This window comes from Amorphus sp. MBR-141, from assembly GCF_053628695.1.
In genome coordinates this window covers 1-42,151 of the sequence record NZ_JBRJGW010000030.1, presented here as the reverse complement: position 1 = coordinate 42,151, position 42,151 = coordinate 1, and the positions used below count along the sequence as shown (strand labels likewise).

The 42,151-nt window shown below is 66.9% G+C and carries 37 protein-coding genes, 1 tRNA gene and 1 pseudogene; 10 read left to right on the top strand and 29 right to left on the bottom strand.

The window, feature by feature from the left end; genetic code table 11:
• Window positions 1-82: 82 nt before the first annotated feature.
• The gene (locus ACSSVZ_RS25265) at window positions 83-1,075 is read left to right on the top strand and encodes a TrbI/VirB10 family protein (protein WP_453973554.1); all 993 of its coding nucleotides are present in this window, start codon (window positions 83-85) and stop codon (window positions 1,073-1,075) included.
• Window positions 1,076-1,078: 3 nt separating this feature from the next.
• Entirely contained in the window at window positions 1,079-1,342 is a 264-nt protein-coding gene (locus tag ACSSVZ_RS25260; RefSeq protein ID WP_167095611.1) for a DUF2274 domain-containing protein, read from the top strand.
• Here the strand turns inward: ACSSVZ_RS25260 and ACSSVZ_RS25255 are convergent.
• The 9 genes from ACSSVZ_RS25255 to ACSSVZ_RS25215 form a co-directional block, all read right to left on the bottom strand.
• Entirely contained in the window at window positions 1,251-2,225 is a 975-nt protein-coding gene (locus ACSSVZ_RS25255) for a LysR family transcriptional regulator (protein ID WP_453973565.1), read from the bottom strand. The genes ACSSVZ_RS25260 and ACSSVZ_RS25255 overlap by 92 nt on opposite strands.
• A gap of 333 nt (window positions 2,226-2,558) precedes the next feature.
• Window positions 2,559-3,197 (bottom strand): cation transporter, encoded by a 639-nt coding sequence (locus tag ACSSVZ_RS25250; RefSeq protein WP_372089424.1) that lies wholly within the window; start codon window positions 3,195-3,197, stop codon window positions 2,559-2,561.
• Window positions 3,198-3,219: 22 nt separating this feature from the next.
• Window positions 3,220-4,092: an undecaprenyl-diphosphatase UppP gene (gene uppP / locus ACSSVZ_RS25245; protein WP_372089425.1), complete on the bottom strand. Its 873-nt coding sequence runs from the start codon at window positions 4,090-4,092 to the stop codon at window positions 3,220-3,222.
• Entirely contained in the window at window positions 4,089-5,030 is a 942-nt protein-coding gene (locus ACSSVZ_RS25240) for a lipid kinase (RefSeq protein ID WP_372089426.1), read from the bottom strand. Before ACSSVZ_RS25240 ends, uppP begins: the two co-directional genes overlap by 4 nt.
• 177 nt (window positions 5,031-5,207) lie before the next feature.
• The gene (locus tag ACSSVZ_RS25235; protein WP_372089427.1) at window positions 5,208-5,546 is read right to left on the bottom strand and encodes a TFIIB-type zinc ribbon-containing protein; all 339 of its coding nucleotides are present in this window, start codon (window positions 5,544-5,546) and stop codon (window positions 5,208-5,210) included.
• 50 nt (window positions 5,547-5,596) lie between these two features.
• Window positions 5,597-6,112, bottom strand: coding sequence for a signal peptidase II (gene lspA / locus ACSSVZ_RS25230; protein ID WP_372089428.1), 516 nt, complete (start codon window positions 6,110-6,112; stop codon window positions 5,597-5,599).
• Between the two features lie 86 nt (window positions 6,113-6,198).
• Window positions 6,199-9,261 (bottom strand): heavy metal translocating P-type ATPase, encoded by a 3,063-nt coding sequence (locus tag ACSSVZ_RS25225; RefSeq protein WP_372090857.1) that lies wholly within the window; start codon window positions 9,259-9,261, stop codon window positions 6,199-6,201.
• 371 nt (window positions 9,262-9,632) lie between these two features.
• Window positions 9,633-10,202: an MAPEG family protein gene (locus ACSSVZ_RS25220; RefSeq protein WP_372089429.1), complete on the bottom strand. Its 570-nt coding sequence runs from the start codon at window positions 10,200-10,202 to the stop codon at window positions 9,633-9,635.
• Window positions 10,203-10,362: 160 nt separating this feature from the next.
• Entirely contained in the window at window positions 10,363-11,745 is a 1,383-nt protein-coding gene (locus ACSSVZ_RS25215) for a phenylacetate--CoA ligase family protein (RefSeq protein WP_372089430.1), read from the bottom strand.
• 75 nt (window positions 11,746-11,820) lie between these two features.
• On the opposite strand from ACSSVZ_RS25215, the gene ACSSVZ_RS25210 reads away from it, so the two are divergent.
• The gene (locus ACSSVZ_RS25210) at window positions 11,821-12,291 is read left to right on the top strand and encodes a MerR family transcriptional regulator (RefSeq protein WP_372089431.1); all 471 of its coding nucleotides are present in this window, start codon (window positions 11,821-11,823) and stop codon (window positions 12,289-12,291) included.
• Between the two features lie 144 nt (window positions 12,292-12,435).
• Here ACSSVZ_RS25210 and ACSSVZ_RS25205 read toward each other — a convergent pair whose 3' ends face one another.
• The 9 genes and pseudogenes from ACSSVZ_RS25205 to ACSSVZ_RS25165 all read right to left on the bottom strand — a co-directional run bounded on the left by ACSSVZ_RS25205 (window position 12,436) and on the right by ACSSVZ_RS25165 (window position 21,338).
• Entirely contained in the window at window positions 12,436-13,170 is a 735-nt protein-coding gene (locus tag ACSSVZ_RS25205; RefSeq protein WP_453973549.1) for a DUF6639 family protein, read from the bottom strand.
• Between the two features lie 151 nt (window positions 13,171-13,321).
• Window positions 13,322-14,011 carry a class I SAM-dependent methyltransferase gene (locus ACSSVZ_RS25200; RefSeq protein ID WP_372089432.1) on the bottom strand — a complete coding sequence of 230 codons (690 nt, stop codon included), beginning with the start codon at window positions 14,009-14,011 and terminating at the stop codon, window positions 13,322-13,324.
• A gap of 188 nt (window positions 14,012-14,199) precedes the next feature.
• Complete coding sequence (locus ACSSVZ_RS25195) at window positions 14,200-14,613, bottom strand: FTR1 family protein (RefSeq protein WP_422070281.1); 414 nt, start codon at window positions 14,611-14,613, stop codon at window positions 14,200-14,202.
• A gap of 76 nt (window positions 14,614-14,689) precedes the next feature.
• Window positions 14,690-15,940, bottom strand: a pseudogene (locus ACSSVZ_RS25190) (c-type cytochrome); the annotation flags it as partial.
• A gap of 511 nt (window positions 15,941-16,451) precedes the next feature.
• Window positions 16,452-16,528: transfer RNA gene (locus ACSSVZ_RS25185), tRNA-Arg, on the bottom strand.
• 462 nt (window positions 16,529-16,990) lie between these two features.
• Window positions 16,991-18,388: a signal recognition particle-docking protein FtsY gene (gene ftsY, locus ACSSVZ_RS25180; RefSeq protein ID WP_453973547.1), complete on the bottom strand. Its 1,398-nt coding sequence runs from the start codon at window positions 18,386-18,388 to the stop codon at window positions 16,991-16,993.
• Window positions 18,385-19,596, bottom strand: coding sequence for a tRNA (N(6)-L-threonylcarbamoyladenosine(37)-C(2))-methylthiotransferase MtaB (gene mtaB / locus ACSSVZ_RS25175; protein WP_453973560.1), 1,212 nt, complete (start codon window positions 19,594-19,596; stop codon window positions 18,385-18,387). Before mtaB ends, ftsY begins: the two co-directional genes overlap by 4 nt.
• Window positions 19,597-19,787: 191 nt before the next feature.
• Window positions 19,788-20,675 (bottom strand): diaminopimelate epimerase, encoded by an 888-nt coding sequence (gene dapF, locus ACSSVZ_RS25170; RefSeq protein WP_453973545.1) that lies wholly within the window; start codon window positions 20,673-20,675, stop codon window positions 19,788-19,790.
• Window positions 20,676-20,702: 27 nt separating this feature from the next.
• On the bottom strand, window positions 20,703-21,338 hold the full coding sequence (locus ACSSVZ_RS25165; RefSeq protein ID WP_453973544.1) for a L,D-transpeptidase family protein: 636 nt from the start codon (window positions 21,336-21,338) through the stop codon (window positions 20,703-20,705).
• A gap of 227 nt (window positions 21,339-21,565) precedes the next feature.
• Here ACSSVZ_RS25165 and ACSSVZ_RS25160 point away from each other — a divergent pair, with 227 nt between their 5' ends.
• The gene (locus ACSSVZ_RS25160; RefSeq protein WP_453973543.1) at window positions 21,566-22,279 is read left to right on the top strand and encodes a response regulator transcription factor; all 714 of its coding nucleotides are present in this window, start codon (window positions 21,566-21,568) and stop codon (window positions 22,277-22,279) included.
• Complete coding sequence (locus ACSSVZ_RS25155; protein ID WP_453973542.1) at window positions 22,276-22,758, top strand: cyclic nucleotide-binding domain-containing protein; 483 nt, start codon at window positions 22,276-22,278, stop codon at window positions 22,756-22,758. Before ACSSVZ_RS25160 ends, ACSSVZ_RS25155 begins: the two co-directional genes overlap by 4 nt.
• A 110-nt stretch (window positions 22,759-22,868) precedes the next feature.
• Here the strand turns inward: ACSSVZ_RS25155 and ACSSVZ_RS25150 are convergent, their stop codons facing one another.
• Window positions 22,869-24,149, bottom strand: coding sequence for an EAL domain-containing protein (locus tag ACSSVZ_RS25150; protein ID WP_453973541.1), 1,281 nt, complete (start codon window positions 24,147-24,149; stop codon window positions 22,869-22,871).
• 290 nt (window positions 24,150-24,439) lie between these two features.
• Between ACSSVZ_RS25150 and ACSSVZ_RS25145 the strand changes: the two genes are divergently transcribed.
• The 3 genes from ACSSVZ_RS25145 (at window position 24,440) to ACSSVZ_RS25135 (ending at window position 26,579) form a co-directional block, all read left to right on the top strand.
• Entirely contained in the window at window positions 24,440-25,129 is a 690-nt protein-coding gene (locus tag ACSSVZ_RS25145) for a class I SAM-dependent methyltransferase (RefSeq protein WP_453973540.1), read from the top strand.
• A 185-nt stretch (window positions 25,130-25,314) separates the two neighbouring features.
• Entirely contained in the window at window positions 25,315-26,250 is a 936-nt protein-coding gene (locus ACSSVZ_RS25140) for a DnaJ C-terminal domain-containing protein (RefSeq protein ID WP_453973539.1), read from the top strand.
• Entirely contained in the window at window positions 26,247-26,579 is a 333-nt protein-coding gene (locus tag ACSSVZ_RS25135) for a hypothetical protein (RefSeq protein WP_453973538.1), read from the top strand. Before ACSSVZ_RS25140 ends, ACSSVZ_RS25135 begins: the two co-directional genes overlap by 4 nt.
• Before the next feature lie 9 nt (window positions 26,580-26,588).
• On the opposite strand, the gene ACSSVZ_RS25130 is transcribed toward ACSSVZ_RS25135, so the two are convergent.
• From ACSSVZ_RS25130 to ACSSVZ_RS25105, 6 genes are all read right to left on the bottom strand, one after another.
• Complete coding sequence (locus ACSSVZ_RS25130) at window positions 26,589-27,950, bottom strand: UbiD family decarboxylase (RefSeq protein WP_453973558.1); 1,362 nt, start codon at window positions 27,948-27,950, stop codon at window positions 26,589-26,591.
• A 183-nt stretch (window positions 27,951-28,133) separates the two neighbouring features.
• Window positions 28,134-28,931 (bottom strand): enoyl-CoA hydratase/isomerase family protein, encoded by a 798-nt coding sequence (locus ACSSVZ_RS25125; protein ID WP_453973537.1) that lies wholly within the window; start codon window positions 28,929-28,931, stop codon window positions 28,134-28,136.
• Window positions 28,928-30,463, bottom strand: coding sequence for an AMP-binding protein (locus ACSSVZ_RS25120; protein ID WP_453973536.1), 1,536 nt, complete (start codon window positions 30,461-30,463; stop codon window positions 28,928-28,930). Before ACSSVZ_RS25120 ends, ACSSVZ_RS25125 begins: the two co-directional genes overlap by 4 nt.
• Window positions 30,456-30,986: a (2Fe-2S)-binding protein gene (locus ACSSVZ_RS25115; RefSeq protein ID WP_453973534.1), complete on the bottom strand. Its 531-nt coding sequence runs from the start codon at window positions 30,984-30,986 to the stop codon at window positions 30,456-30,458. Before ACSSVZ_RS25115 ends, ACSSVZ_RS25120 begins: the two co-directional genes overlap by 8 nt.
• On the bottom strand, window positions 30,974-31,801 hold the full coding sequence (locus tag ACSSVZ_RS25110) for an FAD binding domain-containing protein (RefSeq protein WP_453973532.1): 828 nt from the start codon (window positions 31,799-31,801) through the stop codon (window positions 30,974-30,976). Before ACSSVZ_RS25110 ends, ACSSVZ_RS25115 begins: the two co-directional genes overlap by 13 nt.
• Window positions 31,798-34,782, bottom strand: coding sequence for a xanthine dehydrogenase family protein molybdopterin-binding subunit (locus ACSSVZ_RS25105; RefSeq protein WP_453973531.1), 2,985 nt, complete (start codon window positions 34,780-34,782; stop codon window positions 31,798-31,800). The genes ACSSVZ_RS25110 and ACSSVZ_RS25105 overlap by 4 nt, the downstream gene beginning before the upstream one ends.
• Window positions 34,783-35,145: 363 nt before the next feature.
• On the opposite strand from ACSSVZ_RS25105, the gene ACSSVZ_RS25100 reads away from it, so the two are divergent.
• Window positions 35,146-37,809: a cation-transporting P-type ATPase gene (locus tag ACSSVZ_RS25100; protein WP_453973556.1), complete on the top strand. Its 2,664-nt coding sequence runs from the start codon at window positions 35,146-35,148 to the stop codon at window positions 37,807-37,809.
• 25 nt (window positions 37,810-37,834) lie between these two features.
• On the opposite strand, the gene ACSSVZ_RS25095 is transcribed toward ACSSVZ_RS25100, so the two are convergent.
• From ACSSVZ_RS25095 to ACSSVZ_RS25080, 4 genes are all read right to left on the bottom strand, one after another.
• The gene (locus ACSSVZ_RS25095) at window positions 37,835-38,707 is read right to left on the bottom strand and encodes a DMT family transporter (RefSeq protein ID WP_453973530.1); all 873 of its coding nucleotides are present in this window, start codon (window positions 38,705-38,707) and stop codon (window positions 37,835-37,837) included.
• 282 nt (window positions 38,708-38,989) lie between these two features.
• Window positions 38,990-39,160 carry a hypothetical protein gene (locus tag ACSSVZ_RS25090; protein WP_453973529.1) on the bottom strand — a complete coding sequence of 57 codons (171 nt, stop codon included), beginning with the start codon at window positions 39,158-39,160 and terminating at the stop codon, window positions 38,990-38,992.
• Between the two features lie 121 nt (window positions 39,161-39,281).
• Window positions 39,282-40,577, bottom strand: a complete 1,296-nt coding sequence (locus tag ACSSVZ_RS25085) for a cytochrome P450 (protein WP_453973528.1) — start codon at window positions 40,575-40,577, stop codon at window positions 39,282-39,284.
• Complete coding sequence (locus ACSSVZ_RS25080) at window positions 40,537-41,190, bottom strand: acyl-homoserine-lactone synthase (RefSeq protein WP_453973527.1); 654 nt, start codon at window positions 41,188-41,190, stop codon at window positions 40,537-40,539. Before ACSSVZ_RS25080 ends, ACSSVZ_RS25085 begins: the two co-directional genes overlap by 41 nt.
• Before the next feature lie 92 nt (window positions 41,191-41,282).
• Between ACSSVZ_RS25080 and ACSSVZ_RS25075 the strand changes: the two genes are divergently transcribed.
• Window positions 41,283-42,056: an autoinducer binding domain-containing protein gene (locus tag ACSSVZ_RS25075; RefSeq protein WP_453973526.1), complete on the top strand. Its 774-nt coding sequence runs from the start codon at window positions 41,283-41,285 to the stop codon at window positions 42,054-42,056.
• Window positions 42,057-42,151: the final 95 nt, after the last annotated feature.

Here is a 42,151-nt window from a genome sequence, read left to right as displayed (position 1 = left end):
GCGTCTCCGCCGCTTGCTCAACCCGCGCCCTATGGCGTAGCAGAAACGACCGAGGCTCTAATCGCAGCTGGATGACAGTTCAGTGGCAGGTCACCCGGAGGACGGAGTTAGCAGCGAGGAGCTCTATTCGACCGAGAACCGCAGCACCGCGGATGGGCTCAACGAATTGCCACGCGACTATACCGGCCCGGTGCTCGGTCCCGCCTTGCCCGGCGATCTCGGCCGGCCGATCCTCGATGCCCAGGAGCGTGGGCGGCCCGTCGTCCCACCCACGATGAACACGCCGGCAGTCGATCCGGAAGAACAACGACGCCTTGCAGAAGAAGAGGCGGCGCGCACCAGCCGGGTCTTCTTCCAGACCACCCCGGCCACGGCGAATTCTACGCCTGCGCCCGAAACCGTGGGTCTCAGCCTCGGCGGTCAACCGCCCGCCGCTCAGAACAGTGATGTCGCATTCCTCAGCGGTCCCGTGGACCGGCGCACCGTTGCGCCCGATCGCGTCATGCCGCCAGCGTCGCCCTACGTGCTACAGGCCGGGTCCGTCATCCCCGCCGCGCTCATCACCGGCATTCGCTCCGATCTGCCCGGACAGATCACTGCGCAGGTCACCCAGCACATCTATGACAGTCCGACGGGCAGCATGCTCCTGATCCCCCAGGGCACCCGCATCATCGGCGAGTACAGCAATGATGTGGGCTTCGGCCAGCGTCGGGTATTGCTCGTCTGGAACCGGCTGATCTTTCCGAACGGGCGTTCCATTGTACTGGAACGTCAATCTGGAGCCGACACGCAAGGCTATGCCGGGCTTGAGGACGGCGTCGACTATCACTGGTGGGACATCGCCAAGGCGGCTGCACTCTCGACCTTGCTCGGCGTCGGGGCGGAACTGGCTGCCGACGACAACGATCGCCTCATCAGCGCCATTCGCGGCGGTGCGCAGGACACGATCAACGATGCTGGCCAGCAGATCGTTCGGCGCCAGCTCAATGTGGCGCCGACGCTGACCATCCGGCCCGGCTTTCCGGTCCGCGTGGTCGTTACGCGCGACCTTGTCCTCGAACCCTATGGCGGATGATTCATGGCGAAACTGAAACTCGGACCCATCGCCGACGACCGACCCGTCAAACTCAACATCGAGCTTCCCGCCGCGGTGCATCGCGACCTCGTCGCCTACGCGGAGGTCCTGGGCCGGGAGACGGGCCAGCCTGTGGGCGAGCCGGCCAAGCTGATCGCCCCGATGGTGGAACGCTTCATGGCGACTGATCGAGGCTTCGCGAAGGTGCGTCGGGAGGCCGGGCATGCCCGCCACGTATATCCGCCGAAGGAGCCGGCGAAGGATTAGTCGCTGCTCTAGTTGTGAGCAGGTGCGATCTGGATCGCTTCGACATAGTCCTCGCCAGACTTAGCAGGCGTCTGAGCGCCGGATTGTCGTTCTGCGGCGACCAAATCGCGCAAAAGGGGAGGACTTCGTTCGCCAACGGCCGGTAGATGACGCCCGGAAAGTGTGCGGCCGTAGTCGCCTCGCTGGTTAGGGTCAGGCCCTGACCTATAGCGACGAGCGGCATCAAATTGTCTCTGCCCACTCCGTGACGTTCGACACTCGGATGGTGACCCAGCTCGGCGAGATGCTTCACCAGATAGTCGTGGATCTCGGGTCCGGGGTCGGTCTCGCTAACGATGAAATGTCGGTCGCGCAGATCATCCCAAGAGATCTCATCCCTATGCGCCAATTCATGGTCACTCGGCAAAGTCACGAAAACGCGTTCATTCCACAGATGCGCCCGATCGCAACCGTCGGCGACCGGCGTGCCGGTTAGGAAGGCCACATCCAATTGATGCCTTTGGACTGCAGCGATGTGCCCTCGCGGGCCACCCTCAACAAGATCGGGGCGGACGCCCGGATTTGCTGAGACATAGTCGCGTAGCAAATCAGCGAGAAATCCCGATGCAAGGGAGGAGAATATTCCGATGCGTACAACTCCCGCTTCGCCGCGCCCGAAGGAACCGGCGTCTATTGCGGCATGACCCATCTGATTGATCGCTTTACGCGCGCGAACGAGGAATCGCTTGCCCGCCTGGGTGAGATGAACGCCGCCATGGTGGCGAATGAAAAGTGCCGCTCCGATTTCATCTTCCAGATCCCGGATACGCCGGCTGATGGCAGATTCCTGAATTTGCAGGGCCTTTGCCGCGCGCCGAAAACTCCCATGCTCAGCTGCGGCAATAGCATAGCGAAGATGGCGGAGTTCGATCTTCAGAGGCCTGCCTCCTTCAGCTTAGGTCCCGGCCTCTGAAACGATGTGACCGGACGCCCGACCGCACCTCGAAGATCAAATAACCTGAAGACTGCCGACGACGCATCGGCGAGACCCGATCCCCTCGAGTGATGCCAAACAATGCGTCAGCCTACCTCCTGTAGCCGCTACAGAATCAAGCTGAATATCATCGAAACTGGAGCCGTGTTCTGCGCAACGACACCGAGACTACCCACTAGCGCTGTGCACGGTCAGTCAAACCTGCTTGGAGCGCAGTCGACGCCGGGAACGACCAAGGCTTCATCAATCTTTGCGACTCGGCAAGCCCTCCCGTCGCGCCTCACGCGCCTCCTTCAGAATATCCCAGCCGCCTTTGAGAACGATTCCTCCAACCACCAGCCCGATGATCAAATCGGGAACCGGAGATCCGAAAAACATGACTGCAGCGCCGGATACAACGATGCCGGCATTGGCCACCATGTCGTTGGTCGTAAAGATCCAGGACGCCTTCAGATGAACGCCCTGATCCCGATGCGAACGCAGCAAGCGCAGGCAGAGCATATTGGTTGCGGCGTTTGCGATGGCCGTAACGATCATGGCTAAACCGATCGGCTCTGCGCCCGCGAAAAAGCGCCGAAGGACCTCCACGAGCAGCGCCAGCCCCAAAACGATCAGAATGACGCCGGACAAACGCGCGACACGCACCTTCGCCACGATCGTTCGCCCAACGGCGTAGATGCTGACGGCATAAACTCCGGCATCCCCTAAATTATCGAGGGCGGCGCCCAAGAGACCTGTGGAGTCTGCAATAACTCCTACGACCCCCGCGACAATCACTTGCAAGAAATTGATACCGAGCACCCACAGCAAGGTCTTGCGCTCGGCGGCGTCACTCGCGTCAAGCTGGATTTCGGACTCGTTCTTATTGTTGCTTGCACTCATGCAGATTTCCAATTGTTCGCAATCAGGTAAGTCGACCCAATGCAACGGCCGAGATGAGAAATACGCCGAGTGCACCTCGATAGATTACGAAGGGCCAAGCGGAAAAGCGCTCAAGCACGCGCATCAGACCCCAAATCGCGAAGAATGCGGAGACAGAGGCTACGACGAGCCCAACGAGAAGAATGAGCCAGCCATCGAGAGGGAGATTGGCTTTGTGAAGCTCCCAAATCTCTTTGAAGCCGGCCAGGGCGATCGCGGGCAGACCAAGTAAGAACGAGAAGCGCGCCGCCTCTTCTCGTTTCAGGCCGAGCGAAAGCGCAGCGGTGAAAGTGGAGCCCGAGCGCGATACTCCCGGTATCAGGGCGCCGATCTGCGCGATGCCGACGACCATTGCATCGGTGAGCGTCACATTTTCGAGTGTCCGTTTGTGGCGGGCGTAAATCTCCGCAAGCGCCAGGAGAATGGCCATGACGATGGAGGCCCAGCCGATGACTGCTAGCGTTCGCAGCGGAGAACCGCAGGCATTCAGCGTACTCGACAAAGCCAATCCTGTCAGGCCGATCGGGATCGTCGCAAGGACAATCCAAACAGAGAAACGGAAGTGCCGGTTCCGGAAATCTCGATGCGCAACGGCGCGAAGCGAGTTCGTGGCCAACTCGCTCACGTCACCCCAAAAATAGCTCACGACGGCAGCCAATGCTGCGAGTTGCATGGCTGCCGAGAAAGCGGAGCCGGGATCTTGCCAGCCGAGCAACGCAGGCACGACCCGCATGTGCGCCGTCGAGGAGATCGGCAGCAATTCGGTGATCCCCTGGACGACGCCTAGCAGGGCGACCTTGGCATAGCCCAACGCCACGAAACCGGTGTCGACGCCATTCGTGCAGCCTTCCGTCATACAGTCTCCCTTGTTGGCGAGCGCCGGCTCAAATGAGGTTCAAATTGACGTACCGGCACGAACACCGACAGCGCATGCGGCAAGAGATTGAAGCGGGCGGGTGTCGTTGTCGTGATTTCGCCATCGGTGTTGACCGATAGCGGCGGACTGGTCTGGATCTCAATGGAGCCAGGGCTGCAGAAGGCCCGCATACCGACAAGATTTCGGTTGCCGCGCCGGAATGCCGTCAGGAAGAGCGGCCATTGCCAAAATCGTCGCGGCTCAATGCTGTAGAAGTCCAAGCATTGATCGTCGATTGCTGCTGCCTCGTAAACGGCCATGCCGCCGCCGTAATAGACACCGTTCCCGACTGCGATCTGAAGACTGCGGAGCTGGATCGTGCGACCGGCGGTCGCCACGTCGGCTGTGAACGGCCTCGTGTAAAGCACCGTCTTTATAGCAGCCAGTGGATAGCTAAGCCGCCCCAAATGCCGCTTCAGGTTGCCGGTCATGCGACGCACGAGTTCAACGCTCAGGCCCATGCTCGCGACATTGACGAAGAACTGGTCGTTGACTTGGCCGACATCTATCCGACGCGTGCGGCCGGCGACGATGACCGCGGCCGCCGCTTCAGGGTCGCTCGGAATGCCAAGTGTCCGGGCAAGGTCATTCGCCGTGCCGAATGGTAAGATGCCGAGCGGCAGCCCAGTCTCCAGCATGCCCTTGAGCACGGCATTCACGGTCCCGTCGCCGCCGCCGACGATCACAAGATCGACCTCATGCGCATGCCGGATGACCTCGCGGGTTATGTCTGCCGATCGAGCGCACAGCCCGCGCGTCAAGATAAGGCCGCCGCGCTCAAGCTGCTGGACGGCGGCATCCGGCGCGCGATCGCCACCACTGCGGCTTCGCGGATTCAAGAGGAGAAGCGCGCGCCTCTTAATCGGTTGATTGTCCATAGTGTGTTGCCGAACGCCGATGACCGCATCGCCGCGCAGCGCGGAGCCCGTCGGGATGCAAGTAATTTTGTCGAGCCTGGCCCCATGTTGAAGGCCAGCCGGCGGCAATCGCCTTCGTGAAATCCAAGAACCGGCGGGGTGCCTGACGCTTCCGGACGATCGCCTCACCCGCCCAGATCAGTCGAACAACTGTCCGAGGAACCCGCGGCCGCCGCGGCGCCCACGATCATCACAATCATCGCGACGACCGTAGCCGCTCTGGTCATAGCGACCGCGTTTATTCGGGTAGCTGTCGTGCGGGGGCGTCGCTTGTGGTGCGGGCGCAGGTGCGTCGTATGCAGCGCTGCGCTCGATGATCTTGTCGAGTTCGCCCCGGTCAAGCCAGACACCCCGGCAGTTGGGGCAATAGTCGATCTCAACACCCTGGCGATCCGCCATGACGAGATCGATCTTGCAGTGGGGGCACAGCATGCCTGAGGCTCTGGATTGAGAGGCGGTTATCGGTGTGTCTGTCATGGAATGGTCCTTTCCTGTTCATTCTGCTGTAAGGTAGAATGCGTGAATCTCTATCTCCCTGGCCTCTCCTGACTCGAGACTGTCGATCGCGCCGGCCAAAGGGAGCCTGTGATCAACAGGACGACGCCCATGGTGATCATCACGTCCGCCATGTTGAAGGTTGGCCAGCGCCAAGCGCCAATGTAAACATCGAGGAAATCGGTCACGGCGCCGTGACGCACCCGGTCCACGACGTTGCCAACGGCACCGCCAGCAATCAGACCTAAGGCAAATGTCTCGATGCGCTTTGTCGTTCGCAATGCCCAAAGAAGGAGGCCAACCACGATCACGATCGATATCCCGCCGAGCATCAGCGGGTACGCCAAGAAGACGTCTTGGAACATCCCGAAGCTGATGCCTGTGTTGAAACCGAGCGTCAGATTGAAAAAGGGCGCGATCTCGATCGTGCGCGGCGGCACCATCACAATGTTGACGATCAGCCATTTCGTAACGAAATCGACCGCGAGGGCGGCAGCCAGGGCACCACCGGCCAATGCAGCTCGTCGTATCAAACTCGGGTCAGCCACGATCAATCAGTCCTCGTTATTCAGCCATGCTCCGCGGCCAGCGCATTAGGGTTGGGTCGAAAGCGTACCGGAGCGGCTTGAGCTAGCTACGCCGGGGCCGTCTCGGTTACCGCGGGGGTATGACGCCGGTGGTGCGCCGGAAAGCCGAGGCCGTCGGATGGGCCACCTTTTTGAACGCTGGTCTGGCCACGGTTGAGTAGGCGCAGGCCATTGAGAACGACCAGCAGCGATGCGCCGACATCAGCCGCGATGGCACCCCATAGCGATGCAAGGCCGACCACTGTCAGTGCCGTGAACACGAGCTTCACGGCGATGGAAAACGCGATATTCTGATGGATTACAGAAAGCGTCGCGCGCGAATGCCTCACCAGCCAGGGAAGCTTCGAGAGGTCGTCCGACATGAGTGCCACATCGGCCGTTTCAATAGCGGCGTCGCTGCCCATGGCGCCCATGGCGATGCCGAGATTGGCCCGCCCCATTGCGGGAGCATCGTTGACTCCGTCGCCGACCATCGCCACCGATCCGTAGCGCCGCACCAAATCCTCGACCGCCGCCACCTTGTCGCCGGGCAGAAGTTCCGCCCGGACCTCATCGATGCCCGTCTGCTTTGCAATCGCCTCCGCCGTTGCGCGATTATCCCCCGTGAGCATCACGACGTGTTCGATCCCGGCGCGGTGAAGGGCTGCAACAATGTCCTTCGCTTCCGGCCTGACGGCATCGGCAACGGCGACGAGCCCCCAGACCTCCTGACCATCGCCGACCGCGACGATTGTGCGACCAGCGCTCGAAAGCGCGTCGGCCCGCTGCAGAACTTCGGCTGAGTTGATGCTCCGTTCCTCAATGTAGCGGCGCGAGCCGAGCCACATCTCACGCCCGCCCACTCGACCGACGACGCCTCGGCCAGTGATCCCTTGGACAGCCTCGGCAGGCTCGGCGGCGATCTTCAGTTCGGCGGCTTTCGCCAGGATGGCGCGAGCGATGGGATGTCCGCTGCGCGCTTCAAGGGCCGCGGCCAAGCCGAGGAGCTCCCTTTCACCGCGGCCTCCAAGCGGCACGATCTCAACGACCTGCGGCCGCCCTTCGGTGAGAGTGCCCGTCTTGTCCATGGCGATGGCTTTCAGGTGCGCAGGCGTTTCGAGATGTGTGCCGCCCTTCACAAGAACGCCCTGTTTCGCCGCGCCGGCGAGTGCCGCCACGATGGTCACCGGTGTCGAAATCACGAGGGCGCAGGGACAAGCGATCACGAGGAGAACGAGAGCCCGGTAGAACCAGACCTCCCAGGCACCGCCGAAGAGCAGGGGCGGAACGAGGAAGATCGCAACGGCGAGTACCATCACGACGGGCGTGTAGACGCGAGCAAACTTCTCCACCCATTGCTCACTGGGCGCGCGTCGGCTCTGCGCCGAACCGACCATGCGGATGATCTGGGCGAGCGTCGTGTCATTCGCCGCTTTGGTGGTCACGACCTCAATTGCACCCTCGCCGTTGATGGTGCCGGCGAAGACCTCGTCGCCCTCCGCCTTGAATACGGGGACGCTTTCACCGGTGATCGGTGCTTGGTTGACCTCGCTCTCGCCGGCGGCAACCCGACCGTCGAGAGGCACCTTGTCTCCCGGTCGGACGATGATATGCGCGCCGACCCGAACCTGGGCCGCCGGGACGTCGCGCTCGGAGCCATCTTCGAGCTTGACGCGTGCAGTCGGCGGCGCGAGCTCCATGAGGGCAGCAACCGCCCGGCGCGCGCGACCAAGACTCCACGCCTCGAGCGCCAGCGCCAATGCAAAAAAGAACGAAACAGTGGCAGCCTCGAACCAGGCGCCGATGCCAATTGCCCCCGCGACCGCAACCATCATCAGCAGATTCATGTCGGGCCGAAGTCGCTTGGCCGCGAGCCAAGCTTTGGGCGCGACGTAGCGCGCCGCGCAGAGTACCGCGACTGCATAAAGAACTATGCTCGGCAACGGGGTCGAGCCCAAAGCATGTTCGCCTGCCTCAAAGGCCGCGATGACACCGCCCCCAAGCCAGGCGTGAACTGCAAAGCCGAGCGCCGTGAACACGCCGCTTGCGGTTGTCAGCCACGACTGCACTTGCTTGCGCCGCCCTTCAGCCTGCGCGGCTTCGCTAGTGCCGCCTTCGGTCCACGGCTCGGCACGCAGACCAGCGCGGACCACCGCCTTCTCGACCCGGGTTTCAAGCGCGGCGTCCGGTGTCATGTCGATGGACATGCGGCCGTTGAGGAGATCAAAGGCGAGGTGGTCTTCCCCGACCAGCGGTCCAACCTCGCGCTTCAGCGCCGCGACCTCGTCGGCACAGTCCATGCCGTGAATGCGATATACGATTTGACCGGGCAACCGGGTCGGAATCGGCGGCCTGAGAGCCTCTTGCACACCGGCAGCACAGCCGCACGCCGCACTTTCTTGCACTCCAGCGGGCTCGGGCGCAGCGGAGGGGATTGCTGTCGGCATCCATGGTTCGGCGCGCATGCCTGTTCGAGCTACCGCATCCTCGATCGCATCGGGAGCCGCCCGATTCTGCGGAGCCACCGTCATCATCCCTCGAGTAGTGTCGAACGCGAGCTTGTCTTCACCGACGAGCGGCCCGAGCTCCCGGGTGAGGGCTGCTACCTCGTTTTTGCAATCGAGACCATGGACACGGTAAAGCATTGCTTCGGCCGTGCCGTCCCCAATCAAGGAGGCACGCATGCCAGTCGGCGCGACACGACGGATGATCTCATCGACCGTTGCCTGCCGTTGCGGCGCGATCGTCATCAGCCCCTTCGCTGCGTCGAAGGTAAGCCAAGCCTCGCCCCCCACCAGCGGACCGATCTCACGATTGAGCGCCGCGACTTCATTCTTGCAGTCGAGCCCCTCGACCCGGAACAGCAGTGCCGGCTGCTGCGCCGGCTCCTGCAGAAGATGCGCTCGCATGCCTGTCGTAGCGACCGCCCGCTGCACCGCATCGACCGTTGAAACGTCCTCGGACATCACCTCCATGACGCCGGCTTGAGTATTGAAGGACAGCTTGTCGTCGCCGCCAACGACCGGCCCCACCGCGGCACGAAGTGCGCGAACCTCATTTTGACAATCTAAGCCGTCGACTTTGAAGCGCAGCGAGCTTGAATGGCTTATCGTCGCGGCGTCAGCAGTCATCATCGTCTCCATACCGGTGTCATTGAGTTCAGCTCAAACACGTCCTCACTCTCTCGCTAACCATACATCCTGTAGTCACTACAGAAGCAAGGGGGAAACTCGTACTTTGTCACACGAAGTGCGGACGCCCGCGGCGTCGGCGATCATGCATCTCGCCGCCGAAGGGAGCGGCTCATGATCATGACTGGGTGAGTGCCAGCGGAGGCAACCTGACATCGCCGCCCGAAGTCCGGAACGTGAGAACGTCCGCGGAGCGACCTGTCCGCGAATTGCGGCAAGGGGTTGCCGCACGGGCACGGTCCGGCCGCTGCAAGACGACGACCTGAACCCGGCGGCTCAATGGCAGGTCTCTCGGCATAGCCTCGTTCGAGCTAGATCGTGCCACGGAACAGGCCGTCGACCATGTCGTAGATGACCCAGGCGAACGCGCCCATGATTGGCAATGCCGTTGTCACCACACCGAACGCTCTGCCAGGCGAACCATGAGGGTAGCCACGGAGGAAGGTGATACGTCCGACCGCGAATAGCACGACCGTTCCCATAATGAAGGCGAGCGGAGCGTCGCCCTCGACGGTGGCGAGCGCCATGACGGCAAAGGCCGCCAGTGTCGCGTGCTCGAGCGTGTTCTGCAGGAAGGCCAGCGGAACTCTTAGCCGCTCGCTCGGCGGGCCGTAGGCGGAGCCCGCGGTGTCGTGCGCCGATTTGCGCCGGAGCCTCGCAATGATTCCGACGCCGACCAAGACCCAAAGCATGATGAGCAGGCTTGCCCGCGCGGCGAAGGCCAGCCGCTCGGCCGTCTCTGCCGGAAATTCGAGCTGCTGCGGCAGCCACCGGACGGCCGCTCCGAGGACGGGCGCGCAAAACAGGAAGGACAGCGCAGCCTGACGGCGGACGCGTGCCATCTCGGCGGCCAGGTCTTTCGGTATTGGGGGCTTGTTCATCGTCCACCTCCCAGCGGTTGCCAGTCAGGTCTCTGCGGCCATCTTTCGGCTTCACGCCCGACAAGCAGAAGCGAGAACAGGTCAACGACAATTAAGGCGTCAGCGAAGTTGAACGCCGGGCCTGCGGCCGTCCGGGCGTCGGGGGTGAAGTTGCCCTCGCTCAACGTTGCTCCGCCTTTTTTCCGGTCTCCAACGGGATGACCTCCCGGAACTTCCCACCGCGACCCTGCTCCGGCGGCTCGCCGCCGCGCTCGACAGCGACGTGTTCAAGCCCATGCTCGGCAAGCACCTTCCGCAGACCTGCTTCGGCCTCGCGCCAGACGGTGTCCGCATTCACTGTCGGCGCGATTTGCAGACGCAATTCAAGTCTGTCCGGCTCGGACTGCGCGACCTGAAAGAGCGTGACTCCGCGAACAGCCTCAACCGGCTGGCTGAGCGCCAGCGGAGGCAGTCTGACCTCCCCGCCTGGCGTGCGGAACGTGAGAACGTCGGCGGAGCGCCCCTGCACGCGGATAGCGGGCAAGGGGTTGCCGCATGGGCACGGGTCCGGCCGCTGCAGCACACTGTCGCCAAGATCGTATCGCAGGATCGGCTGCACGCGGTTGGCGAGATTGCTGATCAGCACCGTGTGCGACTGCTCGCCTGGAGCGACCGGGCGGTAGTCGGCGTCGACCGGCTCGAACGCCACCCAGTCGGCGTTCACGTGCAGCCAACCTTCGCGGCACATCGAACTGAGATACATACATTCCGAGGCGGCATAGCTGTTGCCGACCTTGGCGTTGAACACACGCGCAATTCGGCCGTACTCCTCCTGCGGCAGACCTTCGGCCGAGAGGGCCAGCAGCGCGGGATGGATGTCGAGCCGGCCGGCCTCTTGCTCGTCGGCGAGCATCGCGGCCATGCTGGCATAAGGCGCAAGCAGCGCCGGCTGGAAACTGTTCAGGCGAGCCACAAGCTCTGTCATCGGCATGTGCGCCGAAAGCACCTCGACCTGCTTTCCGCGCCGCTCCTTCAGGCGTGCCGCGGCAACGGCCGAGGCGAAATGGCCGCCGGTCGCCATCACCATCGCCATCCGCCTGCGGCGGGCGAGGATCTTGAGGAAGTCACTCGGACTGAGCCAGTCACCAACCCAGCGGAGCATCATGGCAGTCACGACCGCCATCGTGCGACCGTCGACCAGAAAGATGCCGCGGCGGCCGGTCGTGCCGGAGGTGGTCATCACGGTGTATTTTCCGAGGAACCACTCTCCGATCCGGCTGGGATCGTCGACGAGCGCTTCTGCAGCCTTGAGCGTGACGGCGCGATCGGTGCACCATTCGTCGAAGCGCTCCATGAGCAGCTTCTTGTCGGTGACCGGGAGCTGCTCGGCGCTTTCGATCCGATCCGGCAGATCACAGTACAGCTCGCGGTAGTACGGCGAGTTGGCCCGGGCATGGGCGACCATGTCGGCGAGACGGGCGCGCTGGCGTTGCGCGATTGCGCCCACGCCCTTCTTTCGTGTGCGCCAGGCGTCCCAGATCAGGCTTACGACATGCTCGGTCATAATCGTTCTCGGGTTCACACACCTCCAGCGATTCGCTATACCTACTTCCTTTAGCTACTACAGAATCAACCCCTGATGATCACTATCGGAGCCTTGTCCAAACTCACGGGCGTCAATATCGAGACGATCCGCTATTATGAGCGGATCAAGCTGATACCGCCCCCGCCACGAACCGACAGTGGACGACGCCTCTACGGAGCAGAGGACGTTCGACGGCTCACGTTCATCCGCCATGCCCGGGATCTCGGCTTCGATATCTCCGCCATCAAGACGATGCTAGCTCTCCAGGAGATGCCCGAAGCTTCTTGCGAGCAGGTAAGCCAGATCGCTACCGATCAGCTTGAGGCCGTCGAGAGTCGGATCCGCCGTCTACTCGGGCTTAGGACCGAGCTCACCCGGATGATCAAGGAGTGCGACAACGGGAAAGTCGCGACTTGCCGGATTATCGAAGTTCTCGCTGACTCCCCCGGTCACCCGGAAGTGCCATCACATGCACGAGCACGAGGATCGCGGCGGCGCAGACAATCGCCGCGTCAGCGAGATTGAAAGCGGGCGAATGGCGGCCCACTCTGTGCTCCTCGTCCTTGCCGCAAGGCAGGGCGTTCCTACAATGGGGCGATTTAACTCGAAAGGCCAGCGTTTGGACGGTTGCCATCGACGCGGCAGCAGGGCGGTTCTATCCAATAATCGTCATCGGTCTGGTACCTGGCCCGGCAGGACAGCGAAGGGGTACACGAAGGGTGGGGGGACGATCTCGCCGCGCAGGAGCTGCGATACGAACGTCCCCGCACCCTGGGCAAGATAGGTCTTGTACGCCGTAACCGCGAACGTGTCAGGATCCATTCGAGACGTGAATTCATTGATCTCCAAGAGGCTCTCGGACGGCCGGACATCGATATTCGCATTCAGAACGTATCGACGAAGCTGCGGGTCCATAAGATCGAGCTGGACTGCATAAGCAATGAACTCATGCCACTCGGGCCGCAGCTTGACCGGGCCTCCCCTGACGGCTTCCCAGATCGCCATGTGCGCCAACTCGTGCCGGAGGAAGGAGTCTGCCAGCGCCGAACTCCACGGCAGCCCCCAGGGTCTCACTTGGGACTTGCGATAGAAGGTGATTTCCGCCTGTTGCCCGTCAAAATAGCCATGAACGGAGGCACGCTCCGCTGAGCGCACAATGGCGCGGTCGGCAAAGCGCAGCGTGATCCTGGGCGTCACTTCGATCCCGATGCCTCTGAAATACGCAACGATGTCGGCCAACGCCCCGCATGCCTCATCTAGCTCGGCGGGATCGCCGTAGAGGACAGTGACACCTTGGTTGCCGCAATTACCCTGCGGCTCGGCCCGGGCGCCATCTAGCGCAAAGCCCCCGCTCACCCCCGCTCCTAACAGCAGCAATGCAAGGATCGTCTGACGGTCAACCATCACCACCTTCTGTGTTGTGCGGGTCGCTGACATGCTGGAATCGCCGCTGAGCGGAGACGTGCCCCGGCAAGATCGGTGCCGAAGAGCTGACATCCCAGGCACCGCCCATGAGCGATGACGAGGCGAAAAACCGCTCGGGGAACGTTTCGCATCACGATGAACAGCTTCCCCGGTAGAGCGAAATCGATCCACTAAGCGTTGGAATGACGATCGTCTCCTCCACGTGCCGGAACCCGGCTGAGTGCATAAGGTCCGGCAGCACTCCTCGGGCGTTCGGTTCAGTATTCGCGAATCCGTCGAGGTTCTGAATGACGCCTCTGAAGAGAGCCCGCATGAGCGGCGTACGCTGCAAGCCATAATCCGCAATGTGAATCTCGCCACCGACCCCAAGCGCCGCGTGCATGGCGGCGAGTGCAGCCACTTTCTCTTTCATCGGCACTTGATGGAAAACGAGGCTCGACACGACCTTTGTCGGCTGCCGTCCCTCTAGCAACTCAGCCACTTGCCGCGCGAAACCGATGTGCAGCTCGACCGCAAGGCCAGCGGCGGCGACTCTCTTCCGCGCAAGCGTCAACACTGCAGGGTCGGGATCAATCCCTATGAGCTGGGCGGACGCTGCAGCCTTCCCCAGGCGCACGAGAAGCGACCCGGTGCCGCAGCCAACATCGACGATCACGTCACCTGGGCTTGGATAGTCCTGCGCGATGTGCGCGCTCCTCCATCGATGCTCGCGTGTGAGCGCTGCTACCCCAAAGTCGTAGAAGGGGGTGAGCCAGTGATGCCCGGCGGCGGGCGTGTAGGTCATATCAGACGGCACGGAAATTCCCTTCGTTTCTTGCAATCCTACATCCTGTAGCGACTACAGATTCAAGCTTAAATCGTCGCGGAGGCCAATGATCCTGCTGCAACCGCAATAACGCTGATCCCGTGCCGTGCCATAGCCGCTAACGCTGGCTGCCCGGGTCTCGATGGACTCACCGGGCCCACCAAGCCGGTTGCGCAAACTGCTAATCGCTCCAAGCGATAGCGTCAGGTCTCCAGCACTGCGCTTCTGCGATTGAGCCAGAAACCCCCAACCAGAATTGCCAGGACGACCAGTTGGGCTAGCACTGTCTCGGTTGTAGGGAACAGCCCAAGCATCTGGATGCGCGGTACGCCCGTGAGCGGTACGACTCCCAGGATTCCTGCCTCCTGGAGACCCGCTATTCCCTTTCCAGCGAGCACGATGGCAAGGACCGCGATGAGAATGGCGCTCAACGAAAAGAACTGGGTGATCGGCAAGCGGGTGCTGTAGCGGAGCATGATCCAAGCCAGCACGGCGAGCAGCACCGCCGCCGCCGCCGCGCCGCCCAGCATCGCCAAGCCGTTTCCCTCGGCCCAGAGCGCGGCATAGAAAAGGATGGTTTCGAAGACTTCCCGATAGACGACGACGAACGCCAGCAAGAACAGGAACCACCCTGACCGCCTGGACAGCGTGCGTCATCTTCTCCTTGATGTAGCGTTGCCAGGCCTCGGCACTGCTTTTCCCGTGCATCCAGATTCCGACCGTCACCAGGATGACTGCGGCGAAGAGCGAGCCGAAACCCTCGGTAAGCTCCCGCGAAGCCCCGCTGATACCAATGAAATAAGTGGCGATGAACCAGCTGGCTACGCCAGCGGCAAGCGCCGCCACCCATCCGCCATGAACGAAGCCGAGGACTTCGGTGCGCTCCGTCTTTCGGAGGAAGGCGATCATCGCGACCACAATCAGCAACGCCTCAAGCCCCTCGCGTAGCAGGACGCCGAAGGCACCAAGGAAGCTTGATGCGCTGCTTGCCTTTTCCGGCGCCAGCACGGCCTCGGCTTCGCCGAAGAGGCCTGCGAGCTCTTGATTGGCGGCTTGGACTTCGGCAAGCGGGCGCGACTCGCTAATCGCTGCCCGAAGAGCGCCCATCGCTTGTTCGATCCTCGCCATCAGCCCCGGATCGCGAGCCGCGAGCATCGGCTCCACGGGCTCGAATCCGTCGAGATAAGCGGACAAGGCAAGATCGGTGGCCGCCTTCCGATTCCCGGCCGCATAGGCTTTGAGGCTCGCATCGAGACGTTCGCGCGTGAGTGCGAGCGAACCGTTAGCGCGCGCCGTGACTGAGTCTGGATGCCGGCGCAGATAGGCAGTCACGGCGTCAGCCTTGCCGAGACCAATTTCGGCGGCAAGCGACGCCGGCGTCGCGCCGACGAACGCCGCCATATTGGGATATCTCTGGCGAAGAGAAGCATCATCGCGCCACAGCCTCTGGCCACGTCCTGCCTCAGAGGTCGGGTAGGCGAAGGTCCCGACGTAGAATGCGAGCGCCCAGCGGTCCTGGTCAGGAAGCGAATCGAAGCCGGCCATCGCCGTGCCGTCGAGACCCTGGGTGATGACCTGATAAAGGCCGAACAAGCTGCGTTGATCGGCGCGAACCTTGTCGCTGAACGCGATCGGGGGCGGATCAAGCCCGACTGAACCCGGGCCATGTCCATCGCCTGTTGCGCCGTGACAGGATGCACAATTCTGAGCGTAGAGCGCGGCCCCGCTCGCGAGGTCCGGTGGCGCCGTCGGGGCGAGCGGCACGGGGTAGGCAGCGAGCAGGGCGGACGCGAGCGCCCTTGATTGTGCGGCGACTTCAGCTGGGGGCGCCTTGGCGGCGATCGCGGCACGCAACACCCTCGTCTGGCGCAACAGGTCGGCCTTGCCGCTCTTCTGGGGCAAGGATCCGAGCCTGGTTTCTACCTGGCCCGCGAACTCCACCATCTCCGCATATTCGGCCTCACTGCTAACGCGCCCGCCGGAGACCGCACCGGCGTAGTCGACGGCAACATAGTCGAGCAGCCGCCACACGGTCTGGACTTCCATTTCGCTCGCAATCGCCTGACCCGGCACGATTTGCGATAGAATAGCGGAAAGCAGCATTACGAACGCACAACGACACTTCTTTTCGACGGCTCTCATGCGGGGGCGAACAGGACCGTGGAACAAGCGCATCTACCAGCCTCTAGTTGAGAATCATTCGCGCAATACTCCTGTAGTCCCCACAGGATCAAGCCACGAATTGGAAGCCTGCCGGCGGTCACTGACCGCTTGCGTCGCTCACCAGCAGACTGAGGTTTCATCGCATGCGCGCGAACATTGCAGAATGTCAGTCGCCGGAGGCATTCTAAGCAAAAACGGCCCCGAAAGGCCGTTCTTACCTACTTGATTTTCCTATGGAAAACTGGAGCGGGCGAAGGGATTCGAACCCTCGATCCCAACCTTGGCAAAAGGTTGGCGCACCCATCAGGATTCGAACCTGAGACCTCTACCTTCGGAGGGTAGCGCTCTATCCAGCTGAGCTATGGGTGCATCTAAAAACGCCGACTGCTTACGCAGTGCTTACGTGAGATGGGCAAGCCGGAAAACATAATTTCGCGTTTCAGGCAAGCCATTGTTTCTACGTTTCTTTTCTCTCTCCAATTTTTCCGTCGGCCCTTGACATCAGCCTTCGGAGGGCAGCGCTCTATCCAGCTGAGCTACGGGTGCCAGGCGCGGCCGGGGCCGCGCATCGCCTGATCGGCGCGAACAAGGTCGCGCGAGCCCCTTCCATATAAGATGACGGCGCCCGCTTCAACGGCGCGAACGCGCTTCGGCACGAGTTTCTGCAGTGACCGATACTCCCTCCTCGCCGACGAGCGCCCGGCGCAGGTCCGCCCCGGCCGGCACAGGGCGATCTGGCGGGTTCCCTGCCGGGCGGCTCAGGTCGAAAGCGACTGGAAGCGGCAGCGTCGACGGCTCAGGCCCTTCAGATTGCCCGGACCCGGACGGCCCCTACCCCCGTCCGTCGCGCCGGCCGGCGATCGCGGCGGCGAAGTCGTCGGCGCGGAAGGGCGCAAGATCGTCGATCCCCTCGCCGACGCCGACGAAATGCACCGGCACCTGGTGGCGCGCAGCGATGGCGACGAGGATGCCGCCGCGGGCGGTGCCGTCGAGCTTGGTCATCACCAGCCCGGTGACGCCGACCGACTTGGTGAAGATCTCGACCTGGTTCAGCGCGTTCTGGCCGGTGGTGGCGTCCAGCACGAGCAGCACGGCGTGCGGCGCCTCCGGCATCTTCTTGCGGATGACCCGGACGACCTTTTCCAGCTCCGCCATCAGCTCCGCCCGGTTCTGCAGGCGGCCGGCGGTGTCGATCAGGATGGCGTCGGCGCCCGAGGTCGCCGCCTCCTCCAGGGCGTCGTAGACGAGGCCGGAGGCGTCGCTGCCGGTCGGACGCGAGACGACGCGGCTGCCGGTGCGCTCGCCCCAGATCTTCAGCTGCTCCACCGCAGCGGCACGGAAGGTGTCGCCGGCGGCCAGCACCACGGTGCGGCCCTCGCGCTTCAGCTTGGCGGCGATCTTGCCGATGGTGGTGGTCTTGCCGGTGCCGTTGACGCCGACCACCAGCACCACGAACGGCTTCTTCGTGCCGTCGATGGCGAACGGCACCTCCACCGGCGCCAGCACCTTCGCCACCTCCTCCGCCAGCACCTGGCGCAACGCGTCGTCCTCGATCCCCTTCTGGTAGCGCGCGTCGGACAGCCGCTCGGTCACCGCCATCGCCGTCTCCACGCCGAGGTCGGCCTGGATCAGCACGTCTTCCAGGTCCTGCAGCGTCTCCGCGTCGAGCTTGCGCTTGGTGAACAGGCCGGTGACGCCCTCGGTCAGCGACGACGAGGTGCGGTCGAGGCCGCTGATGAGCCGCCGGAAGAAGCCCTGCCGGGTCTCCGGCGCCGCCGTCAGCGCGTCGTCGGCAGCAGGCTCGGACGCGGTCTCCGCGACCGGCGTGTCCGCGTCCGCGCCGGTCGGTTGGTCTTCCGGCGGGACGAGATCGAACGCGCCGACAGGCGCGTCGGGCGCCTTTGACGCGTCGTCCTGGGCCGCGGCGCCCTCGTCTTCCGGCCACGGCGCCTCGCCGGCCACCTCTGCGACCGGCGTGTCCGCGCCGCTTGCCGCAGCGGCCTCGGCGGAGGCCTCGGACGGGCGGCGATCCTCCTCGACGGCCGTATCCGTCCCCTCGCTGGCGGCGGGGTGGGTCCGGTCGGGCGCCCCCGATGGCGCCGCCGCATCGCCCGCAGCCCGGTCTTCCGTCGCCGGGGTCTCCGGCAGCTGCTCCTCGGCCGGGCGGCCGCCGAACAGGCGCCGCCACATGCCGGGCTTCTGGCCGCCCGTGTTCTGACCGTCGCTCATGCCGCCTCCGGGACCGGTTCGCCAAGCAGCCGGTCGCGCTCGGCGCCGACGATGCGCGTGGTCACCAGCGCCCCGGCCGGGCCGGACACCGCCACCGGCGTGAACCCCTCGGTGCGGCCAAGCCCCTCGCGCTCGATCAGCACCTGGCGCACCTGGCCCACTTCGGACGCCAGATGAGCGGCAAAGGCGCGCGCGCCCTCGGCACGCAGCCGCGCCGCCCGTGCCTTGACCACCGGCCGGGCCAGCTGCGGCATGCGCGCCGCCGGGGTGCCGGGACGCGGCGAGAACGGAAACACGTGCAGGTGGGTCAGCCCGCAGTCGGCGACCAGCGCCCGGGTGTTCTCGAACATCGCGTCGGTCTCGGTGGGAAAGCCGGCGATCAGATCGGCGCCGAACACCACGTCCGGGCGCAGCGCCCGCACGTCGGCGCAGAAGCGGATCGCGTCGTCGCGCAGATGCCGGCGCTTCATGCGCTTCAGGATCATGTCGTCGCCGGCCTGCAGCGACAGGTGGAAGTGGGCCAGCAGCCGTGGCGCGTCGGCGATCGCCGCCATCAGCGCCGGGTCGACCTCGATGGAATCGATGGACGACAGCCGCAGGCGGGGAAGATCGGGGACGTGGGTCAGGATCTTCTGGACGAGATCGCCAAGCTTCGGCGTACCGGGCAGGTCCGGACCGTAGCTGGTGAGATCCACGCCGGTCAGCACCACCTCCCGGTAGCCGTTGTCGACGAGCCGGCGGACCTGGTCGACCACCAGGCCCATCGGTACCGAGCGCGCGTTGCCGCGGCCGAAGGGGATGATGCAGAAGGTGCAGCGGTGATCGCAGCCGTTCTGCACCTGCACGAAGGCGCGCGCCCGGCCGTCGAGGCCGTCGACCAGGTGCCCGGCCGTCTCGCGCACGCTCATGATGTCGTTGACGCGGACCCGCTCGCCGGCGCCGATGCCGAAGCGGGCGAGATCGCTCCAGGTCTCGGCCTGCGTCTTCGCGTCGTTGCCGAGCACCAGGTCGACGGCGTCGATGTCGGCGAACGTCTCCGGCTCGGTCTGGGCCGCGCAGCCGGTGACGACGATCTTCGCCGTCGGCCGCTCGCGCCGCAGCCGGCGCACGGTCTGGCGCGCCTGGCGCACCGCCTCGCTGGTGACGGCGCAGGTGTTGACCACGACGAGGTCGGTGTGGCCGGCGGCTTCCGCCTCGCGGCGGATCATCTCCGATTCCAGCGTGTTCAGGCGGCAGCCGAGCGTCAGCACGTCGACGCCGCCGCCCGCCCGCTCGGCAGGCGTGCCGCTTGCGGCCGTTTCGATCTCGGGCGTCGTCATGGTCAAGGTGCAGGCTCTTTCGGTGGCGCCGCGCCCCATGGTTCGGCGCGGGTCTGGTCTCGGCGCGGGGATGGGAAGAGTCAACCCGCGGCGGTGGCCGGCGCGGCGGCATCGCGCAGGAAGGTGCCGAATTCGGGATCGAGCGTGCCGGCGAAGTCCGTTTCCACGGCGCCGGCCATCACGATCGTCCCATCCTCGCCGATGCCGATTTCCAGGTCGCCGCCGGGCAGCCCGATCGTCACCGAGCGGCCGGTCCGCCCGGTCCTGAGGCCCAGCGCCGCCGTCGCACAGGCGGCCGTCCCGCAGGCCCGCGTCAGGCCGGCGCCGCGTTCCCAGACACGGATGTCGATCCGGCCGGGGTCGACCACCCGCGCCAGCGTGGCGTTGATGCGGCGCGGAAACAGCGGGTCGTGCTCGATCGCCGGGCCGATCCGCGCAAGGTCGACCGCCTCCGGATCCGCGACCCAATAGACGATGTGCGGGTTGCCGACATTGACGACGCTGCCGGCGCCGAGGCCGGCCGCCTCCGCGGCGGCGACGCCGCGCACCGCGTCCGTGTCGGCGACCGCTTCGGCAAGCGGGATGTCGGCCCATCCGAACCGCGCCCTGCCCATGTCGACGGCGATCACGCCGTCGTCTCGCCGCCACGCCCTGAGACGCCCGCCGAGGGTGCTGATCGACAGCGCGCTGGTATCGGCATCCGAAATCAGCCGGTCGGCGATGCAGCGGGCGGCGTTGCCGCAGGCCTCGACCTCGCCGCCGTCGGCGTTGGCGATCCGCATGAACACGTCGGCGCCGTCCGGGTCGGGCTCCAGCGTCACGATCTGGTCGAACCCGATGCCGCCGTCGCGCGGCGACAGGCGCCGGATCGCGTCGGGCCGCAGCGCGATCGACGCGTCGCGGCCGTCCAGCACGACGATGTCGTTGCCAAGGCCGTTCATCTTCACAAAGGGGATCGAGGGTTTCATCGGATCGCTGCGCTTCTGCTGTCCCCGCTATATGGCCGATCTGCGTCCTCGGAAAAAGGGGCGCCCCGCATCACCGCGTCTGACCGGCCGCCCGGCAACGCCCACCAGAACCGGCCGATCGCGCACCAGGGCGACGGCAAGGCGACGCCACACGGCGTAGGGAATGGCAATGCAGCCGGCCGTCGGCAGCAGTCCATCGCGGCTGCAATGCAGGAAGACCGCGCTTCCCCGGCCGCGCACGCGGGGTGCCTGATTGTGGTCAGTGATCACGACCACGTCATAGAGATGGTCGTCGCGCGCGAGCGTTTCGTGCGAGGCGGCGAACGGCAGGCGGACGTGGCGGTTGTAGTGCGCCGAGGCCGGGTCGTCGGCCCAGCCGTCGTCGCGCCGGATCGCCCGCACGGCAAGGTCGCCTCCCGGCAGCGCCACCCGGTCGGCCCGGAAAAGCACCGCGAGCGGCCGGAACCGGCCGATCGGCGTGACGCCATCGCCTTCCGTCTTGAGGGCCGACATCCCGCCCTTCCCCAGCGCGCAGGCGATCACCCGACCATCGACGCTGAGCAGCCCCTGGGTGGGCCGCCCCGGCCGTCGCCGCACCACGATCGGTCCGGCGGCGCTTCGCAGACGGCCCCGCCGCCGCAGGCCGGGCACGACCGGCCTCATCCTGACCTCTTGACTTGGAGGACGCCGGCCAGCCTTTCGGATAATAAGGGTTGCATAGGCTTCTGTGTCTCTTGATGATTCGCAGACCCGCGACGGATCAGATGGAACCGCCTCGGCGACAACACGTGGCTCCGGCTGCAGGTGATTGAGCATATCCCCCCCGTTTAGATAGCTTCAATCCGAACGGCGTATGCTCCGCGCAACTGAAGGGCTCCAGAGGACGATTGATGACCGCCCGCAAGATCCTGATCATCGACGATGACGAAGACCTCCGCGACGGCCTGGCCGAACAGCTTGGACTTTACGACGAGTTCAGGGTTCTCCAGGCGCCGACGGCCGGCGAAGGCATGGAAACGGCCAGGCAGGAGCGGGCCGACATGGTGCTGATGGACGTCGGCCTGCCCGACCTCGACGGCCGGGAGGCGGTGAAGCTGCTGCGCAAGTCCGGCTTCAAGGCGCCGGTGATCATGCTCACCGGCCAGGAGGGCGATTCCGATACGATCCTCGGCCTCGAGGCCGGCGCCAACGATTACGTCACCAAGCCGTTCAAGTTCGCGGTGCTCCTCGCCCGCATCCGCGCCCATCTGCGCCAGTACGAGCAGAGCGAGGACGCCACCTTCGCCATCGGCCGCTACTCCTTCCGTCCCAGCGCCAAGCTGCTCGTCGACGAGCGCGGCGCCAAGGTGCGGCTGACGGAAAAGGAGACGGCCATCCTCAAATATCTCTACCGGGCCGGCGAGCGTCCGGTGACGCGCGACGTGCTGCTGCACGAGGTCTGGGGCTACAACTCCGGCGTCACCACCCACACGCTCGAGACCCACATCTATCGCCTCAGGCAGAAGATCGAGCGCGACCCGTCCAGCGCCGAACTCCTGGTGACAGAAGGCGGCGGCTACATGCTCGTTCCGCAACCGTCCGAAGGCGAGGCCGAGACTCTATGAGTCTGACCCGCGATATCGCGGTGATGCGCACGACGCCGCTGCTCGCGGGGATGACCGACGAGCAGTTGCGGCTGCTCGCCTTTTCCAGCGAAGCCCGGCGTCTCGAGCCGGGCGAGCTGCTGTTCGAGATGAACGTGCCGGCGACCGGCGCCGGCGTCGTGGTGTCGGGGCGGCTGTCGGTCAGCGATTCCCCGCGGGCCGATCGCGCGCCGCGGACGCTCGGTCCCGGCAGCATCGTCAACGGGCTGGCGCTGCTCCTGGAAGGGCGCCCGAGCGCCCGTGCCGTCGCCGAGGAGACCTCCGAGGTGATCGTTCTCGGCCGGACCCAGTTCCGCAAGATCCTCGTCGAGTATCCCGAGACGGCGCGCGAGCTACAGACCCGGCTCGCCCGGAACCTGCTCGCCATGACGGCCGACCTCGATGGCGTCCGCGAACGGCTGCTGGCCGTCGAGCAGCAGCCGTCGACCAAGCGGCTCTAGAGCGTTTCCCGTTCAGATCGAAGCGATCTGAACGAAGAGAGATTGCTCAAGGTATTGATTCCGAAGCCATTTCTTATCCGCCAGGTGTCACCACCTGACCGGAAAAGGCTCTAGTGACTGCGGGCCACGCTCTCGTTGAGCGCCAGGAACGCGTCGAACGCCATCGGCCGCCCGAAGTAGTTGCCCTGGGCGTGGCGGATACCCAGCTTGCGCAAGGCCGTGGCCTGCTCCTCCAGCTCGACGCATTCCGCGATGACGTCGATGTTGAGCGACGAGCAGATCCGCAGGATGCCGTCGACGATCGCCAGCTTGTGCGGATCGAAATGGATGTCCTGGATGAGCTGGCGATCGATCTTCACCTGCCGCACCGAGTAGGAATCGATCTGGATCAGCGACGAGAAGCCGGCGCCGAAGTCGTCGAAGGCGAAGCTCAGGCCCCGATCGGCGAGTTCGCGCAGCCGCTCGCCGATGTGGCCCTGGTCGCGGTCGGTGACCGCATCCTCCGACATCTCGATGATGAAGTCGCGGTAGCTGACCAGCTCGGTGTTCAACAGTTGGCTCAGCAGCGTCAGGAACTCGTGGTTGCGGATCTGGCTGCGCGAGATGTTCATGGAAAACGGCACGGCATCGGCGAAGGCGGTCTTGTAGATCGCCATGTTCTCGACCACCTGCCGGGTGATCTGCGCGCCGATCATCGGCGCCGTCTCGATGGGCGAGGTGAAGGTGAAGCCGGCCCCCGTGGCGCCCGCCTCGTCGAAGTGCTTGCGGATGGAAGCGCGGGTATCCTCCGGAAAGAAGGCGAGCGCCGCGTCCAGGGTGGGCGCCTGGCCGGGCGGCAGGTCGTGGATCCGGAACACCTCGTCCGACCAGGAACTCACCCGCGTCTTCAGGTCGAAGTGCCACTGGCCGGTCTTCGACATCTTCTCGACGCGCGACAGCGCCGCGCCCATCCGGCGGACGGCGGTCGCGTCCAGGTCGTTGTCGACGATCTGCAGCGCAACCCTGGCGATGTCGGAAAAGGCGGCGTCGAGCCCGGCCGCAACGCCGGTGGCGCCCAGCACGGCGATCGTCACCCGCGCGACGTCTTCTTCGAGCGCCCCCGGACGGAACGCCACGGTGGTCACCGTCGCCCCGGCAGGCGCGTCCGGCGTGGGATAGCTGCCGATATCGGAAGGGCCGGCCTTCTCGAAGGAGGCGGCAAGCGCGGCCTCGAGGCGCCGGGCGGTCGCATCATCCGGCGCGGAGACGCCCTTCCAGACGCGCCCGTCCATGGTCACGGCAACGCCTGCGCCCGCGGCATCGAACATGCGGCGGACCAGCGCCGCCACTGTAGCCGCCTCGGCCCGCTCCCGTCCGGCCGGTCGTCCCTGCTCCCCAAACAGACTTTTCATCAGCGACTAGTCAGCGTCCTTCGCGAATGTGTGCGGGTGCTCGCAGGGCCACCAAATTGTGCTATCGAACAACCTCCCCACGCCGGCGCAACCCTCCAGTTGCGCCCCGTGAACGGCCGGCCTCGCCACGCGTGTATTCACTGCGGTGGCGTCGCCGAAAGCATGCAATTTATGAACGCAACTGTTGGCAATTGGAACCGATAGATTTGGAAAAGATATGCGGGCGTTAAGTACAGGGCAAAGACTGGGGGCGCCGGGTGGCAGCACCAATCTGGTCACGGCTTGACAGCATGAGCGATCCCTCGACATCCGTTTGCCCGATTTGCGAAAGTACGGCCTTCACCCGCGGACCCAATGGCCGGCTGTCGCCCGAGGGCGCCCTGCCGCGCTGTGCCGGCTGCCGCTCGCTGGAGCGCCACCGAGCCTACCGCACGGCGTTCGTGGCGCTGGATCCGGCCCGGTTTTCCGCGCTCGAAGCCCTGCAGTTCAGCCCGGACCCGGTGATCGAGCCGGGCTGGTTCGCCCATCACGAGATCTCCGAGTACGGCACCGCCACCGAACTCGACCTGCAGGCGATCGACCGGGCCGACGCGTCGTTCGACGTGGTGATCGTCAACCACGTCCTGGAACACGTTCCCGACGATCTCGCGGCGCTGCGCGAGCTCGACCGCGTGGTGCGCACCGCCGGCTTCGTGTTCCTGTCGGTGCCCGATCCCGCCCGCGTTCCGGCGACGCGGCACTATGGCCGGGCCCGCGAGGACAAGCACGGCCACTGGCGGGTCTATGGCCCCGACATCGTCGCGCGCTTTGCCGAGGCCCTGCCGCACTGCTTCGTGGTCACGCTGCAGCCGTCGGACCCGGTGACCGGCGCGCCGGACACCGCCTATCTGATCACCCGCTCCGAGCGCGTCGCCGCCGATGCCGCCCGCCGCCTCGGTACCGCCGGTATCGCCGCGACGCGCCAGGCCCCGGCCGGCTGAGGGCGATCCCGTCCGCCGGACCCTTCTGCGCACAGCCGGCCTCACCCATCGACAGCAAACCGCGTCGGATCGTAGATATCGAACCCGTTGCTTTGATTCAGATCCGGTCGACCTCGACGGGACATGCTCTAACGGAACCGCGGCTCCGCGCGGCCGTCACCGCAAGAAATCGGGAAGTCTGATCCGTGGCACAGAACCCCTACGAGATCCTCGGCGTCGCTGCAGACGCGCCCCACGACGAGATCCGCAAGGCCTACCGCAAGCTCGCCAAGAAGAACCACCCGGACCTGAACCCGGGCGACGCCGCGGCGGCGGATCGGTTCGCCGAGATCGCCGGCGCCTACGACATTCTCGGCGACACCGAGAAGCGCGGCCGCTTCGACCGCGGCGAGATCGACGCCAGCGGCAACGAGCGCCCCGCGCCCGGCTACTACCGCGACTACGCCGAGGCTCCCGAAGGCCACCCCTACGCGTCGTCGGCCGGCTACGAGGACCTGGGCGACATGTCGGACTTCTTCTCCGACATCTTCGGTGCCAGGGCCCGCGGCGGCGGCGCGGGTGGCGGCTCGGTCCGCATGCGCGGCCAGGACGTGCGCTACCACCTCGAGGTCGACTTCCTGGAAGCCGTCGCCGGCGCCACCCGGCGGGTGACCATGCCGGACGGCAAGGCCCTCGACATCGCCATTCCCGAGGGCCTGAACGACGGCCAGACCCTGCGTCTCAAGGGCCAGGGCGGCCCGGGCTACGGCGGCGGCCCCTCCGGCGACGCCTACGTCGAAATCACCGTGCGGCCGCATCCGCGCTTCACCCGCGAGGGCGACGACCTCGTGCTGGTGCTGCCGATCGGCATCGACGAGGCCGTCCTCGGTGCCAGGGTCGAGGTGCCGACGGCGACCGGACGGGTGACCATGACGATCCCGAAGGGCGCCAGCGGCGGCCGCACGCTGCGCCTGCGCGGCAAGGGTGTGAAGAAGCGCGGCGGGACCGGCCACGGCGACCAGCTGGTGCGGCTGCAGATCCGCCTTCCCGACACGATCGACGAGGAGCTGGCCGCCTTCATGGAAACGTGGCGCGCCCGCCACGCCTACGATCCGCGCAAGACGATGGGAGAGGGCCGATGAGGTACACGGAAGAGCAGGTCGTCGCCGACATCCGCAGCCTGACGGTCGAGCGCCTGCGCGGCTGGGTCGCCGAGGGATGGATCGTCCCGGCCACCGGCGAGGCGGCGATCACCTTCACCGAGATCGACGTCGCCCGGGTGCGGCTCGTATGCGAGCTGACCGACGAGATGGCCGTCGGCGAGGAAGCCGTGCCGGTCATCCTGTCGCTCATCGACCAGGTCCACGGGCTTCGCTCCGAGCTGAAGCGCCTCGCCTCTGCGATCGAGCGCCAGCCGGAGCCGGTGCGCACGGCAATCCGACAGGAGGTCGCGGCCCTTCGCGCCGACTGAGCCGGCGCGCTACCCGACGATCACGTGGTCGGCGACGTTGCCGTCCGGATCGATCACCGCGTCAAGGTCGAGGGCCTCCTCGCCCGGCACGCGGATGCGCTTGAAGGTCATCTCGTCGGCATCGAGCGGGATGGTGGCGTCGAAGCCCATCTTGGCGCCGACGCCGTCGTTCGTCGACGGATCGAGCTTGGAGCCGAGCGCCTTGCCGACGATCACCAGATCCTGGTCCGCCTGGAAGCGCGTGGCGACCGCCCACTCCACCTCGTCCGGATCGTGGATGTCCACGTCCTCGTCGACGACCACCACGTGCTTGATGTCGTAGTGGGCGGCGAACGCGGCGAGGATGACGTTCTTGGCCTCGCCCTCGAAACGCTTCTTCATCTTCACGTAGAGATGATAGCGGCACACGCCGCCGCGCGGCAGGTGCACGTCGCGCACGCTCGGGAACGACCGCTGGATCGAGGTGAGGATCGTCGCCTCGCGCGGGATGCCGCCGAGGATCAGGTGCTCCAGCCCGCCGCCGACGATGGTGTGGAATATCGGCGAGGTCCGGTGGGTGACCACGTCCACCTCGATGACGTGGCGCTTGGCACGCGGACCGTAATATTGCGGGAACTCGCCGAACGGCCCCTCGGGCTCGCGCGCCTCGGCCAGCACCCGCCCCTCGAGGACGATCTCGGCGTCGGCCGGCACCCGGATCTCGCTCGACAGGCACTTCACCACGGGGATCGGGCTCCCCAGCAGCGCCCCCGCGGTCTCCATCTCGTCCTGGTCGAGGGGCAGGATGGCCTGGGAGGCGAGCAGCAGCGCCGGGCTGGCGCCGATGACGATGGCCACGTCCAGGTCGTGCCCCTCGGCCACGGCCGCCTCGAAATAGTTGAGCGTGTGGCGCGGCAGCAGCAGCACGCCCAGCCGGTTCTTCCCCGACACCTGCAGCCGGTGGATCGCGACGTTCTGGGCGCCGGTCTTCGGGTTGCGGGCGATCATCAGTCCAGCGGTGATGTAGGCGCCGGAATCGTGCTCGTTGTGGGTCGGGATCGGCAGGACCTCCGTCAGGTCCGGGTCCCGGTGGACCACTTCCTGGCAGGCAGCGCCCGTCGTCTCCGTCCACGGGATCGGCTCGCGCACCGCCTGCTGGAAGCGCGGCAGCAGCTCGCTCTCGTCGATGCCGAGGGATTCCGCCATCCAGGCACGCTGGGAGGTCAGCCCCGAGACGACCGGGACGGCATGGCCGTCCGGCGACGGAAACAGGGTCGCCTTCACCCCGTCCAGCCGGTTGGCGATGCCGGCGATCTCGAAATCGAGATTGGTGTCCGGCCGTGCGATCGCCAGCCGGTCGGTGGCGGCCAGATGGGTGAGCCACGCCCGCAGGTCGTAGAAGGCCCGGTCGTTCCTGAGCTCGCCGCTGCCGCGGTGCTCGGCTGCCGTGTCGGACGTGGTGGCCACGATCCCCTCCGTGATGGTGTCTGGCGGATCTCCCGTCCGGACCGGTCCGGCCCCGGACGGGACGCAATGTCTCGAGCCGTCGAGCGGCCAGCCGTGTCCGGCCGGTCGTCAGCTGCCCTTGAAGACGGGCTTGCGCTTCTCGTGGAAGGCCTCGACGCCCTCGCGGAAGTCGTCGGAGGTCCTGAGCCGGCTATAGCAGTGGCCCTCGAGCTCGATGGAGGTCGACAGGCTGGCGTCCTCGGTGTCGTTCAGCAGCTTCTTGGCGGTGCGCTGGGCGAGCGGCGAGAAGGTCCGGAGCTCGTCGACGAGCGCGTCGGTCGCCGCCTCCAGTTCGCCGTCCGGCACGAGCTCCGAGGCGATGCCCCAGTCATAGGCCTCCTGCGCGGAGATCCGCTTCGACCGCATGACGATGTTCTTCGTGCGGGTGATGCCGACGATCTTCTGCAGGCGCGCCGAGCCGCCCGACCCGGGGATCTGGCCGAGCTTCTGCTCCGGCAGCGCGTACTGGCAGGTCTCCGACACGATGCGGAAGTCGCAGGCGAGCGACAGCTCGAAGCCGACGCCGAAGCAGTAGCCGCGGTTGGCGACGATCACCGGCTTGGCGCAGCGCGCCGGGGCGGCGATGTTCCAGGCGAGCTTCGACACCGTTTCCGGGCTCGCCTCGACGAAGCCCTTGATGTAGCCGCCCGACGAGAAGTTCTCGCCCTCGGCACGCACCACGATGACCCGGACCTCATCGCACTCATCGAGCGCCTCGAACGCTTTGCGGAGCTGGTCGCGCTGGGGCATCGTCACGACGTTGAACGGCGGCCGGTCGAGGACGATGTCGGCGCGTTCCTTTGCAGCGTCGATGTCGATGCGGAAACCGTCGAGGTCTCCAAGCCCGAGGTCGGTCGGACTGGTCATGCAGCAGACTCCTGTGTCGGCGGATTGGATTCGGGATCGTAGTCGCCGGCGGTCAGCTTGCGGCGCAGAAGCTTGCCGACCGGCGATTTCGGGAGCGCGTCCACGAAGACGTACTTGCGGGGGCGCTTGAAGTTGGCGAGGCCGGACGCGCGACAGTAGGCGTCGAGCGCGTCCGGCTCGATTGGCCTGGCGCGCTTGATGAAGGCGGCGACGATCTTGCCCCAGCGCTCGTCCGGCAGGCCGACGACGGCCACGTCGGCGACTGCGTCGTTCAGCGACAGGCAGCTTTCCACCTCGATCGGCGAGACGTTTTCGCCGCCGGTGATGATCATGTCGTCCACCCGGCCGACCACGAACAGGTCGCCGTCGGCGTCGAAATAGCCGCTGTCGCCGGTGAAGTACCAGCCGTCGCGCAGCGCCTTGGCATCGGCGTCCGGCCGCTTCCAGTAGCCCTCGAACGCCTCGTCGCCGGCGAGCAGCGCGATGATCTCGCCCTCCTCGCCCGGACCGGCGAGGTCGTCGGGGCCCGTCGCGCCAAGCTTCACCACGCGGACGATCTGGTTGATGCCGGCGCGCCCCGCCGAGCCGGGCTTGGCCACCGCGTTCTGGTCGACGGTGAAGGTGTAGATCTCCGACGACCCGAAGTGATTGACGAACAGGTCGGGTTGGAAGGCCGCATCGAGCCGCTTCAGCAGCCCGTCGGTCATCGAGGCGCCGGCAAAGCCGAGCTTGCGGACGCTCGACACGTCGGCCTCGGCGAACGCCGGATGGTGGACGAGGTCGTGATAGAGCGTCGGCACCAGATAGAGGTTGGTGATCTTTTCCTGGGCGATGAGCCCCAGCGCTGCCTCCGGCGCGAAGCGCGGCAGGCAGACGAAGGCACCGCCGATCACCGACATCGCCAGCAGCGAGCGCACGCCCATCGTGTGGTAGAGCGGCATCACGCCCAGCGTCCGCTCGCCGTGGCCGTAGACGTTCTGGGCGACGTGGGCGATCGCCGCCGCACGCTCGGCCCGGTGGCGGCGCGGCACGCCCTTCGGCCGCGACGTGGTGCCCGAGGTGTAGAGCATCACCGACCAGGCATCGGCGCCGACACGCGCCACGGCCTTCGGCGCCTCGGACGCCAGCACCGCTTTGAACGCAGCGTCGTCCACAGAGAGCGCCGGCACGGCCCTCGCCTTCTCCGACCCCTCGACCGCCTCGCGCCACGCGTCCTCGAAGTAGATCGCGCGGATCTCGGCGTCCTCGACCGCGTGGTCGATCTCGTCGGGCTTGGCGCGGAAGTTGAGCGGCGTGACGATCAGGCCCGCCAGCTGGCAGGCCCAGTGCAGCGTCGCCGCCTCGTAGCGGTTGGCGAGCACCGTCAGCACGTGGTCGCCGGAACGCAGGCCGAGGGCGTCGAAGTGGGCGACCACCGCGGAAATCCTGGCGTACCACTCCGCATAGGTCAGCCGCACGTCGCCGTCGACGATCGCCAGCGCGTGCGGATCGCGCGCGACGCTGGCGAGGAAGCTCCGGCCGAGATCAAGCATGGCGCACCGTCTCCTCTCCCGATCGTTTCGCCGCGCGCAGGCTTTCGGCCGCAGCCACCGCCGCGCGCATGATCGGCCCGTAGCCGGTGCAGCGGCAGAGATGGCCGGACAGGTGCTCCCGGATCTCCCCTTCGCTGGCGTCCGGCCTGTCCTGCAGCAGCGCGTCCAGCGACATCAGGATGCCCGGCGTGCAGAAGCCGCACTGCAGGCCGAAATGCGCCCTGAACGCCTCCTGCAGCGGCGACAGGGTCTCATCGCTGGGCGCCAGGCCCTCGACGGTGCGGACATCGGCGCCCTCGGCCTGCACCGCAAGCGTCAGGCAGGCCCGTGCCAGCGTCCCGCCGATCTGGACCGTGCAGGCGCCGCAGACGCCGTGCTCGCAGCCGACATGGGTGCCGGTGGCGCCGATCTCGTGGCGGAGGAAATCGGTCAGCAGCATCCGCGGCTCGGCGTCCCCGCTGACCGGGCGACCGTTGAGGATGAAGCGGACGGTGTGGCGGCGACCGAGTTCTAGACGCGGCATCGGACGGCCTCCTCGATGGTCTCGCGGCCGAGCCGGCGTACCAGCTCGCGGCGGTAGCGGGCGCTGGCATGCAGGTCGTCGCGGGCCTGCAGCGACCAGGCGAATTCGTTGAGCGCGTCGTCGAGATCGCCGCTGTCGGGCAGCGGCAGATCGCGCACCACCGGCACATCGGCGACGCCGCCGACGGCCAGACGCGCACCGTGCGCATCCACCACCGCTGCGCACGCGACGATGGCGAAGTCCCCGTGGCGCCTGCCGATTTCGCGAAATGCGCAGCCGGTCCCCGAACTGCGCTTTGGCAGCGAAACGCATTCGACCATTTCGCCTGCGCGCAGCTCCGTCGCCATCATTCCGATAAAAAAATCAACAGCTTGCACCGTGCGCACGCGGCTGCGCGTACGCAGCACGATATCGCCCGCAAGTGCGCACAAAACGAGCGGGAGCTCTGCGCTCGGGTCCGCGTGCGCAACCGATCCGCAGACGGTGCCGCGGCTGCGGGTCTGGGCGTGGCCGACCCACGGCAGCGCGGCCTTCACCAGCGGCAGATGATCGCCCAGCCCGTCCCAGTTCAGCAGCGCCGCCTGGCGCACCCCGGCGCCGATGCGGACCCGGTCCTTCACCACCTCGATGCGTGCGAGGTCTTGGATGCCCATGATGTCGACCAGCAGCGACGGCCGGGCGAGGCGCATGTTGAGCATCGGCATCAGCGACTGGCCGCCGGCCAGCACGCGGCCGTCCTCGCCGGCCTCGGCCAGGGCATCGGCGGCCTCCATGAGGCTTTCTGCCTTCAGATAGTCGAACGCCGCCGGCTTCATCGGGCACCTCCGAATAGGGTCCTGAGCCAGCTAATCAACCTGCCTCCCCTGCCCCCGCCCGCGCCTTCCGCCGATGATCCGCCGCCGGCGTGGCGGGCCAGCGCCTGGAAGAACTGGCCGATCACCACCCGGGCCGCCCCGTCGAGCAGGCGGCCGCCGATGGAGGCCACCTTGCCGCCGATCTCGGCCTCGTAGGTGTAGGCGACCACCGTCTCGGATGGACCTTTCTCGGTCAGGGTGACGCGGCCGGTGCCGCGCCCGAAGCCGAGCCCGCCCTCGGCGAAGCCGGAGAGCGTGACGGCCTGCGGCGGATCCGGATCCAGGAGCTCGATCTCGGCGCGGTAGCGGCCCTTCACCGGGCCGACACCCAGCGTCACGTCGGCGCGGAAGCGCGTGTCGGTGAGCTTCTCCACGTGATGGGCGCCGGGCACCACGGCCTTCAGCGTTTCCGGGTCGAGCAGCATGTCCCAGATCTGCTGGCGCGGCGCCGCGACCACCGCCTCGCCCTCGCCCCGCAGCTTGCGGCCGCCGGCCGCGTCAGGGGCCGGGGCGGCTTGAACCTTCGGCTGACGCTCCTCGCCGTGCAGGTGCTCGGAGATCTTCGACGGCGTCAGCGGCAGCGTCACGTCGGCGATGCCCAGCGCATCGGCGACCGCGTTGGCGATGCACACCGGCGTCGACATGCAGTTGCCCTCGCCGACACCCTTGGCGCCGAGCGGCGTGAACGGCGACGGGCTCTCGAAGTGGAGGATGACCGGATCGGGCACCTCCATGGTCGTTGGGATCAGATAGTCGGCGAGCGTGCCCGACAGGAAACTGCCGTCCGGCGCGTAGGCGTATTCCTCGTAGAGCGCCGCGCCGAGCGCCTGGGCGAAGCCGCCGGTCACCTGCCCGTCGACCATGGCCGGATGCAGGATCCGCCCGCAGTCGTGCATGGTCACGTAGCGGTCGATCCGGACCGCGCCGGTGACCCGGTCGATCTCGACGCCGCAGTAATCGAAGATGAAGCCGTGACAGAGCGAGGAATTGATCTCGTCGTCCGCCGTCGGCGCCTGTAGCTGCTCCGGCGTCCAGAAGACGGTTTCCTGGATGGTGTGGTCGACGCCTTCGGTCAGCGTCGCCGGCGCCCAGTGGCTGGCGGCCGCGACCCGCGAGAACGAGACGCCGTTTTCCGGGTTGCCGCGCGCCGCCAGCCGGCCCTTCTCGAAGACGATCTCGTCGGGGGGCACGTTGAGCTGGCTGGCGGCGAGCCGGGCGAGCTTGTCGCGCAGCCGGTCGACGGCGAGCCTCGCGGCGCCCGCCACCGCCGGCGCGAACCGGCTCGCGTAGTTGCCCGAGGCGATCGACCAGGCGTCGCGCGACGTGTCGACGTCGGCGGTGACCCGGATCGCCGCCGGATCGAGGCCGAGCCCGTCGGCGACGATCTGGGCGAGCACGGTGCGATGGCCCTGACCCTGGGGCACCGAGGCGACCTTGACCGAGACGCCGCCGAGGGGATCAAGCCCGATGGTCGCCACCGCCTGGGCGCCGTTCTTGGGGCCGGCCTTCGCCCGCTCGGCCGGCGTCAGGACCGTGGTGATGTAGCCCATGTTGGAGACCGACGGCTCGACCACGGCGGCAAGCCCGATGCCGTAAATGCGGCCTTCGGCCCGCGCCGCATCGCGCCGGGCGATCAGCTCCGCCAGCCCGCCCTCGGCGACGGCCATCTCCAGGGCGGCCGGATAGTCGCCGGAATCGAGCAGCGCGCCGGTCGCGGTCTTGTAGGGAAAGGCGCCCGACGGCACGAGATTGCGGCGGATGACGTCGAGGGGATCGAGCTTCAGGGTGCGGGCGATCTCGAAGACCAGCCGTTCCAGCGCGAAGTAGATCTGCGGCCCGCCGAAGCCGCGGTTGAGGCCGGTGGGCGTCTTGTTGGTGAGCACGACCCGGTTGTGGATGGCGACGTTGCGGATCGCGTAGGCGCCGGTCATGTTGCCGTGCATCCGGTAGAGGGTCGCCGGCTCGGGGGCCCTCAGGTGGGCGCCGCAATCCTCGATCTGGTCCCAGCGGAGTGCCGTGATGGTGCCGTCGCGCTCGACCGCCGCATCGAGGCGGGTGGCGCGGTTGGTGGCGGACACCGAAGCGGTCAGGTGCTCCAGCCGGTCCTCGATCCACTTCACCGGCCGGCCGGTGGCGCGGGCCGCCGCCGCCATCAGGATCATGTAGGGAAACACGCCCTGCTTGACCCCGAACGAGCCGCCGGAATCGCGCGGCGTGCGCAGCCGCAGCCGGTTGCCGGGAACGCCCAGCGCCCGCGCCACCACCGCATGGATGGAGAACGGGCCCTGGAAGTTGGCCAGCACGTCGAAGCTGCCCTCGCCCGGATCGTATTCGGCAACGACCCCGTACGTCTCTATGGGCGTGCAGGAATTGCGCGGATAGGTGACGTCGATGCCGACCCGGTGCGGCGCCGCGGCGAACGCCGCATCGGGATCGCCATAGGAGAAGGACCGTTCGGAGATGACGTTGCCGCCGAGCCCCTCGTGCAGCACCGGCGCATCCGGTTCGACCGCCCGCCGCGGATCGACGACCGCGGCGAGCGGACGGTAGCGGACGTCGATCAGGTCGACGGCGTCCTCGGCCAGATAGCGGTCGGAGGCGACGACGAGGGCCACCGGCTCGCCCATGTAGCGCACGCGATCGCGGGCCACGGGCCAGCATTCGACCGGCGCCTTGACGCCCACGAGGATGGAGTTGGTGAGGGCGGCGATGTCGTCGCCGGTCAGCACCGCGGCGACACCGGGTATCGCGCGGGCGGCTTCGGCATCGATTGAGATGATCTCGGCGTGGGCGTGGGGCGAGCGCAGGACCGCCGCATGCAGCGTTCCGGGAGGGGCGCCGAGATCGTCGAGATAGCGGCCACAGCCGGTCAGCAGCGCGGCATCCTCGAAGCGCTGGATGGACCGCCCGACAAAGGCCGCCGCGTCGCGAACTTCCTGCACCTGGGTGTCACCTCCTGGCCGACGCCGTTTCAGCGCTCCGGTACGGCGCGTTGGCCGAGCCGCAACCGGTCCCCGCATTGCTACGCGAGCCCTGTCATCACGGCAAATATCTGTTGATGATCAAATGGATCATCAATCGTGATTTCATCTGCCGCAAAGACACGGCGCCGGCAGGCGGCATCATGAGGATGCGTCCATTCCCTGCCACACTTCCTCAGGGACCGCTTTCCGCCGCCACGCCCGGCGTCCATTGGACGCTTCCAGATCTTTCAGGACGACCTCATGCGCATACCCTGGCACCCTCCGACGCCCCCGGGACCGAAAAAAGGCGCCCCGCACCTCTCCACCCGCGCCTGGCACGGGATGGACGCCGAGGACGTGCTTGCCGCGCTGTCGACGGACCGAAATGGCCTCGACACCGCCGAGGCGGAGCGCCGGATCGCCGTCTATGGTCCCAACGTGCTGCCGCAAGGGCGGCGCCAGAGCGGGCTCGTCCGCTTCCTGCTGCAATTCCACAACCTGCTGATCTACGTGCTGCTCGCCGCCGGCGTACTCGCCGCCGCGATCGGCCACCCGACCGACGCCGCGGTGATCTTCGCCGTCGTGCTGCTGAACGCCATCATCGGGTTCGTGCAGGAAGGGCGGGCCGAGGACGCGCTGGAAGCGATCCGCGGAATGATCGACCCGCAGGCTTCGGTGCTGCGCGACGGACGGCGGGCCACCGTGCCGGCCGAGGCGATCGTCCCCGGCGACGTGGTGCTGCTGGAGGCCGGCGACAGGATCCCCGCCGACCTGCGGCTCCTGCGGGCCCGCAACCTGCGGGTCGACGAAGCGATCCTGACCGGGGAATCGGTGCCTGTCGACAAGGCCACCGCGCCGGTCGCCCCGGATGCGTCCCTCGGCGACCGCCTGTCGATGGCGTTTTCCGGCACCTTCGTCACCGCCGGGCTCGGGATCGGCATCGCCGTGGAGACCGGCGCCACCACCGAACTCGGCCGGATCAGCGCCATGCTCGGCGGCGTCGAACGCCTCGTCACGCCGCTGGTGCGGCAGATGGCGGGGTTCGCCCGCCAGATCACCCTGGTGGTGCTGGCGGTATCGGCCGTGATGTTCGCCTATGCCGTGTTCGTGCAGGCCTATCCCCTCGACGAGGCGTTCATGATCGTCGTCGGGCTTGCCGTCTCGGCCATCCCCGAGGGACTGCCCGCGGTGATGACGATCACGCTCGCCGTCGGCGTCAACCGGATGGCGCGGCGCAACGCCATCATCCGCCGCCTGCCCGCCGTGGAGACGCTGGGCGCGGTCTCGGTGATCTGCTCCGACAAGACCGGCACCCTCACCCGCAACGAGATGACCGTGCGCACCGTGGCGACGGCCGAGGCGGTGATCGCGGTGGAGGGCAACGGCTACGATCCGGAAGGCGGCTTCGCCATCGACGGCGTCGCCGTCGATCCGCCGGAGGTGCCGCTGCTGGAGGACCTCGCGCTGGCCGCCCTGCTCTGCAACGACGCCCAGCTGCACCGAGGCGATACCGGCTGGACCGTCGTCGGCGACCCGATGGAAGGAGCGCTGGTGTCGCTGGCGCTGAAGGCCGGCCACGCGGCGGAAGCGGCCCACGCCGGGTTCCCGAGGCTCGACGAGATCCCGTTCGATTCCCGCCACCGCTTCATGGCGACGCTCAACGGCGGCGCCGGCCGGGACCCGGTCGTCTACGTCAAGGGCGCCCCGGAACGTCTGCTCGCCATGTGCACGACCGCGGCGACGGCGGCGGGCCCCAGGGCCATCGACGCGGACCACTGGCGGCGCCGGGTCGAGGAAATGGGGGCGGGCGGCGAGCGTGTGCTCGCTCTGGCGCGGCTGGCGGTGGCTCCGGGCACCGACGACATCTCGCCCGAGACGATCGACGGCGACCTCTGCCTGCTGGGCCTGGTCGGGCTGATCGATCCGCCAAGGCCCGAAGCCATCGACGCGATTGCCGAGTGCAAGGCTGCCGGCATCCGGGTGAAGATGATCACCGGCGATCACGTGGCCACGGCCCGCTCCATCGCCGGGCAGCTGGGCCTCGGCGATCCGCCGCGCACCGTCAACGGAACCGAGCTGGTCGACCTGGACGATGCCGCATTCCGCCAGCGGGCTGTCGAGACCGACGTGTTTGCCCGGACCAGCCCCGAGCAGAAGCTGCGCCTCGTGGAGGCGCTGCAGGCCGATGGCTCGATCATCGCCATGACGGGGGACGGGGTGAACGATGCGCCGGCCCTGAAGCGCGCCGATGTCGGCGTCGCGATGGGCGGAAAGGGCACGGAGGCGGCCAAGGAGGCGGCCTCCATGGTGCTCGCCGACGACAACTTCGCCTCCATCGTCGCCGCGGTGCGCGAAGGCCGGACGGTCTACGACAACCTGACTAAGGTGATCGCCTGGACGCTGCCCACCAACGGCGGCGAATGCATGGTCATCATCCTGGCGATCCTGTTCGGGCTGACGCTGCCGGTCACCGCCGTGCAGATCCTCTGGATCAACATGGTCACCGCGGTGGCGCTGGGGCTGACCATGGCGTTCGAACCGACCGAGCCGGGCACCATGACGCGGCCCGCCCGCCCCGCCGGCCGGCCGCTGATGACCGGCCGCCTCCTCTGGCGGGTCGCCTTCGTCTCGACGCTGATGGTCGCCGGAACGTTCGGCATCTACGCCTGGGCGACGGCGCGGGGCTCCAGCGTCGAGACCGCCCGCACCATGGTGGTGAACACCATCGTGGTGATGGAGATCTTCTACCTGTTCTCGGTGCGTTTCGTGCACGGCACCTCGCTCACCTGGACCGGCGTGCTCGGCACGAAGGCGGTGCTGATCGGCATCGTCACCGTGGTGATCGCGCAACTCGCCTTCACCTACCTGCCGGTCTTCCACCCCGTGTTCGGCAGCCGGCCGCTGTCGCTCGCCGACGGGCTCGTCATCGTTGCCGTCGGCGTGGCGCTTCTGCTGGTCGTGGAGGTGGAGAAGCGGGTGACGGGCACGCTGTTCCGCCGCCGCTGACGCATCGCGCCGGCGGGCAACCGGTTCAGCGCAGGCGCGGCCGCATCAGGCTGCCGATCATGCCGGCACTGACGACGGCGAGGCCGAAGAGCGACAGCATCGGCGGCTTTTCCCCGAGCAGCAGCGACGCTTCCACCACCGCAAAGGCGGGGACCAGGGCGGCGAAGGCGGCGCCGAGCGTGGCGCCGAGGATCGCGATGCCCCGGCTGAACAGGAACAGGGCGACGACCGACACCAGGATCCCCTGGTAGACGGCCTGGACGAGGAGATCCTGAGACGGCGCCTGGAACACCGCGCCGCCTTTCACGACGAGGTAGATCGGGCAATAGACCGCCGCCGACAGCGTCGACACGATCGCCGTCGCCCGCAGCGCGGTGACCGCGTGGATCTTCGCCGTGACGGTGAAGATCGCCCAGAGCAGGCCGCCGCTCAGAAACAGCGCGATCGCCTCCGCGCTGGCCTGCGAGGCCCGAAGCTGGCTCCATCCGGTCAGCGCGATGCCGCAGATGACCGCGAGCAGCCCCGCCGACTGGCGCCGCGAAAGCCGCTCGGCGAGCAGCGCCCGCCCGAGAATGGCCGCGTAGACGATCATGCTGCCGGGCGACAGCACGGCGAACGTGCCCACCGGCGCGCTGGCAAGCCCCGCCGCGACCACGAGGATGTACGGCGCGCCGACGCCCGCCACCATCAGGACGACGGGCACCGGCCCGAGACCGCCGAACCCCTGCCGGACGAGGACCGGCAGCATGACGAGACCGGCGACGGCGTAGCGCAGGAAGGTGACGTCGTAGCCGTCGAGCTGGGAGTGCGCCACGGCGAAGCGCGTCGCGACGGGAAACCCGGCCCAGATCAGCGCCGCGAGGAGGCCGCTCCCCACCCCGACAAGCCATCGATCCACGGGCCGTCTCCCTACCGGTGCAACCCGGCCATGAGCCGCGAGAAGACCCGATTCCGCAAGGGCCGGATCCGTGCGGCACTTGCGGGGGTGTGGACGGCGCCCCCTGCTGCCGGGCACAGGGCTAGCCGGGCCGCGTCTCCGCGCGCTGCCGCCAAGCGCTTCGGCTGCCCGCCGGGCGGGACCCCGCCGCTGCACCGATCGGCGCGCGCCGCACCGGCCCGGGGGCACCCGGCCTCGAGGCCGGCTGGAGACGGCTGGAGCGCCGGAGGATCCCCGACAGGCTCAGTGCAGCCGGCCTTCCAGCCGGTCTTCCCGGGGGGCCGGGTGCGCCATCTGCGCGATGGCGGCGGAGATGTGGTGGGCGGCCGTGGCGTCGTGCGGCTCGATCGACTGGCGGATATATTCCAGCATCGCGATCAGCGTCTGGCGATCGGACTTGCGCTGTTTGGACATGGGGGCTTGCCTGTCTTGCGATAGAGGTCGCGCAGCGGATCCGCCGCGCGGGGATTGCGGCCCGGCCTGGCGGCCGCCTGTGGGGCGGCACGCCGTTCGGGATGCCGGACCGGGCCGGCGGTCAGGCGGCCTGGTGCAGCCGCGGATGCGCCACCGCGCCGCGCGGCCGCAGCCGCATTTCCAGCGCCGGCGGGATGATGGTGATCACCGGCTTCGGCGGCGGCGCCGGCTCGGACGAGGCGAGCTCGACCTCGAACGACGCCGCGATCTCCAGCGCGATCAGCTGCAGCTCGAGCAGCGCCAGCGACATCCCCACGCACACCCGGGGACCGACGCCGAACGGCATGTAGGCCGCCCCGCTGTGGGTGCGGGTGATGTCGAACGTCTCCGGATCCGGCCAGTACTGCGGGTTGCGCTGCATCTGCCAGGGACTGATCAGCAGCGACGTGCCGGCGGCGAGCTTGCGGCCGCCCAGCTCCATCGGCTGGCGCGTCTCCCGCGACAGCCAGTAGGCGGAGGGGTAGAGCCGCAGCACCTCCTTGACGAAGGCCAGCGTGGTGGTCGCCTGGGGCAGGCGCCGGGCATCGACCTCGCCGTCGGCGGTGCTGACGACACGCGCCTCCCGGGCGATCTCGGCGGCGATGTCGGGATGGCGGCCGAGGAAGTAGAGGATCCAGGCGGCGGCCGAGCCGGAGGTGTGATGGCCCGACAGCAGCAGCAGCAGGATCTCCTCGTGCATCGCCTTTTCCGACAGGTTCAGCTGCTCGAGGGCCGAGATGAGGCTGTGCCGCTTGGCGTCGGAGCGCGCCTTCTCCACCACGAAGCCCATCGTGCGCTTGGCGGCGGCGAGCTTCGCCTTCTTGCGGTTCTTCACCCAGGGGAAGTCCGGCAGGATCTTGAAGATCTCCGCCGCCAGGTCGTCCTCGGCGAGGTGCAGCGCGGTGATCAGCGCCGTCTCGTCGGCGGCCGACAGAACGCCGTGGCCGAACAGGATGGTGGCGACGATCCGCACGGCGAGCGGCGCCGTCGCGCGGTGGGCGTCGAAGCTGCCTTCGCGGGCGAGCATCGCGGCGTGCTGGCGGATCACCGCGGTGATCTCCGGCACGAAGCTGGAGGAGACGCCCTTGGCGAGCTGGCTGTGGATCGCCGCCCGGCGGATGCGGTGCTCCTCGCCCGACACCACCATCGAGCTCTCGCCGATGATCTCGCGCAGCTTGTAGATCAGCTGCCCTTTGTCGATGAGGTCTTCCGGCGCCCGCAGGATCGGCTTGACGAGGTCGGCGTCGGTGACCAGGTAGACGGGGCCGGCGCCCATGGACAGCGGCACCAGCGGGTCGGACGCCCCGTTGCCGCGATCGGTGAAGAAGGCGAGCTGGTCACGCTGAAACGCGATCAAGTCCGTCAAAGGAAGTTTCATCGGTGACCTCCAGGAGCGTTCGGGGAACCGCGAACAGCATGCCGAGACGGCGGCGCTGCTCGTGGATGGGGATTTCGCCGGCGACGCCGAACAGCATGCGGCCGCGCACGTCATGGCCGACCGGCTGCGGATCGCCGTAGCGGCGCGTCTGGATGCCGAGCCGGTGGAGCCAGCGTTCGTGGCGCAGGTCGACGAGGGCCGGCAGCGCCCGCGCGCCGCGGCGCTCGGCGAAGTCGAACATCGCCGCGTAGAGCGAGATCGCCAGGCCGGACTTGTCGGGGTGCAGACCGAAGCGGCTGATCTCCCAGGCCTTCACGTCACTGGGGAAGGCGTCTTCCGGTGCGATGCCGGGAAAGGCGTCGCGCACCAGGTATGGACGATCGCACCGGATCGCGCGAAAACAGCCCTTGAGCTGGCCGTTTTCGAGGAGCGCGCAGTACTCGGTCAGCTCGGTGTCGAACTCGTCCAGCTCGAGGCCGTCGTCCGTCTTCAGCACCCAGCCGAGCTGGTCGGCGAACAGCTGCTTGCGAAACCGCGACACTTCGAGGTGCAGCCGCGGGCGATCGGAGCGCCGGTACAGGATCGCCTTCAATTCTCTGGGCGCATCGCACATGAATGGGGCCTTCCTCTGGGGTATGAGAAGAAGGTGCCCAAAGGGGGCTCATGCGGGCATCCCCAATTTTGGGGAGATTTGTCGGAAGCGGAATGAAAACCGAGGAAATCATCGCTCGCGTGGAGGCCTGCGCGAGCCTCGACGAGCTGCACCTAGCGCTTCAAGCCTATATCGAAGCGAAAGGATTCTCCGCCTACGCCTTCATCGACAACGATCGGCATGGCGAGGCGGACCCGCTGGTGCTGCACTCCGTGTCGAAGGCATGGGATCGCGACTACCGGGACAACCAGTTCCTCGACGTCGACCCCTGCCTGCCGGCGGCGCGCAGCCGAAACATCCCGTTCACCTGGAGCGATCTGCCACCGGTGGAGCGGAGGGGCAAGCGCAAACCCCGCGCCCTGCAGCTGATGGACGCGGCGAACGACCACGAGTTCCGCAACGGGTTCGTCATCCCGTTCCACTATCGTGACCGCCTCGGCGCCTACTATTCTAGCGTATGCACGCTTTTCTGGACAACCTCTCCGCGAGATTTTCTGCGGCGCCTGCGCTTCGACCGGCACGAGATGCACATGGTGCTGCTCTACTGGGCCCAGCAGGTGGTCGATATCTCGACGAAGATGCAGAACGGGAGCCGCATCCGCCCGGCGAACGAGCCCGAGGCGGAGGGAATCTACCTGACCGAACGCGAGAAGGAAGTCCTGCTGTGGTCGGCGCTGGGAAAGACCAGCGCGGATACGGCGGACATCCTGCAGATCTCGCGCGAAACCGTCGAATCCCACATCAAGTCCAGCATCGAGAAGCTCGGCGCCACCAACCGGACGCACGCGGTCGTGCGGGCGATCTTTCTCGGCCTCATCGTTCCGTGACTGGCCTGCTCCCCGGCAAGTGGCCACTGTTGTGAGTTAGATTTCGGCTCCAACATTGGAGCTGAGAATGCCGAAGAAGCGCTATTCCCCTGAAC

Bases quoted from the DNA above. Each gene is read 5' to 3' on its own strand.
- ACSSVZ_RS25260 (WP_167095611.1), top strand. From the start codon at position 1,079: ATGGCGAAACTGAAACTCGGACCCATCGCCGACGACCGACCCGTCAAA.
- ACSSVZ_RS25250 (WP_372089424.1), bottom strand. From the start codon at position 3,197: ATGAGTGCAAGCAACAATAAGAACGAGTCCGAAATCCAGCTTGACGCG.
- uppP (WP_372089425.1), bottom strand. From the start codon at position 4,092: ATGACGGAAGGCTGCACGAATGGCGTCGACACCGGTTTCGTGGCGTTG.
- ACSSVZ_RS25240 (WP_372089426.1), bottom strand. From the start codon at position 5,030: ATGGACAATCAACCGATTAAGAGGCGCGCGCTTCTCCTCTTGAATCCG.
- ACSSVZ_RS25235 (WP_372089427.1), bottom strand. From the start codon at position 5,546: ATGACAGACACACCGATAACCGCCTCTCAATCCAGAGCCTCAGGCATG.
- ACSSVZ_RS25225 (WP_372090857.1), bottom strand. From the start codon at position 9,261: ATGACTGCTGACGCCGCGACGATAAGCCATTCAAGCTCGCTGCGCTTC.
- ACSSVZ_RS25220 (WP_372089429.1), bottom strand. From the start codon at position 10,202: ATGAACAAGCCCCCAATACCGAAAGACCTGGCCGCCGAGATGGCACGC.
- ACSSVZ_RS25215 (WP_372089430.1), bottom strand. From the start codon at position 11,745: ATGACCGAGCATGTCGTAAGCCTGATCTGGGACGCCTGGCGCACACGA.
- ACSSVZ_RS25210 (WP_372089431.1), top strand. From the start codon at position 11,821: ATGATCACTATCGGAGCCTTGTCCAAACTCACGGGCGTCAATATCGAG.
- ACSSVZ_RS25205 (WP_453973549.1), bottom strand. From the start codon at position 13,170: ATGGTTGACCGTCAGACGATCCTTGCATTGCTGCTGTTAGGAGCGGGG.
- ftsY (WP_453973547.1), bottom strand. From the start codon at position 18,388: ATGAGCGACGGTCAGAACACGGGCGGCCAGAAGCCCGGCATGTGGCGG.
- mtaB (WP_453973560.1), bottom strand. From the start codon at position 19,596: ATGATCCGCCGCGAGGCGGAAGCCGCCGGCCACACCGACCTCGTCGTG.
- dapF (WP_453973545.1), bottom strand. From the start codon at position 20,675: ATGAAACCCTCGATCCCCTTTGTGAAGATGAACGGCCTTGGCAACGAC.
- ACSSVZ_RS25165 (WP_453973544.1), bottom strand. From the start codon at position 21,338: ATGAGGCCGGTCGTGCCCGGCCTGCGGCGGCGGGGCCGTCTGCGAAGC.
- ACSSVZ_RS25160 (WP_453973543.1), top strand. From the start codon at position 21,566: ATGACCGCCCGCAAGATCCTGATCATCGACGATGACGAAGACCTCCGC.
- ACSSVZ_RS25155 (WP_453973542.1), top strand. From the start codon at position 22,276: ATGAGTCTGACCCGCGATATCGCGGTGATGCGCACGACGCCGCTGCTC.
- ACSSVZ_RS25150 (WP_453973541.1), bottom strand. From the start codon at position 24,149: ATGAAAAGTCTGTTTGGGGAGCAGGGACGACCGGCCGGACGGGAGCGG.
- ACSSVZ_RS25145 (WP_453973540.1), top strand. From the start codon at position 24,440: ATGAGCGATCCCTCGACATCCGTTTGCCCGATTTGCGAAAGTACGGCC.
- ACSSVZ_RS25135 (WP_453973538.1), top strand. From the start codon at position 26,247: ATGAGGTACACGGAAGAGCAGGTCGTCGCCGACATCCGCAGCCTGACG.
- ACSSVZ_RS25125 (WP_453973537.1), bottom strand. From the start codon at position 28,931: ATGACCAGTCCGACCGACCTCGGGCTTGGAGACCTCGACGGTTTCCGC.
- ACSSVZ_RS25120 (WP_453973536.1), bottom strand. From the start codon at position 30,463: ATGCTTGATCTCGGCCGGAGCTTCCTCGCCAGCGTCGCGCGCGATCCG.
- ACSSVZ_RS25115 (WP_453973534.1), bottom strand. From the start codon at position 30,986: ATGCCGCGTCTAGAACTCGGTCGCCGCCACACCGTCCGCTTCATCCTC.
- ACSSVZ_RS25110 (WP_453973532.1), bottom strand. From the start codon at position 31,801: ATGAAGCCGGCGGCGTTCGACTATCTGAAGGCAGAAAGCCTCATGGAG.
- ACSSVZ_RS25100 (WP_453973556.1), top strand. From the start codon at position 35,146: ATGGACGCCGAGGACGTGCTTGCCGCGCTGTCGACGGACCGAAATGGC.
- ACSSVZ_RS25090 (WP_453973529.1), bottom strand. From the start codon at position 39,160: ATGTCCAAACAGCGCAAGTCCGATCGCCAGACGCTGATCGCGATGCTG.
- ACSSVZ_RS25085 (WP_453973528.1), bottom strand. From the start codon at position 40,577: ATGAAACTTCCTTTGACGGACTTGATCGCGTTTCAGCGTGACCAGCTC.
- ACSSVZ_RS25080 (WP_453973527.1), bottom strand. From the start codon at position 41,190: ATGTGCGATGCGCCCAGAGAATTGAAGGCGATCCTGTACCGGCGCTCC.
- ACSSVZ_RS25075 (WP_453973526.1), top strand. From the start codon at position 41,283: ATGAAAACCGAGGAAATCATCGCTCGCGTGGAGGCCTGCGCGAGCCTC.